At 73.4% G+C, this 54,895-nt stretch carries 53 protein-coding genes, 1 tRNA gene and 3 pseudogenes; 28 read left to right on the plus strand and 29 right to left on the minus strand.

Annotated features, from left to right (window positions below; all coding sequences use genetic code 11):
• Positions 1-63 precede the first annotated feature (63 nt).
• From ACPYN7_RS08075 to ACPYN7_RS08085, 3 genes are all read left to right on the plus strand, one after another.
• On the plus strand, positions 64-1,128 hold the full coding sequence (locus tag ACPYN7_RS08075) for a lipoate--protein ligase family protein (protein WP_424347297.1): 1,065 nt from the start codon (positions 64-66) through the stop codon (positions 1,126-1,128).
• 73 nt (positions 1,129-1,201) lie between these two features.
• Positions 1,202-2,305: an LCP family protein gene (locus ACPYN7_RS08080; protein ID WP_231738426.1), complete on the plus strand. Its 1,104-nt coding sequence runs from the start codon at positions 1,202-1,204 to the stop codon at positions 2,303-2,305.
• A gap of 101 nt (positions 2,306-2,406) precedes the next feature.
• Positions 2,407-4,176 (plus strand): glycosyltransferase, encoded by a 1,770-nt coding sequence (locus ACPYN7_RS08085; RefSeq protein WP_424347298.1) that lies wholly within the window; start codon positions 2,407-2,409, stop codon positions 4,174-4,176.
• A gap of 13 nt (positions 4,177-4,189) precedes the next feature.
• Here ACPYN7_RS08085 and ACPYN7_RS08090 read toward each other — a convergent pair whose 3' ends face one another.
• The 3 genes from ACPYN7_RS08090 to ACPYN7_RS08100 all read right to left on the minus strand — a co-directional run bounded on the left by ACPYN7_RS08090 (position 4,190) and on the right by ACPYN7_RS08100 (position 6,879).
• Entirely contained in the window at positions 4,190-5,080 is an 891-nt protein-coding gene (locus ACPYN7_RS08090) for an oxygenase MpaB family protein (protein WP_424347347.1), read from the minus strand.
• A 249-nt stretch (positions 5,081-5,329) separates the two neighbouring features.
• A complete protein-coding gene (locus ACPYN7_RS08095) occupies positions 5,330-6,004 on the minus strand; it encodes a hypothetical protein (RefSeq protein ID WP_424347299.1) in 675 nt (224 codons plus the stop codon).
• Positions 6,005-6,177: 173 nt separating this feature from the next.
• Positions 6,178-6,879 (minus strand): SDR family oxidoreductase, encoded by a 702-nt coding sequence (locus ACPYN7_RS08100; protein WP_058875014.1) that lies wholly within the window; start codon positions 6,877-6,879, stop codon positions 6,178-6,180.
• Positions 6,880-7,087: 208 nt separating this feature from the next.
• Here ACPYN7_RS08100 and ACPYN7_RS08105 point away from each other — a divergent pair, with 208 nt between their 5' ends.
• On the plus strand, positions 7,088-8,482 hold the full coding sequence (locus ACPYN7_RS08105; RefSeq protein WP_424347300.1) for an aldehyde dehydrogenase family protein: 1,395 nt from the start codon (positions 7,088-7,090) through the stop codon (positions 8,480-8,482).
• Positions 8,483-8,518: 36 nt separating this feature from the next.
• Here the strand turns inward: ACPYN7_RS08105 and ACPYN7_RS08110 are convergent, their stop codons facing one another.
• From ACPYN7_RS08110 to ACPYN7_RS08125, 4 genes are all read right to left on the minus strand, one after another.
• The gene (locus tag ACPYN7_RS08110; RefSeq protein WP_424347301.1) at positions 8,519-9,226 is read right to left on the minus strand and encodes an AfsR/SARP family transcriptional regulator; all 708 of its coding nucleotides are present in this window, start codon (positions 9,224-9,226) and stop codon (positions 8,519-8,521) included.
• Positions 9,227-9,396: 170 nt separating this feature from the next.
• Positions 9,397-10,347 carry a hypothetical protein gene (locus ACPYN7_RS08115; protein ID WP_424347302.1) on the minus strand — a complete coding sequence of 317 codons (951 nt, stop codon included), beginning with the start codon at positions 10,345-10,347 and terminating at the stop codon, positions 9,397-9,399.
• A gap of 279 nt (positions 10,348-10,626) precedes the next feature.
• Positions 10,627-12,309 (minus strand): ABC1 kinase family protein, encoded by a 1,683-nt coding sequence (locus ACPYN7_RS08120; protein WP_424347303.1) that lies wholly within the window; start codon positions 12,307-12,309, stop codon positions 10,627-10,629.
• On the minus strand, positions 12,306-13,463 hold the full coding sequence (locus tag ACPYN7_RS08125; protein WP_424347304.1) for a hypothetical protein: 1,158 nt from the start codon (positions 13,461-13,463) through the stop codon (positions 12,306-12,308). The genes ACPYN7_RS08120 and ACPYN7_RS08125 overlap by 4 nt, the downstream gene beginning before the upstream one ends.
• Before the next feature lie 192 nt (positions 13,464-13,655).
• On the opposite strand from ACPYN7_RS08125, the gene ACPYN7_RS08130 reads away from it, so the two are divergent.
• Complete coding sequence (locus tag ACPYN7_RS08130; RefSeq protein ID WP_058875008.1) at positions 13,656-15,080, plus strand: hypothetical protein; 1,425 nt, start codon at positions 13,656-13,658, stop codon at positions 15,078-15,080.
• Positions 15,081-15,146: 66 nt separating this feature from the next.
• Positions 15,147-15,350, plus strand: a complete 204-nt coding sequence (locus ACPYN7_RS08135) for a hypothetical protein (protein ID WP_058875007.1) — start codon at positions 15,147-15,149, stop codon at positions 15,348-15,350.
• 108 nt (positions 15,351-15,458) lie between these two features.
• Here ACPYN7_RS08135 and pepN read toward each other — a convergent pair whose 3' ends face one another.
• Positions 15,459-18,083: an aminopeptidase N gene (gene pepN / locus ACPYN7_RS08140; protein WP_424347305.1), complete on the minus strand. Its 2,625-nt coding sequence runs from the start codon at positions 18,081-18,083 to the stop codon at positions 15,459-15,461.
• Between the two features lie 102 nt (positions 18,084-18,185).
• Between pepN and ACPYN7_RS08145 the strand changes: the two genes are divergently transcribed.
• Positions 18,186-18,644 carry a DUF2243 domain-containing protein gene (locus tag ACPYN7_RS08145; RefSeq protein ID WP_424347306.1) on the plus strand — a complete coding sequence of 153 codons (459 nt, stop codon included), beginning with the start codon at positions 18,186-18,188 and terminating at the stop codon, positions 18,642-18,644.
• Entirely contained in the window at positions 18,641-19,426 is a 786-nt protein-coding gene (locus tag ACPYN7_RS08150) for a cytochrome c oxidase assembly protein (RefSeq protein WP_424347307.1), read from the plus strand. The genes ACPYN7_RS08145 and ACPYN7_RS08150 overlap by 4 nt, the downstream gene beginning before the upstream one ends.
• 12 nt (positions 19,427-19,438) lie before the next feature.
• On the opposite strand, the gene ACPYN7_RS08155 is transcribed toward ACPYN7_RS08150, so the two are convergent.
• Both ACPYN7_RS08155 and ACPYN7_RS08160 read right to left on the minus strand, forming a co-directional pair.
• Positions 19,439-19,711 carry a hypothetical protein gene (locus ACPYN7_RS08155; RefSeq protein ID WP_058875005.1) on the minus strand — a complete coding sequence of 91 codons (273 nt, stop codon included), beginning with the start codon at positions 19,709-19,711 and terminating at the stop codon, positions 19,439-19,441.
• Positions 19,708-20,079, minus strand: coding sequence for a hypothetical protein (locus tag ACPYN7_RS08160; protein WP_424347308.1), 372 nt, complete (start codon positions 20,077-20,079; stop codon positions 19,708-19,710). The genes ACPYN7_RS08155 and ACPYN7_RS08160 overlap by 4 nt, the downstream gene beginning before the upstream one ends.
• Before the next feature lie 176 nt (positions 20,080-20,255).
• Here ACPYN7_RS08160 and ACPYN7_RS08165 point away from each other — a divergent pair, with 176 nt between their 5' ends.
• The 10 genes and pseudogenes from ACPYN7_RS08165 to ACPYN7_RS08210 all read left to right on the plus strand — a co-directional run bounded on the left by ACPYN7_RS08165 (position 20,256) and on the right by ACPYN7_RS08210 (position 31,988).
• Positions 20,256-21,239, plus strand: coding sequence for a polysaccharide pyruvyl transferase family protein (locus ACPYN7_RS08165; protein WP_424347309.1), 984 nt, complete (start codon positions 20,256-20,258; stop codon positions 21,237-21,239).
• A 49-nt stretch (positions 21,240-21,288) separates the two neighbouring features.
• On the plus strand, positions 21,289-22,926 hold the full coding sequence (locus ACPYN7_RS08170; RefSeq protein ID WP_424347310.1) for a carbamoyltransferase family protein: 1,638 nt from the start codon (positions 21,289-21,291) through the stop codon (positions 22,924-22,926).
• On the plus strand, positions 22,923-24,575 hold the full coding sequence (locus ACPYN7_RS08175; protein WP_424347311.1) for an HAD-IIIA family hydrolase: 1,653 nt from the start codon (positions 22,923-22,925) through the stop codon (positions 24,573-24,575). Before ACPYN7_RS08170 ends, ACPYN7_RS08175 begins: the two co-directional genes overlap by 4 nt.
• Positions 24,576-24,577: 2 nt before the next feature.
• Entirely contained in the window at positions 24,578-25,681 is a 1,104-nt protein-coding gene (locus ACPYN7_RS08180; protein ID WP_424347312.1) for a glycosyltransferase family 9 protein, read from the plus strand.
• Positions 25,669-26,628: a glycosyltransferase gene (locus tag ACPYN7_RS08185; RefSeq protein WP_058875001.1), complete on the plus strand. Its 960-nt coding sequence runs from the start codon at positions 25,669-25,671 to the stop codon at positions 26,626-26,628. Before ACPYN7_RS08180 ends, ACPYN7_RS08185 begins: the two co-directional genes overlap by 13 nt.
• Positions 26,625-27,803 (plus strand): annotated as a pseudogene (locus tag ACPYN7_RS08190) (glycosyltransferase); the annotation flags it as partial. The gene ACPYN7_RS08185 and the pseudogene ACPYN7_RS08190, both read left to right, overlap by 4 nt.
• A 69-nt stretch (positions 27,804-27,872) precedes the next feature.
• On the plus strand, positions 27,873-28,475 hold the full coding sequence (locus ACPYN7_RS08195) for a D-sedoheptulose-7-phosphate isomerase (protein WP_424347348.1): 603 nt from the start codon (positions 27,873-27,875) through the stop codon (positions 28,473-28,475).
• Entirely contained in the window at positions 28,472-29,878 is a 1,407-nt protein-coding gene (locus tag ACPYN7_RS08200; RefSeq protein ID WP_424347313.1) for a PfkB family carbohydrate kinase, read from the plus strand. Before ACPYN7_RS08195 ends, ACPYN7_RS08200 begins: the two co-directional genes overlap by 4 nt.
• The gene (locus tag ACPYN7_RS08205; protein ID WP_424347314.1) at positions 29,868-30,890 is read left to right on the plus strand and encodes a glycosyltransferase family 9 protein; all 1,023 of its coding nucleotides are present in this window, start codon (positions 29,868-29,870) and stop codon (positions 30,888-30,890) included. The genes ACPYN7_RS08200 and ACPYN7_RS08205 overlap by 11 nt, the downstream gene beginning before the upstream one ends.
• Before the next feature lie 81 nt (positions 30,891-30,971).
• Positions 30,972-31,988 (plus strand): UDP-glucuronic acid decarboxylase family protein, encoded by a 1,017-nt coding sequence (locus ACPYN7_RS08210; protein WP_058874998.1) that lies wholly within the window; start codon positions 30,972-30,974, stop codon positions 31,986-31,988.
• A 29-nt stretch (positions 31,989-32,017) separates the two neighbouring features.
• On the opposite strand, the gene ACPYN7_RS08215 is transcribed toward ACPYN7_RS08210, so the two are convergent.
• Together ACPYN7_RS08215 and ACPYN7_RS08220 are read right to left on the minus strand one after the other, a co-directional pair.
• Positions 32,018-32,944, minus strand: a complete 927-nt coding sequence (locus ACPYN7_RS08215) for a glycosyltransferase family 2 protein (protein WP_424347315.1) — start codon at positions 32,942-32,944, stop codon at positions 32,018-32,020.
• On the minus strand, positions 32,941-33,825 hold the full coding sequence (locus tag ACPYN7_RS08220) for a glycosyltransferase family 2 protein (RefSeq protein ID WP_424347316.1): 885 nt from the start codon (positions 33,823-33,825) through the stop codon (positions 32,941-32,943). The genes ACPYN7_RS08215 and ACPYN7_RS08220 overlap by 4 nt, the downstream gene beginning before the upstream one ends.
• Before the next feature lie 246 nt (positions 33,826-34,071).
• Between ACPYN7_RS08220 and ACPYN7_RS08225 the strand changes: the two genes are divergently transcribed.
• Genes ACPYN7_RS08225 through ACPYN7_RS08235 form a run of 3 tightly spaced genes read left to right on the plus strand, consistent with a single transcriptional unit; the run spans position 34,072 to position 37,510 of the window.
• On the plus strand, positions 34,072-35,739 hold the full coding sequence (locus tag ACPYN7_RS08225) for a circularly permuted type 2 ATP-grasp protein (protein ID WP_424347317.1): 1,668 nt from the start codon (positions 34,072-34,074) through the stop codon (positions 35,737-35,739).
• Positions 35,733-36,659, plus strand: coding sequence for an alpha-E domain-containing protein (locus ACPYN7_RS08230; protein WP_058874995.1), 927 nt, complete (start codon positions 35,733-35,735; stop codon positions 36,657-36,659). Before ACPYN7_RS08225 ends, ACPYN7_RS08230 begins: the two co-directional genes overlap by 7 nt.
• Complete coding sequence (locus tag ACPYN7_RS08235) at positions 36,656-37,510, plus strand: transglutaminase family protein (protein WP_424347318.1); 855 nt, start codon at positions 36,656-36,658, stop codon at positions 37,508-37,510. The genes ACPYN7_RS08230 and ACPYN7_RS08235 overlap by 4 nt, the downstream gene beginning before the upstream one ends.
• Here the strand turns inward: ACPYN7_RS08235 and ACPYN7_RS08240 are convergent.
• From ACPYN7_RS08240 to glgC, 3 genes are all read right to left on the minus strand, one after another.
• Complete coding sequence (locus tag ACPYN7_RS08240) at positions 37,494-38,195, minus strand: class E sortase (protein ID WP_424347349.1); 702 nt, start codon at positions 38,193-38,195, stop codon at positions 37,494-37,496. The genes ACPYN7_RS08235 and ACPYN7_RS08240 overlap by 17 nt on opposite strands.
• 117 nt (positions 38,196-38,312) lie before the next feature.
• The gene (locus tag ACPYN7_RS08245) at positions 38,313-39,437 is read right to left on the minus strand and encodes a hypothetical protein (protein ID WP_424347319.1); all 1,125 of its coding nucleotides are present in this window, start codon (positions 39,435-39,437) and stop codon (positions 38,313-38,315) included.
• Positions 39,438-39,795: 358 nt separating this feature from the next.
• Complete coding sequence (glgC, locus tag ACPYN7_RS08250; protein WP_058874991.1) at positions 39,796-41,040, minus strand: glucose-1-phosphate adenylyltransferase; 1,245 nt, start codon at positions 41,038-41,040, stop codon at positions 39,796-39,798.
• 212 nt (positions 41,041-41,252) lie between these two features.
• On the opposite strand from glgC, the gene glgA reads away from it, so the two are divergent.
• Positions 41,253-42,446, plus strand: coding sequence for a glycogen synthase (gene glgA, locus ACPYN7_RS08255; RefSeq protein WP_058874990.1), 1,194 nt, complete (start codon positions 41,253-41,255; stop codon positions 42,444-42,446).
• 439 nt (positions 42,447-42,885) lie between these two features.
• Positions 42,886-42,971, plus strand: a tRNA-Leu gene (locus tag ACPYN7_RS08260).
• A 175-nt stretch (positions 42,972-43,146) separates the two neighbouring features.
• On the opposite strand, the gene ACPYN7_RS08265 is transcribed toward ACPYN7_RS08260, so the two are convergent.
• The 8 genes from ACPYN7_RS08265 to ACPYN7_RS08300 all read right to left on the minus strand — a co-directional run bounded on the left by ACPYN7_RS08265 (position 43,147) and on the right by ACPYN7_RS08300 (position 47,009).
• Positions 43,147-43,464 carry a hypothetical protein gene (locus ACPYN7_RS08265; protein WP_157571448.1) on the minus strand — a complete coding sequence of 106 codons (318 nt, stop codon included), beginning with the start codon at positions 43,462-43,464 and terminating at the stop codon, positions 43,147-43,149.
• A 611-nt stretch (positions 43,465-44,075) separates the two neighbouring features.
• Positions 44,076-44,873: a hypothetical protein gene (locus ACPYN7_RS08270; protein ID WP_424347320.1), complete on the minus strand. Its 798-nt coding sequence runs from the start codon at positions 44,871-44,873 to the stop codon at positions 44,076-44,078.
• Entirely contained in the window at positions 44,870-45,283 is a 414-nt protein-coding gene (locus ACPYN7_RS08275; protein ID WP_424347321.1) for a hypothetical protein, read from the minus strand. The genes ACPYN7_RS08270 and ACPYN7_RS08275 overlap by 4 nt, the downstream gene beginning before the upstream one ends.
• Positions 45,270-45,554: a hypothetical protein gene (locus ACPYN7_RS08280; RefSeq protein WP_424347322.1), complete on the minus strand. Its 285-nt coding sequence runs from the start codon at positions 45,552-45,554 to the stop codon at positions 45,270-45,272. The genes ACPYN7_RS08275 and ACPYN7_RS08280 overlap by 14 nt, the downstream gene beginning before the upstream one ends.
• A complete protein-coding gene (locus tag ACPYN7_RS08285; RefSeq protein ID WP_424347323.1) occupies positions 45,544-45,870 on the minus strand; it encodes a hypothetical protein in 327 nt (108 codons plus the stop codon). The genes ACPYN7_RS08280 and ACPYN7_RS08285 overlap by 11 nt, the downstream gene beginning before the upstream one ends.
• A gap of 15 nt (positions 45,871-45,885) precedes the next feature.
• Positions 45,886-46,194 carry a hypothetical protein gene (locus tag ACPYN7_RS08290; protein WP_424347324.1) on the minus strand — a complete coding sequence of 103 codons (309 nt, stop codon included), beginning with the start codon at positions 46,192-46,194 and terminating at the stop codon, positions 45,886-45,888.
• A 10-nt stretch (positions 46,195-46,204) separates the two neighbouring features.
• Complete coding sequence (locus ACPYN7_RS08295; RefSeq protein WP_424347325.1) at positions 46,205-46,543, minus strand: hypothetical protein; 339 nt, start codon at positions 46,541-46,543, stop codon at positions 46,205-46,207.
• 178 nt (positions 46,544-46,721) lie between these two features.
• Positions 46,722-47,009: a hypothetical protein gene (locus ACPYN7_RS08300; protein ID WP_424347326.1), complete on the minus strand. Its 288-nt coding sequence runs from the start codon at positions 47,007-47,009 to the stop codon at positions 46,722-46,724.
• Between the two features lie 164 nt (positions 47,010-47,173).
• On the opposite strand from ACPYN7_RS08300, the gene ACPYN7_RS08305 reads away from it, so the two are divergent.
• A complete protein-coding gene (locus ACPYN7_RS08305; protein WP_424347327.1) occupies positions 47,174-47,698 on the plus strand; it encodes a cupin domain-containing protein in 525 nt (174 codons plus the stop codon).
• A 21-nt stretch (positions 47,699-47,719) separates the two neighbouring features.
• On the opposite strand, the gene ACPYN7_RS08310 is transcribed toward ACPYN7_RS08305, so the two are convergent.
• Positions 47,720-48,163 carry an NUDIX domain-containing protein gene (locus ACPYN7_RS08310; protein ID WP_424347328.1) on the minus strand — a complete coding sequence of 148 codons (444 nt, stop codon included), beginning with the start codon at positions 48,161-48,163 and terminating at the stop codon, positions 47,720-47,722.
• Positions 48,164-48,278: 115 nt separating this feature from the next.
• On the opposite strand from ACPYN7_RS08310, the gene ACPYN7_RS08315 reads away from it, so the two are divergent.
• Positions 48,279-49,043 (plus strand): hypothetical protein, encoded by a 765-nt coding sequence (locus tag ACPYN7_RS08315; protein ID WP_424347329.1) that lies wholly within the window; start codon positions 48,279-48,281, stop codon positions 49,041-49,043.
• Here ACPYN7_RS08315 and ACPYN7_RS08320 read toward each other — a convergent pair.
• A pseudogene (locus tag ACPYN7_RS08320) lies at positions 49,022-49,753 on the minus strand (class 1b ribonucleoside-diphosphate reductase subunit alpha); the annotation flags it as partial. The gene ACPYN7_RS08315 and the pseudogene ACPYN7_RS08320 overlap by 22 nt on opposite strands.
• 199 nt (positions 49,754-49,952) lie before the next feature.
• Between ACPYN7_RS08320 and ACPYN7_RS08325 the strand changes: the two are divergent.
• Both ACPYN7_RS08325 and ACPYN7_RS08330 read left to right on the plus strand, forming a co-directional pair.
• Positions 49,953-50,246, plus strand: a complete 294-nt coding sequence (locus ACPYN7_RS08325) for a hypothetical protein (protein ID WP_424347330.1) — start codon at positions 49,953-49,955, stop codon at positions 50,244-50,246.
• Positions 50,247-50,435: 189 nt separating this feature from the next.
• Entirely contained in the window at positions 50,436-51,074 is a 639-nt protein-coding gene (locus ACPYN7_RS08330) for an Ltp family lipoprotein (RefSeq protein WP_424347331.1), read from the plus strand.
• A 472-nt stretch (positions 51,075-51,546) separates the two neighbouring features.
• On the opposite strand, the gene ACPYN7_RS08335 is transcribed toward ACPYN7_RS08330, so the two are convergent.
• The 4 genes from ACPYN7_RS08335 to ACPYN7_RS08350 form a co-directional block, all read right to left on the minus strand.
• A complete protein-coding gene (locus ACPYN7_RS08335) occupies positions 51,547-51,918 on the minus strand; it encodes a hypothetical protein (protein WP_424347332.1) in 372 nt (123 codons plus the stop codon).
• Between the two features lie 345 nt (positions 51,919-52,263).
• Positions 52,264-52,848, minus strand: a complete 585-nt coding sequence (locus tag ACPYN7_RS08340; protein WP_424347333.1) for a hypothetical protein — start codon at positions 52,846-52,848, stop codon at positions 52,264-52,266.
• 268 nt (positions 52,849-53,116) lie between these two features.
• Positions 53,117-53,743: a calcium-binding protein gene (locus tag ACPYN7_RS08345; protein ID WP_424347350.1), complete on the minus strand. Its 627-nt coding sequence runs from the start codon at positions 53,741-53,743 to the stop codon at positions 53,117-53,119.
• Positions 53,713-54,312, minus strand: coding sequence for a hypothetical protein (locus ACPYN7_RS08350; protein ID WP_424347334.1), 600 nt, complete (start codon positions 54,310-54,312; stop codon positions 53,713-53,715). The genes ACPYN7_RS08345 and ACPYN7_RS08350 overlap by 31 nt, the downstream gene beginning before the upstream one ends.
• A gap of 338 nt (positions 54,313-54,650) precedes the next feature.
• Here ACPYN7_RS08350 and ACPYN7_RS08355 point away from each other — a divergent pair.
• A pseudogene (locus ACPYN7_RS08355) lies at positions 54,651-54,830 on the plus strand (helix-turn-helix domain-containing protein); the annotation flags it as partial.
• Positions 54,831-54,895 lie beyond the last annotated feature (65 nt).

The raw sequence follows: 54,895 nt of genomic DNA on the forward strand, positions 1-54,895 counted from the left end.
GGCTGTCCCGGGACCACCAGCAGGACGGATCGAACAGCAGCACAGGACGGCGGGGAGGCGCGGATGACGCAGGAGCGGCGGCACGGGGAGTTCAAGGTGCAGGGCGGGAAGCTCGTGGTCGTGGACCTGGGCGTGGCCGACGGCCGGCTGGTCGACGTCTCCGTCAACGGGGACTTCTTCCTCGAGCCGGACGAGGCCCTCGTGGACATCAACGCCGCGCTGACCGGCCTCGGCGAGCACGCCACCCAGCAGGAGATCGTCGGGGCCGTCGAGGCGGCGCTCGCGGACGACGTCGTGCTGTTCGGCTTCTCCCCGCAGGCGATCGCCACTGCCGTCCGCCGGGCGCTGGCCCACGCCACCACGTGGGACGACCACGCGTGGGAGATCATCCCGCCCACGGTCCGGCCCACCCTGGAGAACCTGGCGCTCGACGAGGTCCTCGCCCGCGAGGTCGGCGCCGGCCGGCGCCCGCCCGCCCTGCGGCTGTGGGACTGGGAGGAGCCGTCCGTGGTGATCGGCTCCTTCCAGTCCCTGCGCAACGAGGTGGACGCGGAGGGCGCCCGGCGGCACGGCATCTCGGTGGTGCGCCGGGTCTCCGGCGGCGGGGCCATGTTCATGGAGGCCGGCAACTGCATCACGTACTCGCTGTACCTGCCCCAGACCCTCGTGGACGGCCTCAGCTTCGCCGAGTCCTACCCGTTCCTCGACCGGTGGGTCATGCAGGCGTTCCAGGAGATGGGGCTGGAGGCGTTCTACGTCCCGCTCAACGACATCGCCACGGAGCACGGCAAGATCGGGGGCGCGGCCCAGAAGCGCTTCGCGGGCGGCGGCATGGTCCACCACGTGACCATGAGCTACGACATCGACGCCCAGAAGATGACGGAGGTCCTCCGGATCGGCCGGGAGAAGCTCTCCGACAAGGGGCACCGCTCGGCCAAGAAGCGCGTGGACCCGCTGCGCCGGCAGACCGGCATGGCCCGGGCCGACGTCGTGGACAAGCTCATGGAGGTCTTCGCGGGGCGCTACGGGGCCGCGCAGGGTTCCGTCCGCGAGACCGAGCTCGCCGCCGCCCGCCGGCTGGTGGCCGCGAAGTTCGCCACCCCGGAGTGGATCACCCGGGTGCCCTGAGCCGCCCGCGGCACCTCGCCGGTCGAGTGCTCCCAGGCACCTGTCAGCCGCTTCCGAGCACGGGAGGCCTAGCATGAGCGGCACCGACCGCCCACCGACCCGGGAGCCCATCATGTCCGTCGACGACCGCGACGCCGCCCGCGGCGTCCACCCCGCCGACCGGGACGCCGACGGCGTGGCCGTGCCGCGGCACCGGCGGCACCCCGTCCGCCGGGTGCTGCTCGTGCTGCTGGGTCTCGTGCTGGTCCTCGCCCTGGCGGCCGGTGCGTTCGTGTGGAACCTGGGACGGACCTTCGACGCCCGGAAGCAGGTCGTCGAGGACGCGTTCCCGCCGGAGGGCGGACGGCCCGCCGCGGGCTCCGCCCGGGACCGGGGCACCACCGTGCTGCTGCTCGGGGCGGACAGCCTGCCCGGCGGGCGGGCGGACGTGGGCGTCGTGGGGGAGCGGGCGGACACCATCATGCTGGTGCACCTGCCCGAGGACGGCGGGGAGGCCTACGTGCTCTCCGTCCTGCGGGACACGTGGGTGCCGATCCCCGGCGTGGGCGAGGCCAAGATCAACGCCGCGCTCGACCTCGGCGGCGTCCCGCTGATGGTCGAAACCGTCGAGGAGCTCGTCGGCACCCGGGTGGACCAGGTCGCCGAGGTGGACTTCGCCGGCTTCCAGGCCCTCACCGACGCCCTGGGTGGGGTGACGATCGACGTGCCGCAGGACTTCGTCTCCAACGAGGGGATGACCTTCGAGGCGGGGCCGGAGCACATGGACGGGGAGCGGGCCCTCGAGTTCGTCCGGGAGCGCAAGGCCTTCGAGAGCGGGGACTTCCAGCGCGTGCAGAACCAGCGCAGCTACGTCCGGGCCGTGCTGGAGCGACTGCTCGGCCCGCAGACGTTGCTCAACCCCGTGCGGCTGCACACCGTGGTCACCGACTTCTCGCCCTACCTGACGGTGAGCGAGGGGCTCGACTCGTCGTGGCTCGCGGGACTGGCCCCCGACCTGGCCGGGCTCTCCGCCGGGGACCTGCACCTGTCCACGGCACCGCAGCTCGGCCTGGGGGTGTCCCCGGACGGGCAGTCGGTCGTGGTGCCCGACCTCGAGGCGATGGCGGGGATCGGCGCGGCCATCTCGTCGGGCGATCTGGGCGGATATCTTGCTACGCTGAGCCCTGACGATCAGTAGCTCCCCGCCGGCGCCCGTGACCGGCGCGGACCGACTTCCCCCGCCCGCAGCACGCCCCGTGATCGACCGGGACGGCCCCTCTTGACCCCCGCGAGAAGGCCATGCCGCACACCCCCCGCCCCTTCAGTCCGGACGACGAGCCCCAGGCCTTCTGGCTGCCCGCGGCCCGTGCCCTCCCCACCGGTGCGGCCCGGCCCGCCGCCCGCGCCCTGCTGCGCAGTCCCTGGCCCGAGGCCGGTGCCGCCGTGGCCCGCGCCCTGGGCCCGGACGCCGCGGCGCAGCGGCGGCTCGAGGCACGCCTCCGCCGCGCCCGCCGCGGGAGCCCCGCGCCGCGCACGGCCCGCCGGCTCGCCGAGGCGGCCCTGTCCGCGGGCCGCGTGGCCGAGGCGGACCGGCTCCTGGCGCAGGTGCCGCCGGACACGAGGGACCTCGCCGGCACGAGAGCCCGCCGGCACCGCCACGTCGGCCGGATCTCGGAGGCCGTGGTCGAGCTGCGGCGTGCCGCAGCCGCCGGGCGGGCCACACCGGGGGAGCGGCGCCGGCTGCTCCACTACGAGGACGAGCTGCGGCTGCTCTCCGGCTGGCGCCCGGCCCTCACCCCCGTGGTGGGCTACCGTCCGGAGCCCGCGTCCGTGCTGCACGTGCTCGCCGAGGCCCGGCCGCGCGCCCGGGGGCGGCGCGCCCCGCGCGCCCACTCCCTGCTCTCCGCGACCGTGGCCCAGGGCTGGACCGTGACGGCCGTGACACGCCCCGGGCCCGCGGCCGCCGTCGGCAGGGCGCCCGGGGCGGACGCCGAGGTCCTCGACGGCGTCTCCTACCACCGGTTGCTGCCCGCCGGCCGGGCACCGACCCCCACCGCACGGCTGCAGCGGGAGGCGCAGGCCCTGCTCGAGCTCGCCCTGCGCGCGCGGCCCGCGGTGCTGCACACCACGAGCCGTGCCGGCAACGCCCTCGTGACCCGCGCGGTGGCGGAGTCGCTGGGCATCCCGTGGGTCTACGAGGTGCGGGAGCTGCCCGCCGACCGGTGGGCGGCCTCCCGCCCCGCCGAGGCGGCCACGAGCGAGCGGCACCGGCTCGAGAGCGCCCGCGAGGTCGAGGTCCTGGCCGCCGCGGCCGACGTCGTGACCACGAGCCGCGCCATGCGCGAGCGGGTGCAGGCGCTCACACGGGCTCTTCCGGGCGGCCCGGTGCCCGTCCGCGTGGCGCCCCCGGCCGTGGACGGTCCGTACCTGGCGGATCCCCGCCCCCTGCAGGAGGCGCGCCGGGTCCTGGGGCTGCCGGAGACGGCCCGGGTGGTGGGCGCGGTCGCGGACCTCGTGGAGCACGAGGGCCTCGACGACCTCCTGCGCGCCGCCGCCCTCGTGGCCGCCGACGTGCCGGAGCTCCTCGTGGTGGTCGTGGGCGACGGCCCGGCCCGGGCCGAGCTCGAGGAACTGGCCGTGCGGCTCGGCCTGGGCGGGCGGGTCCGCTTCGCGGGACGGGTCCCGGACGAGCAGGTCGTGCAGTACCACCAGGCGTTCGACGTGTTCGTGGTCGCGCGCAAGGACCGCCCGGTGACCCGCACCGCGGCCCCGACCGAGTCCGTGGAGGCCCTGGCCACCGGGACCCCGGTGGTCGCCACCCGGCTGCCCGTGCTCGCCGAGACCGTGACCGACGGCATCACCGGCATGCTCACGCCGCCGGAGGAGCCCGAGACCCTCGCGACGGTCCTGCGGATGATGCTCGAGTGCCCCGCCGTGCGCCGCTGCCTCGGGGTCGAGGGCCGGCGGCGCATCGTGCCCGGGCGGACCTGGCCCGGCGTGGCCTCGGCCGCCGCGGAGGCCTACGACCACCTGACCGGACGCGCCCGGTCCGAGGAAGAGTCGGCCTGAGCGCGGTGGGGTCTCAGAGCAGACCGAGGCGTGCGAGGCGGCGGCGTGCGGCGGCCTCGCTCGGCCCGGTCTCGCCGAGCGCCCTGCCGACCACCGCCAGGGTGAGCCCGGCGGCGCTCCGGGTCGGCAGCGGTACCGGGCCCAGCCGCGGACGGCCGAGGCCGAGCAGCTCCAGCCGGTCCTGCGGCATCGAGTCCACGACGGCGGCGAACAGGGCGCGGTAGCCGGGCAGCAGCACGGGGTCCAGGGGCGGGCGGCGCAGGAACGCCACGACGTCCTCGACCCGGTCCCCACCGGCCAGCCGAGGGCCGTAGGAGCGCAGGCGCTCGTCCAGCTCCGCCTCGGAGCGCGGTGGCCGGGCCACGCCCATCAGCCGCCCGGCCACCGCCCACTCCCGCACGTAGGCGTCCGGCCCGCCGGGAATCGTCCCGCCCCACCGCTGGTGGCAGCGCAGGAAGGCGTCGGTGAACGCCAGGTGGACCCACTCGGCCAGGTCGGGGTCGTTCGCGCAGTAGGGACGGCGCACGCCGTCGGCCCCGGTGTAGCTGCCGCGCACGCTCTTGTGCAGACGGCGGACGTGCGCCGAGGCCCGGCGCGCGGCGGTCGTGTCCCCGTAGGTGACGGTGAAGATCCACCGGATGGTCCCGGCGAGGCGTCCCAGCGGGTCCGTCCGGTAGTCCGAGTGCTCGACGACGCCGGCCAGTGCTCCCGGGTGCAGGGCCTGGGTGAGCAGGGCGCGCACGCCAGCGGGGATGGTCGCCATCGACCCGTGCACGGCCCATACCGCCGAGCCGGGCCGGAAGTGCCCCGCGTCCTCGCCGTCGGCCAGCGCCAGCTCCCACTCGGGCACGCGGTCCGCCCGACCGGCGAACGTCGTGCGCAGCCTGTCCTGCAACGGGGCCATCAGTCCCACGCCGGTCTCCTCTCCGCTCCCGGTGCTCTCCGTGCCGTCCATCATGGCCTGCGCCCCCGACATCCGCTGGGGATTCGACACCTTCTGGGGCGTCGACAGCTCATGGGGCTCCGGCAGCTCCTGGGCCTCGACATGTCCGGCACGGGTCCGGGGAACGGGTCGCACGGGGGCGGGCGGCGCGGGGGGAGCCGGCGACCGGCGCGGCAGCCGGCGACGGCGGGGCCGGCGCGGCCGGCACGGTCAGGACCCCTCCGGGCCACCGGCGACCAGCGAGGCCAGGGGCGCGCCCTCGAGGAAGTCCACCAGAGCGGGCGAGCGGGTCACCACGGTCTCCTGGTAGCGACCCGGCAGCTCGGGGTCCTTGCCGATGACCAGCTGCTCGACGTCGTCCTCCAGGAACATCGCCAGGATCCCCCGCAGCAGCTCCAGCACCGTCCCGTCGCGGAGCATGCCGCGCACGGCGCCGGGCACGCGGACGGTGCGCTCGCCGTCGAGCACGACGTCGACGAAGTCGGGGGTGTCGCTCTCCGACCAGCGCGCCGTGCTCGCGGCCGCGATCGTGCCGGTGACCTCGACCGTGAGGGTGACCACGATGGTCGCCTCCGTCAGCGCCGCCTGGATCTCCTCCGCCCGGCGCCGGTCGCGGCGCCTGCGCCAGCGGCTCGGGCGCACGCGGTCGACCACCAGGTACTCCAGCTGCAGCTTGCCGCGGCAGACCTCCAGGAAGGACACGGTGACGGCCTCGGCGGGGCTGCCGCCCCGGACGGCGGCGTAGGCCCGGCGCAGCAGGTCCTGCAGGTCGGTGGAGCCGCGGGCCAGCGTGGGCGCCGAGAGGCTCACGGGCCGGCCGTGGGCGTCGAGGCAGCGCACCGTGATCGGGACGCGTGCCACCGTGGTGTCGAGGGGGGAGTCCACGCTGACGTCGAGCCTTCCTGTGAGGACGGGGAGTGACCCCATCATAGATGCGCACGCATTGTCCGGGTCCTGCGCGCGCCGTCCCCCGTTGTGGGGACGAGTCCGCTCCCACGAGGGGCGACGGCCGGCCCGGTCGGTGCTCGCGCCGTCCGGGCCGGCCGTCGCCGGAGCGATCAGGGCCAGGAGCCCTCCTCGGCGTGGGCGATGAACAGCTCGCGGACCTCGCACCCCCGGGGCTGGGCGAGGGCGAACAGGACGGCGTTCGCCACGTTCTCGGGATCGTTGAGCTGGGAGTCGTCCTGGGGCTTGTACTGCTCGTCCCGGTCGTCGAAGAAGCGCGTCTTCATGCCGCCGGGGATGAGCTGGGTGACACCCACCTCGCCCTTGAGCTCCGCGGCGAGGGCCTGGCTGAAGCCGAGCACGCCGAACTTGGACGCACAGTACGCCGTGGCGTCCGAGACGCCCTTCAGCGCGAGGGTGGAGGCCACCGTGATGACCCGTCCCCGGGACTCCCGCAGCGCGGGCAGGGCCGCGCGCACCGTCGAGACGGTGCCGAACAGGTTGACCTGCACGACCTTCTCCCACTCGGCGGCCGCCACGTCCTCGAGCCGGCCGCAGCGGTCGATGCCGGCCGCGGTGACCACCGCGTCCAGGCCGCCGGCGGCCTCCACGGCCCGGCGCACCGTCTCGGTCACCGCGGCGGTGTCCGCCACGTCGACCTCGTAGGCGGTGACGCCGGTGAGCGTGCTGATGTCCCGGTCCAGGACGATCGGGGTGCCGCCGTTGTCGCGGACCGCCTCCGCCACGGCGGCGCCGAGTCCGGAGGCACCGCCGGTGATCAGCACCCGGCCGGGGCTGGTGGGCTGGAAACTCATGCAACTTCCTCTCTGCTGGGCACGGCCCCGCCCGCGGCGGGTGCCGCGGGCGGGGTGTGCTGCTCCACGTCGGAACAGGGTCAGGCCGCGCGGGTGCGGCGGCCTGGTCACTGCTACCGTATCCGGTCCCGGCCCGTTCGTAAGTAAGCTCATCAGGACGGCCCCCGAGGTGCGCACGCGCACGCCCGCCCGACGGAGAAGGAGTTCCATGACCACCGCAGCACCCGCCACCGCCCCGACGACCGAGCTCACCGTGCTGGACCCGCGGGACGGATCCACGGTCGGCACCGTGGCCGCGGCCACGGAGGAGGAGGTCCGCGCCGCCGTCACGGCCGCCCGTGCGGCCGCCCGGGACTGGGCCCGGACGTCTCCCGAGGAGCGCGGGAAGGCCCTGCGCGCCGCCGCGGACCGGCTGGCCGAGCACGCGCAGGAGCTCGCCGAGCTCAACGCCCGCGAGACCGGCAAGCCCGTCGAGGAGTCCCTCGGCGGGGTGATGGCCGGGGTCGGCACGCTCCACCAGTACGCGGAGCTCGGACCGGTGCACCGGGGGCACAGCCTGCGCGGCAGCGTGCTGGCGGCCGACTACACCGTCGCGGAGCCGCGCGGCGTCGTCGTCGCCCTCACGCCCTGGAACGACCCCGTGGCGGTGGCCGCGGGCCTGCTCGGCGCCGCGGTCGTCACCGGCAACACCGTGGTGCACAAGCCGAGCGAGCGCTGCCCGCACGTCGGGGCGCGGCTCGGGGAGATCCTCGCCGAGGCCCTGCCCGCCGGGGTGCTCGGCACCGTCAGCGGCGGCGCCGCGGTCGGGGAGCTGCTCACCGCGCTGCCCGGCGTCGACGTCCTCGCCCACGTCGGCTCCACCGCCACCGGGGAGGCCATCGCCCGGGCGGCGGTCGGCACCGGCGCCCACGTGGTCCGGGAGAACGGCGGCAACGACGCCCTGGTGGTCGACGACGACGTGGACCCCGTCTGGGCCGCCGGCCAGGCCGCCCTCGGCGCGTTCGCCAACGCGGGCCAGATCTGCGTGGCGGTCGAGCGGATCTACGTGCACCGCGGCGTCGCCGAGCCGTTCCTCACGGCACTGGCCGAGGAGGCGCGTCGGCGCAACACCGAGGGCACGCTCGCCCCGCTGGTCGACGAGCGGATGCGCGAGGAGGTCCACCGTCAGGTCGCCGACAGCGTCGCCCGGGGAGCGGTCGTGCTCGAGGGCGCACGGGTGCCCGAGGGCCCCGGGGCGTTCTACCCGGCCACCGTCCTGCGCGGGTGCACCCCTGGGATGACCGTGATGACCGAGGAGACGTTCGGACCCGTGGCCCCGGTGCAGGTGGTCGACAGCTTCGAGGAGGGGCTCCGGCTGGCCGCGGCCGACCGCTACGGGCTGGCCGCGACCGTGCTCACCGGGCGGATCGCCCACGCCCAGCGCGCCGTGGCCGAGCTGCCGGTGGGCACGCTGAAGGTCAACAACGTCTTCGGCGGCGCCCCCGGTGGCGCCGCGCAGCCGCGCCGGGCCTCCGGCGCGGGCTTCGGCTACGGGCCCGAGCTCCTGGACGAGATGACCCAGGTCAAGGTCGTGCACATCGAGATGCCGCCGGCGGCGGACTGAGCACCGGCCGGCCCGGCGGCATCCGGGTCCGGGACGTCACCGCCGGCGCAGGGGCTCGAGGAGCCCTCGGACCCGGTCCGAGGGCTGCTCGCCCAGTTCCCGCGCCAGCTCGCCGCGGTAGTCCCGGAACGCCCGCCACGCCTCGGCCTCGTTGCCCAGGCGCAGGTGCGCGCGGAGCAGCAGGCTCACGGTGCTCTCGCGCAGGGGAGCGGCGTCGCGCAGCGTCCGGGCCAGCGCCAGGGCGTGGTGGACGTCGCCGTGGACGAGACAGAGCTCCGCCCGTTCCTCGACCGCGTTGACGTAGAGCTCCTGCAGCCGGGCCTGCTCCTCGAGCACCCAGTCGTCGTACCAGCCCGGCAGCAGGGCAACGCCGGGGCGGTCCAGCACCCAGGCGTCCTCGCTTCCGGCGGACCAGGACGCCACCGGGCGCACGAGCAGCTCGAGGAGGTGGTGCAGGTCCACGTCCACGGCCTCGGACAGTCCCAGGGCGCCGCCGCGGCACTCCACGGCCCCCGGCACGCGCCGGGACAGGGTGAAGACGGCGGTGCGCAGGCTGCCGAGCGCGTGGTCCTCCGGGCAGTCCGACCACAGCAGCCCGGCGAGGTAGTGCCGGGACCGGGGGCCGTGGATCGCCAGCGCCGCCAGCAGCCGCTGCTGCCGGGTCCCGGTCCGCACCCTGGTCCCCTGCACGGCGGCGTCCCAGCTCCCCAGCAGGCGCAGCGTGATCGTCCTTCCGTCGCCCATGACCTTGCTCCCCCCCGGCTGACCAGGCACGATGTCAGCGCCCGCGCTTCACCGCCATGCTGGGACGCGGCGCGGGGGAAGTCAACGACATGACGGGCCGCACGGCGCGTGCGACCGTCCCGGTCCCCGCCGGCCGCGCCGCGGGCCGGCGGGGACCGGCCGGGCGGCGGTCAGGACCACCACTTGTGGTAGAGGCGGTTGTCGCTGCCGATCCCGCAGACATCCACCCGGTTGCGGCTCCAGGAGACCGCCGAGGGGTTGTGCTGGACCCAGCCGCCGAGACTCTCCCAGTGGCTCCAGCCCTGGTCGTACCACTTGTGCCACACGGCGTGGTCCGTGCCGAGCACGAAGCAGTCGATCCGGCCGGGCGCCCAGGACGAGGCCCCCGTGCCGCCCCGGCAGTCGCCGCCGAGGCTCTCCCAGCCGCTCCAGCGGCGCCCGTTCCACCACTTGTGCCACAGGGCGTTGTCCGTGCCGATGCCGAAGCAGTCGATCCGGCCGTAGTCCCAGGAGACCGCGGAGGGGACGTGCCGCAACCGGCCGCCCAGGCCCTCCCAGCGGCTCCAGCGGCGCCCGTTCCACCACTTGTGCCACAGGGCGTTGTCGGTGCCGAGCACGAAGCAGTCCAGGCGGTTGCGGTCCCAGGACGAGATCCCGACACCGCCGCGGCACCGGCCGCCGAGGCTCTCCCAGCCGCTCCAGCGGCTCCCGTTCCACCACTTGTGCCACAGCGCGTTGTCCGTGCCGATGCCGCAGACGTCGATCCGGTCGCGGCCCCAGGAGACGGCGGCGGGGTTGGACTTCAGCCGGCCCCCGAGGCTCTCCCAGTCGCTCCAGCCGCGGGCGTACCACTTGTGCCACAGGGCCCGGTCGGTGCCGATGACGAACGTGTCGAGCCGGCCCCGCGCCCAGGAGGACACGCCCGTGCCGTACCGGCAGTCGCCGCCCAGGTCCTCCCACCCGGACCAGGCCGTGGTGGTGACGGGCGCGGCGAGGCCCGCGGGGGACGAGGCCAGGGCGGCCCCCGTGCCCAGCACGGCCCCGGCCGTGAGCAGATTTCTCCGTGACACCCCGCTGGGCGCGGCGGTGGTCCGGTGGTCGGTGAGGTCCTGAGCGGTCATGGCGTGCTCCTCGACGCGGGCGGGGCCGGCCGGTGGGACGGTGACCCGCCACGGTGGATGCGGTGGGCGCGACCGGAGCGGGCGGCGGACGTGGTCCCCGGCCGCCGGGACGGTCCCGGAACGGTCTCCCGGTCGCACGGACATCGTCCGGCCCGCGGTGTGATCCCGGCGTGACTACCGTCGGGGCATGTCGGGGCATGTCGGGGCATGTCGGGGCAGGTCAGGGGCGCGTCGTGCTGCCGCGGGCCGGGCTGCGGACCGCGGCGCCCGGAGGCGGGCTCAGAAGCGGCGGCGGACCCGGACGGTGTTGGCCAGCCGCCGCACCTTGGGCACGTTGGTGGAGAGCACGAGGTAGCCGGTGAGAGTGCCCACGGTGGTCGCCCCGCCGGCGATGAGGGGCACGTGGAACCTCCGCCACCGCTCCGGGTCGGACGCGAGGATGTGGGCCATGCCGTTGATCGAGGCGGCGATCACCGCGCCGGCCACCACCTGGTGGCCGATCTTCTCGCCCCGCTTGAGCAGCGGTTCGAACTCGTCGGCGCGCAGGTGGACGTCGAAGCCGCCGCGCTCCAGGACCACGATGAGCCGCCGGAGGTACTCGGGGGCCTCGACGCCCATCTGCACCGCGTCCTGCAGGATGTCGCGCAGCCGCTTGGCGAGGATCTCGGGGGAGAGCCGGTGCAGCACGAAGCGCTGCGCGTACGGCGTGAGGACCGAGACGAGGTCGAACTCCGGGTCCAGGCCGGTGCCCACGGACTCCGCCGTGACGAGCATCCGCAGGAACAGCGCGGACTCGCGCGGCAGGTGCATCCGGTAGCGGCGCAGCATCCCGATGAGGTCGCCCATCAGGTGGCCCACCCGCACCTCGTGCAGGGGCTTGTTCGAGTAGCGGCGCAGCAGGATCGCCACGTCCCGCTCGAGATTCTTCTTGTTGACGTCCTGCTCCTGCGAGGTCAGCCCGAGCAGCCCCGCGGCGACCCGCCGCGGGTTCTCCTGCACCACGCCGAGCATCAGGGTCACCAGGTGGTCCCGGAACTCGTCGGTGAGGGTGCCCATCATGCCGAAGTCGATGATGCCGATCCGACCGCCGGTCTCCACGAAGAGGTTGCCGGGGTGCGGGTCCGCGTGGAAGAAGCCGTGCTCGAAGATCATCCGGCAGATGGCCTCGGTCGAGTCCACGGCCAGCAGGTGCCGGTCGAGCCCTGCCTCCTCGAGCGCGGGGTAGTCGTTGATCTTGATCCCCCGGATCCGCTCCATCGTGAGGATCCGGGAGGTCGAGGCTTCCCAGAAGATCTCCGGGATGTGCACGCGGGGGTCGCCCATGAAGTTCTCGGCCATCCGCTGGGCGTTGCGGGCCTCCGTGAGGTAGTCCAGCTCGTCCCGCAGGGACTGGGCGAACTCGTCCGCGAGGCCCTCGAGGTCGAAGTGCTCCACCGCCGGCCAGTAGGTGGACAGCAGCTTGGCCAGCTCGGAGAGGATCTCGAGGTCCCGGTTGACCTCCTCGACGACGCCGGGGCGACGCACCTTCACGATGACGTCGACCCCCTTGTAGACGGCCGCGTGCGCCTGGCCGATCGAGCCGGTGGCGAGCGGCACGGGGTCGATCTGCGCGAGGATCTCCTCGGCCGCGGAGTCCGGCTCCGACTCGATCATCGCGCGGATCCGCTCCGGCGGCACGGGGGGCGAGTTGTCCTGCAGCCGCGTCAGCTCCTGCACGTACCGCGGCGGCAGCAGGTCCGGCCGGGTCGAGACGACCTGGCCGAGCTTCACGAAGGTGGGCCCGAGCTCCTCGAGGGCCTGCCGCAGGTGGACGGGCTGGCTGTAGAGCTTGTCGGGGTCGATGAGCCGGACCCGCGCCAGCGGTGCCCGCCACTCCTCCTTGATCCCGCCGAGGGCGAAGCCGAAGCCGTGCTTCGAGAGCACCTCGAGGATCTGCAGGAAGCGTTCCCGGCGGCTGATCATCGGCGGGCCGCTCCGGTGCTCATCCGGGCCAGATAGAAGGACATGAACCCGGTCGCGACGGCCACGATGAAGCACAGCGCGCTCACCAGCGGCTCGATGCCGAGGAAGACCGTGCCCACCCCGCCCAGCAGCACGGTCATGGCGAGCAGGGCCCACACGGCCGCGTGCACCCGGCCGAGCACGCCAGGCCCCGGGCCGGCGGAGGACCGCTGGGCGGACACGTCGTCGTCGTGCGCGGGCCGGTCGGTGCCGCCGGCCGCCGCCGCGGACACGGCCAGGCCCTTGCGCCACTTCTTCGCGTTGCGCGAGCGGTCGGCCTCCGCCGGGACGTAGGCGTCCGGGACGGGATGGCTGTCGGCGGGCGGCAGCAGCTCGGGGACGTCGTTGGGCAGCCGCTCGAACCACTCGGCGGGGATGTCCTCCGGGCGCGCGGCCTGGAGCGTCATCGAGACCTCGAAGGCCGAGCCCCGGATGGTGCCCCACACCGCGGTGAGCCGGTCCTGCTGGAAGGCGTGGTCGATGATCGGGATGAACTGCTGGGACATCTGGGTGGAGAGCCGGCCCACCTGGCGGCGCTCGTAGAGCACGTCGACGATGTCGAGGGTCTGCCCGTGGTGGTTGCGGACCTTGTTGGTCTCGAGGGTCAGCATCACGCGGCCCTCCCCGGACGGGGGGATGACGCTGTGCAGGTACTCGGCGAACTCCTGCTCGTCCAGGACCTTGATGGAGGGGCCCTGCGGCAGCACCGCCGCGTGCGTCGGGGGCGTGTTGAGCGGGAAGAGCAGGTCCGGGGCGGCGATCGACAGCCGCGCCGCGGCGTCGACCTCCGCCTGCCCGTCCTGGCGCAGGACCGTGGCCTCGAGCTTCAGCGGCGCCACCGGCGTGTAGCCGGAGGCGATGACCCGCGCGAGGTAGGGCCAGTACCGCTGCGCGTCCTGCTGGGCGAGGTGCCCGATCTTGTTGGGCCCGATCCGCACCGAGACCGTGTGGGGGTCGAAGGGGTTGTCCGGTTCCGGGACCAGCGCCGCGTTGCCCGTCCAGGTGCGCAGCTTGCCGAAGGACAGACCGCCGAACACCCGCATGATCTCGGTGTCGTAGAAGTTCTCCGTGACGATCTCCAGAGAGCCGCGGTCGTTGAGCGCGTAGTCGGTCATGGTCTCCCTCGATGGAGCTGGGGCATCAAGTCGTCCTCAGCATCTCACGATTCCCGGGACGCCCGGTTCATTGTCCGGCCCGTACGGTGTCCGCGCTGACTGGTGCAATGATGGCCGATCAGGACACCGGGCGGGCCCCGGTGGCCGTCCCGGGACGAGAGCCGGACCGGGAGCCGCAGAGGAGGCGCACGGATGCCCCAGGGCCAGGTCCCCCCGCCCGAGCCCGGCCGCCCGGCGGTGGACGTCGACGTGCTGCGCACGCTGTTCCTCAGCCCCGCCGACTGGATCCACCGCCGCGTGGAGTCCGTGCTGATGAGCCCCGACGGCGTCACCCGCCGGAAGGTCTCCCTCGACGTGGACCTCGCCGCGCGCGCCCCCTGGCCGGCCGACGCCGCCGGCCGGCTGCTGGTGCCCGTGACCATCCAGGCCAAGCAGCCCCTGCGCAACTTCGACGCCGTCTGCCAGGGCGACCCCGTCCCGGTCCTGAGCACGGAGGACAACGGCGCGCTCGCCGAGCTGCTGCTGCGCGGGCTGATCCCGGAGCAGCTGCCGCCGGCCGAGGCGGCCGTCCTGGCCCACGACCACGTCCCGGCGATCGTGCACGCCCCCGAGCTGCTCGTGGAGGACGCTCTCGACGGGTTCTGGGCCTACTGCGAGCACCTGCGGGTGGTCGTGCAGGAGCTCGTGGACCGGGGGATGCTCCCGGCGGAGGACGCCGAGCACTGGGATGCGGACCTCGCGCTGTTCACCACGGTGGCCGACCAGCTGGCCCGCGGCTTCCTGCTGACCTTCGCGCTGCCGGAGGAGTTCGCGGGACGCCGGCTCGTGCTCAAGTACTCGATGGACGAGCAGTACGCCGCCGGCGGGAGGCCGCGCGCCCGGGACCGGCTGCGGCACTGCTGGATGCCGTGGGTGGGGCGGGTCGGCCTGCACGACCTCGCGTCCTGCCGCAGCTTCCACCTGGAGCTCACGGTGCCCGCGGAGGTCCGGCTGCACGAGTTCACGGTGCTCTCGCACGAGGGCGGGCGCCCGGGCGGTGCGGGGGGATCTCACCGGGCGGTGGACCGGGTGCTCGCCGAGGACCGCACCGTGCGGCGGTGGCCCGGGGCGGTGCGCGGCCACCTGGCGCTGCGGCCCACGTCCCGCTTCGACGACGCCTTCTGCGAGATGGTGATCCTGCCGGCGCGGCAGGGGATCACGGCGTTCGCCTCCGTGGCGGTCAGCCTCATCACCGCGGTCCTGCTGCTCGTGGGGCTCGTGTCGACCGTGCGGGAGCACGTCCTGGGGCCCGGCTGGCAGGTGCCCTCCGCGGCGGCGTCGATCGTGATGTCCGTGGTGGCGGTGCTGCTGTCCTGGATCAACCGGCAGCCGGAGCACGACGTCTCGGTGCGCGTGATGCGCCCCCTGCGCTACGCGCTGAACCTGGAGGCCCTGGTCATGCTGATGCTCGCCGGCGCCGCGTCGGTCCCCTTCACCCCGGGGGCGGCCGCGGCGTACTGGGCGGTGCTCGTGCTGCTGCACGTGCTCTCGCTCGTGCTCGTGGCGCGCACCTGGTGGGTGCGGCGCTCGGTGGACCGGGGCTGGTACACCTCCCGGGCGCGGCGGCACGGCCGATGACCGGCGGCGCTCTGTTCAGTGGGACGGCGGCCTCCTACACTGGAGGAGTCACGGAAAGGATCCACCATGGCCTATGACGCCCGGACCGGTCCGCAGGCGCCCCAGCCGCGCCGCGAGCACCGCAACGACTCCAAGGTGAACCTGCTGCAGCTGGGCAACTCGTCGATGTCGCTCGGCCAGAGCCTCGACCGGCGGGTCTTCAAGTCCAACGAGGACGCCCAGCGCGCCGTCGACCGCGTGCTGCGCCGCTCGGGGCGCCCCGCCGCCTGATCCCGGCCCGCCCGGAACCGCCGGACCCCCAGACGCTCGCGATCCCCCCGGTGCCCACCGGGGGGATCGCCGTTGCCCGGGCCCCGGCGCGGGGGTGTCGGCGAGGGGTCAGGGCCGCGCCGCCGCCTGCGCCCGCAGCGCCCGCAGCAGGTGGTCCCGCTCCTCGACCAGGATCCGGCGCAGGGCCGCGGGCGCTCCGGCGTGGCTGTTCAGCCACAGCTCCGTGCGGGCGAGCACGGGGTGGTGCCCGGGGTCGTGGCCCGGTTCGAGGTCGGCCCCGCCGGGGTAGAGGCCGGCCACGATGCGGGTGGCCATCCCGATGGACCGGTGCGCCCAGACCTCCTCCAGCATGCCGAAGTACCGCTCGCGGTAGGGCTCCACCAGTTCGGCCGGGCCCAGCCGGAAGCCCTCGATCGTGGCGGTCAGCAGGTCGTTGGACAGCTCGTCACCGGTGATCGCCTCCCACGCCGCGGCCTTGGCCCCGGGCAGCGGGCGGGCGGCCCGGGCGCGGGCCCAGCCGACCTGCCCCGTGCGGGTCCGGTCACCGGCGTGCTCCCGCTCCAGGGCGGCCTCCAGCTCCGGGTCCTCGCCGTGGCCGGTGGCCGCGAGCGCCGTCCACAGCGCCCAGCGCAGCTCCGGGCCCAGCCGCAGCCCGGGCAGCGCGTCCCGCCCGCCGAGGAGGTCGCGCAGCCAGCCGGCGTGGCTGCCGTCGCGGCGGGCCGTGCGGGCGGTGAGCCGGGCGAGGGCCAGCTGCCGGTCGCTGCCGGGGTCGGCGCGGCGCAGCTCCCGGACGGCGGCGTCGAGCAGCCGCCCCCGCAGCCGGGCCCGGCGGGCGGTGGGGGTGAAGCGCTCCACGGCCTCCACGGCGTGGTCCACGGCGGTGCTGAACATCCCGGTCCGCGGCTCGGCGAAGCCGTGGTCCAGGACGGCGCCCACCCAGTCCCCGGGGTCGAGCTCGGCGTCCCGGGTCGCGTTCCACAGCCCGGACCACAGCTGGGCGCGGGCCATGTCGTCCTCCACGGAGGACAGGGAGCTCAGGGCCGTGGTGAGCGAGAGCGGGTCCAGGCGGGTCTTGGCGTAGGTGAGGTCCTCGTCGTTGACCACCAGCAGGGGAGCGGTGGAGCCCACGAGCTCGGGGACCTCCACGGACGCCTCGGCGGGCAGGTCCACGCTGACCGTGCCGGTGCGCACCAGGACGTCCCCGGGCCCGCGCTCGTAGCCGCCGAGCAGCAGCCGGTGCGGGCGCAGCACCCCGGGCCCGGGGTCCTGGAGCAGCGCGGCGAAGGTCACGGTGCCGTCGTCGTCCCGGGCGAGGTCCAGGGTCAGCGAGGAGACGCCGGAGGTGGCGAGCCAGGACTCGGCCCAGCCGCGCACGTCCCGCCCGGAGGCCTCCTCGAGCACGGCCAGGAAGTCCTCGAGGGTCGTGGAGCCGTAGGCGTGCCGGCGGAAGTAGGAGCGGCACGCGTCGACGAACGGCTCGTAGCCCACGAACGCGACGAGCTGCTTGAGCACCGCGGCGCCCTTGGCGTAGGTGATGCCGTCGAAGTTCTGCCGGGCGGCCTCGAGGTCCTGGACGTCGGCGACCACGGGGTGGGTGGTGGGCAGCTGGTCCTGCCGGTAGGCCCAGGCCTTCCGGCGGTCCGCGAAGGCGATCCACGCCTCCTCGAAGTCCGTGGCCTGCACGGACGCGTGGGCGCCCATGAACTCCGCGAAGGACTCCTTGAGCCACAGGTCGTCCCACCACGTCATGGTCACCAGGTCCCCGAACCACATGTGGGACATCTCGTGCATGAGGGTGTTGGCCCGTCCCTGGTACTGGGCCCGGGTGGCCCCGTCCGGGAACAGGTACTCCTCGGTGAAGGTCACCAGCCCGGGGTTCTCCATGGCCCCGAGGTTGTACTCGGGCACGAACGCCTGCTCGTACTTCCCGAACGGGTACGGGTAGCCGAACAGCTCGGTGAAGAACGTCAGGCCCTGGCGGGTGAGGTCGAACAGCTCCGCGGCGCCGGTGGCCGCGTCCAGGTGCTCGGCCAGCGAGGCCCGGCAGTACAGGGCCAGCGGCACGGACATCCGGCTGCCGTCCTCGAAGGAGTGCCGCCACTCGCCGGCGACCCGGTGGTACGGGCCGGCCAGCACCGTGGTGATGTACGTGGAGATCCGCTCCGTGGGGGCGAACTCGTGGCGCACCGCCCCGGCCCGCTCGGCCTCCGGGGCGGGGGAGACCGCCATCCGCACCCCGTTGGAGGAGACCTGCCAGCCCTCCGGGGCCAGGACCGTGAACCGGAACGACGCCTTGAGGTCCGGCTGCTCGAAGTTCGCGAAGACCCGGCGGGCGTCCGCCGGCTCGTACTGGGTGTACAGGTAGACCCGGCCGTCGGCCGGATCCACGAACCGGTGCATCCCCTCGCCGGAGCGGGAGTACCGGCCCCGCCCGGCCACCGAGACCTCGTTGCCGGCCTCGAGGGACGGGAGGCGGATCCGCGCGCCCTCGACGACGTCGTCCGGGTCCAGCTCCCGGCCGTTCACCGTCACCGACTCCACGGAGTGGGCGATGAAGTCCAGGAACGTCTGGGCGCCCTCCTCCGCGCCGAAGCGCACGGTGGTCACGGACCGGAACGAGTCCGCCTCCGGGTCCGGCGCGGTGGACAGGTCCAGCAGGACGTCGTAGCTCTCCACGGCGACGAGCTCGGAACGGTCGGCGGTCTCGCTGCGGGTCAGGTTGTCGTTGCGCACCGTGCCATTGAACCACCCGCCCCGCCCCCGGGCCCTGGACGGCGGACCGGCCCGCCGTAGGCTGGACCGCGAGCCCGCCCGAGCGCACAGGAGGACATCCGCATGGCCGACCAGGACCGCCGGACGCTGCTCGCGGGCACCCTGCTGGGGGCGGGGACCGCCGCTTCGGTGGTGGACCTCGCCGTCTTCCACCTCCTCCTGCACTGGCACCACTTCTACGACCTGTCCACCACCGGGGTCGCCCTCGCCTCGGACGGGCTCTTCCACGCCTTCGGCTGGTTCACCACCGTGGGCTCCCTCTTCCTGCTCGCCGACGTCCGGCGCCGCGGTACCGTGCCCTGGCGCCGCTGGACCGGGGGCCTGCTCCTGGGCCTCGGCGCGTTCCAGCTCTTCGACGGCGTGGTCCTGCACAAGGTGCTCGCGATCCACCAGATCCGCTACGGCGTGGACCTGCTGGTCTACGACGCCACGTGGATCGGCACGGCCGCGCTCGCGCTCGCGGCGGGCCTGCTCCTGCTCCGCCGCTCCCGGCCGGCCCGCGCCGAGCGCCCGGGACGATGACGCCCCACCACGGGGCCACCGGCTGGACCGTCCTGGAGGGGGCCGTGCTCGTCCTGCTCGCCCTCGGCGCCGTGGGCTGGGTGGCGGGCCTGTGGGCGGCACGGCACCGCGGCCCGTGGCCGGCGCACCGGAGCGTGCTGTGGTGCGCGGGGCTGCTCTGCGCCGGAGCGGCGCTGGTTGGCCCCCTCGCGGACGCCGCCCGCACCGGCTTCACCGCCCACATGGCCGGCCACCTGCTGCTGGGGATGGCCGCCCCGCTGCTCCTGGTGCTCGCCGCCCCCGTGACCCTGGCGCTGCGCGCGCTGCCCGTGGCCCGGGCCCGGGCCGTGTCCCGTCTCCTGCGCACGCCGCCCGTCCGCGTGGTGACCCATCCGGTGGTGGCCGGGCTGCTCGACGCGGGCGGCCTGTGGCTGCTGTACACGACCGGGCTGTACGGGCTGATGCACACCTCGTCGCTCGTGCACGCGGCGGTGCACCTGCACGTCCTGCTCGCGGGCTGGGTCTTCACCGCGGCCGTGGTCGGGGTGGACCCGAATCCGCACCGGGGCTCCTTCCCGCTGCGCGCGGGAGTGCTGATCGGCTTCCTGGCGTTCCACTCGGCGCTCGCCAAGCACCTGTACGGCCACCCCCCGGAGGGCGTGGCGGCCCCGGACGCCCGCGCGGGGGCGCAGCTCATGTACTACGGCGGGGACGTGGTGCACGTGGCGCTGGTCGTCGTGCTCTGCGCGCAGTGGTACGCCGCCGCCCGTCCGCGCGCCCGGCCCGCCCGGTCCACCGCCTGAGCGGACCGCGGGTCACGCCCCGGACGCGGCGTCCCGGCGCGCCTCGAGCTCCGCCACGAGCTCCTCGTGCCGGTCCTGGGTGACGGGGTGGGGACCGTCGGCGTTGACCAGGTACTCGTGCTCGAGCTGGCACACGACCCTGCTGTGCAGGACCTGCAGCTCCACGAGGGGCAGCGCGGAGAGCTCCGCGGGGAAGTCGCAGTCCGGGCCCAGGCACGTCTCGCAGTCCGGGGACCTCCCGGCACCGGTGCCGGCCGGGGACGGGACGGTGTCGACGCCGCTCATGCCGCCACCCCCTCCGCCCCGGCGCCGTGCCGCGGCGCGGGGGCCGGGACGTGCGCACGGACCGCCGGACGGGACGCCTCGGCGAGACCGAACGGCACCGGCCGGGTGAGGATCCGGACGGAGCCTCCGGGCTCCGGCGCGGGGCTCTGCTCGAGGGACCACCGCAGGAGGTCCAGGCCCTCCGGGTCCACGTGCTGGGCCCCCGTGAGGTCCACGGCGACGGCCGCGTCCGGGAACAGCGCGCGGGCTCGGCCGACCAGCGGGGTCAGGGTGCGGTGGTTGTGCTCGGTGAGATCGCCGGTGACCACCAGGCGCACGCACCGGGTGTCCAGCTCGATCTGCACGACGACGGACAGGGAGTGGTCCATGGAGGGGTCCTTCCACGACAGGACGTCACGGCCGGCTGCTCGACCCGTGCTGTCGATGGTAGATGCCCGTGACGTGGGTCACCAGATGCTGTGCCGAGTCGTTACGGACGTGAGTGTGCCCACAGCCGGCCCGCGGAGGGACCGCGGGCGCCGGTGCGCCCGGTAGCGTCGGAGCCATGCGCATTCTCGTGGTCGGTTGGTCCAGCGTCCTGCACGGCGAGGCGACGGCCGGCGACGTCCTCGCCATGGACGCCGTCGCCGACGCCCTCGGCACGGCGGGCGTCCCGCACGACGTCGCGTGGAGCGCCGTCATGTGCCCGCCCGGCGGGCTGCGGCTCGACGACGCCGAGCCCGCCGACTACACCCACCTGCTGTTCGTGTGCGGTCCGGCGACCGGGCGCTCGATTGCCGGGCTGCACGAGCGCTTCGCCCACTGCCGCCGGATCGCGGTCGGGGTCAGCGTCCTCGACCCCCGGGACCCCGTGACCGCCGGGTTCCACCGCGTCATCGCCCGGGACCGCCCCGGTGCCGGTGCCCACCGGGACCTGGCGGCACGGGCCGTGCCCGGGCTCGTGCCCGTCCTGGGCGTCTACCTCACCTCCGGGCAGCACGAGTACGGTGCCCGCCGCCGGCACGACGACGTCCGGGCGGGGCTGGAGGAGTGGCTGGGCCGGCTCGACGCCGCCCGGCTGCCGCTCGACACCCGGCTGGACCCGCGGGACTGGCGGCTGCCCGCCACCGCCGCCCAGGCCGGCTCGGTCATCGCCCGGCTCGACACCGTGGTGACCATGCGCATGCACGGCCTTGTCCTGGCGCTGCGGGCCGGCGTGCCCGCGCTCGCCGTCGACCCCGTCGCGGGCGGCGGGAAGGTCACGGCCCAGGCGCGGGCCTGGGACTGGCCGGCCGTGGTCGGCGCCGACGAGCTCGACCCCGCCCGGCTCGACGAGCAGCTGCGCTGGTGCCTGTCGCCGGCCGGGCGCACGGCGGCCGGGGCGCGGGCCACGATGACCCCGAGCGGTTTCGAGCAGCTCGACGAGCTCCTCCGGGACCTCCTCGCGGACCTGTCCGGGGAACCGGGCCGGGACGCCGACGACGAGTTCGACCGCGAGCTCGGCGCGGAGCTGCCGGCGGTCGGGGCGGCGGGCTCGCAGCGGCGCTGACGCAGGCCCTATGTCAGCCGCCTGATCATTTTGTGCCATACTCCGATCCATGAACTACCTGGGCGTCAACGCGATTTTTCACGACCCCGCGGCGGCTCTCGTCGTGGACGGCAGAGTGGTGGCGGCGGCGGAGGAGGAGCGCTTCTCCCGCCGCAAGCACGGCAAGCGTCCCGTGCCGTTCTCGGCGTGGGAGCTGCCCGAGCAGGCGATGCGCTGGTGCCTCGCCGAGGCCGGGCTGACGCCGGCCGACCTCGACGCCGTGGGCTACTCCTTCGATCCCGCCATCGCCGCCGAGATGCCGGACGACCCGTACGACCCGGTGCGCGTGGACTACGCCCGGCGGGCCCCCGGGTTCCTCGCCGAGGCCCTGCCCGGGCTGGACCGGGAGAAGGTCCGCTTCGTCGAGCACCACGTGGCCCACGCCGCCTCCGCCGGCCTCGCCGCCCCCGCGCGCACGAGCAGCGTCCTGGTGGTCGACGGCCGCGGCGAGGCGCACTCGCACCTGGCCGGCCGGTACCGGGACGGCGAGCTGGAGATCCTGCACCGCCAGGCGCTGCCCGAGTCCCTCGGCCTGCTCTACGAGTCCCTCACCGACCACCTGGGCTTCCTGCGCTCGAGCGACGAGTTCAAGGTCATGGCCCTGGCCTCCTACGGGCGGCCCCGCTTCCTGCCCGAGCTGCGCGAGATCGTCCGCGCCAAGGGCGACGGCGGTTTCTGCGCCCAGGCGCCCGACTGGACCCGCTTCGCGCCCCGCCGGATCGACGACGGCACGTGGGGCGGCGACCACGCCGACCTCGCCGCCTCGGTCCAGGCCGTGGTCGAGGAGGTCCTGGTGGACCTGGCCACCTGGCTGCACGAGCAGACCGGGGACACGGTCCTCACGATGGCCGGCGGCACGGCACTGAACTGCGTGGCCAACTCCAGGATCTGGCGCGAGACGCCCTTCGAGGAGGTCTGGGTCCAGCCCGCCTCCGGGGACTCCGGGACCGCGCTCGGCGCCGCCCTGCACCTGGCCCAGGAGGCCGGGGACCTGGGCGCTCCCCAGCCCACGGCGGCCCTCGGCCGCAGCTGGTCCGACGCGGAGCTCGCGCAGTGGCTGAGGACCGCGCAGGTGCCCTTCAGCACCCCGGAGGACCTCGCCGGCGAGGTCGCCGACATCCTCGCGGACGACGGCGTGATCGCCTGGTTCGACGGCCGCAGCGAGTTCGGCCCCCGGGCCCTGGGCCGCCGCTCCCTGATCGCCAACCCGATGCGCGCCGAGAACCTCGAGCGGCTCAACGACGTCAAGGGCCGCGAGCAGTTCCGGCCGGTGGCGCCCATGGTCCTCGAGGAGCGCGCCGCGGAGATCTTCAGCGGAGGCCCCCTGCCCAGTCCCTTCATGCTCTTCGTCCACGACGTGGCCCCCGAGTGGCGCGAGCGGATCCCCACCGTGACCCACGTGGACGGCACGGCCCGGATCCAGACGGTCACCGACGAGGACAACGCCGGGATCGCCGCGCTGCTGCGCGCCTTCGACGAGCGCACCGGCGTGCCCGTCGTCGTCAACACCTCGCTCAACACCGCCGGGCGGCCCATGGTCGACGACCCGCGCGACGCCCTCGAGCTCTTCGGCTCCGCCCCGGTGGCCGCGCTCGTGCTCGGCCCGCACCTGGTCCGCCGCGCTGCCTTCTTCCAGGAGGCCAAGTGACGGCCGCGCCCGGGACCTACGCCGTCGTCGTCCCCTCCGTGGGGCGGCCGACCCTCCAGTGGCTCCTGGACACGCTCTCCGCCCAGGACGTCGACGCGGACCACCCCGGCCCGCTCGAGGTCGTCGTGGTCGACGACCGGCCCGGCGACGTGGAGCCCCTGCGGCCCAGCGTGCCGGACAGCGTGGCCTGGACCGTGCGCACCGTCCGCGGCCACGGCCGCGGCCCGGCCGCCGCGCGCAACCGCGGCTGGCGCGCCGCCCGCCGCTCCGGGGCGGAGTGGATCGCCTTCCTCGACGACGACGTGGAGCTGCCCGCCGGCTGGGCCCAGCGCCTCGCCGAGGACCTCGCCGCCTGCGGGCCCGAGGTCGGCGCGACCCAGGGCCGGATCGACGTCCCCCTGCCGGGCCACCGCCGGCCCACCGACTGGGAGCGCAACACCGCGTCCCTCGAGGACGCCGACTGGGCGACCGCGGACATGGCCTACCGTGTCGCCGCCCTCGAGGCCGTCGGCGGCTTCGACGAGCGCTTCCCGCGGGCCTACCGGGAGGACGCCGACCTCGCGCTGCGCGTGCGCCGGGCCGGATGGCAGCTGGTGCGCGGGCAGCGCCGGATCACCCACCCCGTGCGTCCCGCCGACGACCTCGTGAGCCTGCGCGTGCAGGCCGGCAACGCCGACGACGCCCTGATGCGCCGCCTGCACGGGCCGGACTGGCGCCGCGCGGCCGAGGCCCCGCCGGGCGGCTTCCGGTGGCACGCCGCGACGGTCGCCGCCCTGGGCACTGCGGGCGCGGGTGCCGGCGCGGCGCTCACCGCCACGGTCCTGGGCCGCCGGCGCGCACGGCGCGGCGCGCTGGCCGCGGCCGGCGCCGGGGCCGCGGCGTGGGGCTGGCTGACCGGGCGGTTCGTGCTGCTGCGCACGGTCCCCGGTCCCCGCCCGGGCGACCCCGAGTTCCGGCCCGAGCTCGGCCGCATGCTCCGCACCAGCGTCGCCATCCCGGTGGCCGCCGTGCGGCACAAGGCCCGGGGCTGGTGGCGGCACCGGGGCACCGGGCCCTGGCCCGTCCCGGTGCGCGCGGTGCTCTTCGACCGGGACGGCACCCTGGTCCACGACGTCCCCTACAACGGCGACCCGGACGCGGTCGAGCTCGTCCCCGGGGCCCGGGAGGCCGTCGACGCGGTGCGCGCGGCCGGCCTGCGGGTGGGCGTGGTGTCCAACCAGTCCGGGATCGGCCGCGGCCTGTTGACCCGCGCGCAGGTCGACGCCGTCAACGCCCGGGTGACCGAGCTCCTCGGCCCCTTCGACACCTGGCAGCTGTGCCCGCACGCCCCGGAGCAGGACTGCGCGTGCCGCAAGCCCCGGCCCGGGATGGTGCTCGCGGCCGCCGCGGAGCTCGGGGTGGACCCGTCCGAGTGCGTGCTGATCGGCGACATCGGCGCCGACGTCGAGGCCGCCCAGGCGGCCGGCGCGCGCAGCGTCCTGGTCCCCACCCCGGTGACCCGCGAGGAGGAGGTCGCGGCGGCCCCGGCCGTGGCCGGGACCCTGCGCGAGGCCGTCGCCGCCGTCCTGGCCCCCGGCGCCGGTGCGGGGACGGAGGCCCGCCCTGCCGCCCGCCCGGCACCGGCCGCGGCGGCCGGGGCCCGGGGCTGAGCGTGGGACGCACCCTGGCCGTCCGCCTCGACTCGGACGGGGACGTCCTGCTGACCGGGCCCGCGGTCCGGGCCCTGGCCCGGACGGGGAACCCCGTGGACCTGCTGGCCTCCCCGGCGGGGGCCGCCGCCGCCCGGCTGCTGCCGGACGTGGCGGAGGTCCTCGAGTACTCGGCGCCGTGGTCGGGCTTCCGCCCCCCGCCCGTGGACCGGGAGGCGACCGAGGCCCTGGTCGACGACCTCGCCGCCCGCGGCTACGACCTCGCCGTGGTCTTCACCTCCTTCCACCAGAGCTCCCTGCCCATGGCCCTGCTGGCCCGGCTCGCCGGGATCGAGCGGGTCGTGGCCACCAGCGAGGACTATCCCGGATCGCTGCTGGACGTCCGGCACCGCCGCGCGGACCCGCCCGGCGGCGGCCACGAGGTCGAGGCGGCCGTGGAGGTCGCGGTCGCCGCCGGCGCCCCGCGGCCCGCGCAGGAGCAGCTGCGCCTGGCCGTGCGCCGCCCGCTCCCGCCCGTGCCCGCGGAGGTGGCGGCGCTGCCACCGGGCTGGGTGGTCCTGCACCCGGGCGCCTCCGTCCCCTCGCGCGGGCTCACCGCCGAGCACGCCGGGTCCCTCGCGGCGGGGCTCACGGACGCCGGGCGCGCCGTCGTCCTCACGGGCGGGCCGGGGGAGCGCGAGCTCACCGCCGCGACCCGCGCCGCGGCCCAGGCCGCGGCGCCCGGGGGCACGGTGCTGGACCTCGCCGGCCGGACGGACCTGCCGGGCCTGGCCGCCGTGCTGGACGCCGCCGCGTGCGTCGTCGTGGGCAACACCGGTCCCGCGCACCTCGCCGCCGCCGTGGGCACCCCGGTCGTCTGCCTGTTCTCCCCGGTGGTGCCGCCCGAGCGGTGGGCGCCCTACGGCGTGCCCCTCGTGCTGCTCGGGGACCAGGGCGCGGCGTGCCGCGGCTCCCGCGCGCGCGACTGCCCCGTGCCCGGCCACCCGTGTTTGAGCTCCGTCTCCCCGGCCGCGGTCCTCGCCGCCGTCGAGGAGCTGACGGCCGGCGCCCGGGGCATCCCCGCCACTGTTCCCGAACCGCAAGGAGGACCCGGGTGCGCATCCTGACCTGGCACGTCCACGGGTCGTGGACGACATCGTTCGTGCACGGTCCCCACACCTACCTGCTGCCCGTGCTGCCCGACCGCGGCCCCGACGGCCGGGGCCGCGCCGAGACCTGGGACTGGCCGGCCGCCGCCGTGGAGCGCACGCCCGAGGAGCTGGCGGACGACGAGTTCGACGTGGTCCTCCTGCAGCGCCCCCACGAGCTCGAGCTGCTCGAGCGGTGGACCGGGCGCCGGGCGGGGACCGACGTCCCGGCGGTCTACGTGGAGCACGACACCCCCCGCGGGCCCGCCGTGGCCACCCGCCACCCCCTGGCCGAGCGCTCCGACGTGCCCGTGGTGCACGTGACGCACTTCAACCGCCTGATGTGGGACAACGGGCTCGCGCCCACCGAGGTCGTGGAGCACGGCGTCCTGGACCCCGGCCCCCTCTACACCGGGCGCACCGCGAGCCTGGCCGCCGTGGTCAACGAGCCCGTGCGGCGCGGGCGGGTCGCCGGCACCGACCTGCTGACCGCCCTGGCCGAGGAGCTGCCCGTGGACGTCTACGGCATGGGGATGGACCGGCTGGCGGAGCACGCCCCCCACATGGCCGGGCGGTTGCACGAGAACTATCCTCAGGAGAAGCTGCACGCGGCCCTCGGCGGGCACCGGGCCTACTTCCACCCCTACCGGTGGACGAGCCTGGGGCTCGCGCTGCTGGAGGCGATGACCATCGGGATGCCGGTGCTCGGGCTCTCCACCACCGAGGCGCCGCGGGCGGTGCCGCCCGGGGCGGGGCTGCTCTCCAACGATCCGGAGGAGCTCGCCGCCCGGGCCCGGCACTGGCTGAACGACCCCGACGCGGCGTCCGCCGCGGGCACCGCCGCCCGCGAGCACGCCCTGAGACACTACGGTGCGGACCGCTTCCTCGCGGAGTGGGACCGCGTCCTGGAGAAGGTGACAGCATGAGAATCGCAATGGTCTCCGAGCACGCCAGCCCCCTGGCCGCGCTCGGCGGGGTCGACGCCGGGGGGCAGAACGTCTACGTGGCCGCCCTGGCCGAGGGGCTCGCCCGGCTGGGCCACGACGTGGTGGTCTACACCCGCCGCGACGACGCCGGGCTCCCCGACGTGGTCGAGCTCGCCCCCGGGGCCCGGGTGGTCCACGTCCCCGCGGGACCCCCGAGCCTCCTGCCCAAGGACGACCTCGCCCCGTACATGGACGAGTTCGGCCGCTGGCTCGCGCGCGAGTGGGCCCGCGACGGCGCCCCCGACCTCGTGCACGCCCACTTCTGGATGTCCGGGCTCGCGGCCCGGCGGGCCGCCGGGACGATGCAGATCCCGGTGGTGCAGACCTTCCACGCGCTCGGGGCCGTCAAGCGCCGGCACCAGGGCGCGGCCGACACCAGCCCCACCGGCCGGCTCGCCGCCGAGAACGAGCTGGTCGCGGCGGCCGACCTGGTCCTGGCCACGTGCCGGGACGAGCGGGCCGAGCTCCTGGCCCTCGGGGGCGACCCCTCGCGGATCGACGTGGTCCCGTGCGGCGTGGACCTCGACGCCTTCGTCCCCGCCCCGCCGCCCGCCGGCGGGCGGCGGCCCCGGATCGTGGCGCTCGGCCGGCTGGTGGAGCGCAAGGGCGTGGACGTCGTCGTGCGCGCCCTCGCCGAGCTGCCGGACGCCGAGCTCGTCGTGGCGGGCGGGCCCGACCGCGCCGAGCTGGACCGCGACCCCGAGGCCCTGCGCCTGCGGGCGCTGGCCCGGGAGCTCGGGGTCGCGGACCGGGTCGAGCTCCGCGGCCGGGTCGACCACGACGACGCCGCCGCGCTGCTCGCCACCGCGGACGTCGTCGCCTGCACCCCCTGGTACGAGCCGTTCGGCATGGTCCCGCTCGAGGCGATGGCGTGCGCCCGCCCCGTGGTGGGCAGCGCCGTGGGCGGGCTGCTCGACAGCATCGAGGACGGCGTGACCGGTCTGCACGTCCCCCCGCGGGACGTCCCGGCGACCGCGGCCGCCCTCGGCACCCTCCTCGGGGACCCCGAGCTGGCGGCCCGCATGGGCCGCGCCGGGCGCGAGCGCGTGGAGCGGCTCTTCGGCTGGCGGCGCGTGGCCCAGGAGACGGAGCGCTCCTACGCCCGCGTCGTCGCCCGGCACCGCCGGGAGCACCCGCCGCTGCTCGAGCAGACGGAGCAGTGGCTCGGCAGCCACCTGGACGAGCTGGCCGTCGCCGCCCGGGACGCCGCCCAGCACGCCGACGTCGTGGACCGGTGGGGCGCCCGGCTCGCCGGGCTCCTCACGGACGGCGGGCGCGTGCTCGCCGTGGGCAACGGCGGCAGCGCCGCGGAGGCCCAGCACTTCACCGCGGAGCTCGTCGGCCGCTTCGTCGACGACCGCCGGCCGCTGTCCGCCGTGTGCCTGTCCGCCGAGACCTCGAGCCTGACCGCCATCGTCAACGACTACGGCGCGGAGGAGGTCTTCGCCCGCCAGGTCCAGGCCCACGGCCGACCCGGCGACGTGCTCGTGGTGCTCTCCACCAGCGGGCGCAGCCCCAACGTCCTGGCCGCGGCGGACCGGGCGCGGGAGCACGGCCTGCACGTCTGGGCGCTCACCGGTCCCGGCCCCAACCCGCTGACCGAGCGGGCGGACGAGTCCCTGACCGTGGCCGCGCCCAGCACCTCGGTGATCCAGGAGGTCCACCTCATGCTGCTGCACGCGGTCTGCGCCGCCGTGGACGCCCGGCTCGCCCCGTCCGCCGGGCCCGCGGCGCCCGTCGAGGCCGGGACACCCGTCCGCACGGCCGTCCGGGCGGGGGCCGCATGAGCGCCCCGCACGTCGTCGTGGTCGGTGACGCCCTGCTGGACCGGGACGTCTCGGGCACCTCGAATCGGCTGAGCCCCGACGCGCCGGTCCCCGTGGTGGACGTCGACGCGGTGTTCGCCAGTCCCGGCGGGGCGGGCCTGGCGGCGCTGCTGTGCGCGGACCCGCCGTCCGTCGGCGCCGGTCCGGCGGCGGTCGCCGTGACCCTCCTCGCCCCGGCCGCGGACGACGACGCCGGCCGGGAGCTGGCCGGCGCGCTCGGCGAGGTCGCCCTGGAGCGGCTGGGGCACGAGGGCGGGACCCGCACCAAGACGCGGATCCGCAGCTCGGGCCAGACCCTGGTGCGCGTGGACGAGGGCGGGCCCGGCACCCCGGTGGGCGTCTCCGCCGCGCACGTGGCCGCGGTCCTCGCCGGCGCGGACGCCGTGCTGGTCTCCGACTACGGGGGAGGCGTCACCCGCGATCCCGCCGTGCGCGCCGCGCTCGAGGAGCACGCCCGCACCGGTGTGGTGGTGTGGGACCCCCACCCGCGCGGCGGGCCCCCGGTGCCCGGGTGCACCCTCGTCACCCCGAACGCCGCCGAGGCGGCGGCCGCCCTCGAGGGCCCCGCGTCCCCCCGCGAGCTCGCCGGCGCGCTGCGCCGGCACTGGGACGCCCGGGCCGTGGCCGTCACGGCCGGCGCGGACGGCGCCTACCTGGCCACGACCACCGGCACCGAGCGGGTTCCCGCCGCGCCCGTGCAGAACACCGACCCCTGCGGGGCGGGGGACCGGTTCGCCTCCGCGGCGGTCCTCGCCCTCGGCGGCGGCACCGACGTGACCGCCGCCGTGGAGACCGCCGTCGAGGCCGCGGGGCAGTGGGTCGCCGCCGGCGGTGCGGCCACCTGGCGCACGCGCCGCGCCGCCGGCGTGCACGCCCGCCCGGTCCTGCACCCGGGCGCCGAGCGGCTGCCCCGCGAGGTGCAGGAGCTGCTGGGCGAGGTGCGCGGCCGCGGCGGGACCGTCGTGGCCACCGGAGGGTGCTTCGACGTCCTGCACGCCGGGCACATCGCCTCCCTCGACGCCGCGCGGCGGCTCGGCGACGCCCTGGTGGTGCTGCTGAACTCGGACGCCTCCGTGCGCCGGCTCAAGGGCCCGGGGCGGCCCGTGGTCGGCGAGGCCGACCGCGCCCGGGTGCTGGGCGCCCTGCGCAGCGTCGACGCCGTCGTCCTCTTCGACGAGGACGACCCCCGCGCGGCCCTCAACCTCCTGCGCCCCGACGTGTGGGTCAAGGGCGGGGACTACACCCCCGAGCAGCTGCCCGAGGCCGTCGACGTGCGCGGCTGGGGCGGGCGCGTCACGGTCCTGCCCTACCTGTCGGGACGCTCGACCACCGCGATCCTGCAGAAGGCCGGCCGTGAGCGCTGAGCCGGCCACCGCCGCGGCCGCTCCTCCCGCCGGGACGGAGCCGGACCGGTGGACCGTGGACCCCGTGACGGTCGGCCCGGGCGACGTGCTCGTGCTGCGGGCGCTCGGGCTCGGGGATGCCCTGACCGCCGTGGCCCCGCTGCGGGGTGTGCGCCGGATGCTGCCCGGGCACCGGCTCGTGCTCGCGGCGCCGTCCGCGGTGGGTGCGTGGCTGGCCGGGCTCGGCGTGGTCGACGGCGTGCTCCCGGTCCCCGGGCTGGTGCCGCTGCCGCCCACCGCCGGCGGCCACGTGGCCGTGAACCTGCACGGGCGCGGGCCGCGCAGCCACGAGCTGCTCCTGGCCTCCCGGCCCGAGCGGCTCGTCGGCTTCGCCGCGCCGGAGGCCGGCCACGACGGCCCGCCGTGGCGGCGGGACGAGCACGAGGTGCACCGCTGGTGCCGCCTGGTCACCGGGGCCGGTGGACCGTGCGGCCCCGAGGACCTGCGCCTGCGCGCCCACCGGCCGGCCCCCGGGGACGCTCCCGTGCTGATCCACCCGGGCGCCGCCTCCGCCGCACGGCGCTGGCCCGCCGAGCGCTGGCGGGAGGTCGCCGCGGCCCTGGCCGCGGACGGGCACCGGATCGTGGTGACCGGCTCCCCGGCCGAGGCGGAGCTCGCCGCCGCCGTCGTGGCCGGGATCGACGCCGCGGAGAACCGGTGCGGTGCGCTGGACCTGGACGGCCTGGCCCGCACCGTCGGTGCGGCCGCCGTGGTGCTCAGCGCCGACACCGGCGTGGCCCACGTGGCCACCGCCCTGGCCGTGCGCTCCGTCGTGCTCTTCGGTCCCACGCCGCCCTCGTGGTGGGGGCCCGCCGTGGACCCCGGTCTGCACACCGTGCTGTGGCACGGCGACCCGGCCGCCCGGGCCTGGGGCGACCCCCACGCGGACCGCCTCGACGCCCGGCTCGCCGCCGTCACCCCGGCGGAGGTGCTGACCGCGGCCCGGGCCCAGCTGGACGCCTCCCGCCCCTGACGCCCGCACGGCCACGGCCTCGTCCTTCCAGTCTCCCGAGACCTGCCCACCGATCCCCGTCCTTCGACCCAGAGGAGCACCGTGAACCCCACGACCGACGCGACCGCCACCGCGGGCGCCGCCCGTCCGATCCGCCGCGCCGTCGTCACCGGCGGGGCCGGCTTCCTGGGCAGCCACCTGTGCACCGAGCTGCGCCGCCGGGAGGTGGAGGTGGTCTGCCTCGACAACTTCCTCACGGGCTCCGCGGCCAACATCGAGCACCTCGTGGGGGACCCCGGGTTCCGGCTCGTCCAGTGCGACGTCACCGACTACGTGCACGTGCCCGGGGACGTGGACCTCGTGCTGCACTTCGCGTCCCCGGCGTCCCCGATCGACTACCTGAAGCTGCCCATCCACACCCTGAAGGTCGGCTCGATCGGCACCCACCACGCCCTGGGGCTCGCCAAGGACAAGGGGGCCCGGTTCGTGCTCGCCTCCACGTCCGAGGTGTACGGCGACCCGCAGGTCCACCCGCAGCCCGAGAGCTACTGGGGCCACGTCAACCCGGTGGGCCCGCGGGGGGTCTACGACGAGGCCAAGCGCTTCGCCGAGGCCCTGACCGTCGCCTACCGCGCCGAGCACGGGGTGGACACCGCGATCGTGCGGATCTTCAACACCTTCGGCCCCCGGATGCGGCCCTTCGACGGCCGTGCGATCCCCACGTTCATCCGCCAGGCCCTGGCGGGGGAGCCGCTCACCGTGGCCGGGGACGGCGCCCAGACCCGCTCCGTCTGCTACGTCTCCGACCTCGTCCGCGGCATTCTGGCCCTGGCCGGCAGCGGGCACAGCGGCCCCATGAACATCGGCAACCCGCACGAGCTGTCCGTGCTGCAGATCGCCCGCGACGTCATCGCGGCGACCGGCTCCTCCTCGGGCCTGGAGTTCGTCGAGCGTCCTGTCGACGACCCCATGGTGCGCCGCCCGGACACCACGCTCGCGACCGAGGTCCTCGGCTGGGCCCCGGAGGTCCCGTGGACGGAGGGGCTGGCGCACACGGTCGAGTGGTTCCGCGAGGGGGCGGGCCTGCCCCAGCCGGGCGCCGCCGTGCGCTCCCGCTGACCGGCCCGCCGCCGGCCGCGGCGGTCCGGTCAGCTGACGTAGCGCCGGGCTGCGCTGCTGCGCTGCGACTCCTCCAGGGCCAGGAACCGCCGCTCGACGCGCTCGGGCAGGGGGCGCCGCTCGCGCAGCACCCACGGCGCCCCGCGCAGGGCGTCGAGCAGGGCCAGGGCCGTGACCCGGTCCCGGGGGGCCGCGCCCACGACGTCCCGGGTCCGGCGCAGGGCCGCGCGCAGCGGCCGGCGCAGCCAGATGAACCACAGCGTGTTGCGCAGCCCGTGGCGGCGCCGCAGGTGCGGGTCCCGGACCGTCGAGGCCTGGTGGTGGACGACCACGTCGGGCAGGTGCACGAGCTCCCAGCCCGCGGTCGCGAGATCCGCGGCCAGCAGCTCCTCCTCGCCGCCGAGCCACAGCCGCTCGCTGAACCCGCCCACCTCGAGGAAGGCCGTCCGGCGGACCACGGACGCCCCCGCCAGGAAGCTGCCCAGGGCGGGGCCGGGCAGCCACGCGGGGCCCTCGACGGGCGAGTGGAGCAGCTCCGCGTTGATCGCGTCCTCGCGGGACCCGGGCTCCACCAGGATCTTCCCCGTGACCACGCCCAGCCGCGGGTGGGCCTCCAGCGCGTCGGCCGCCCGGCGCAGGGACCCGGGCTCCCACCACGTGTCGTCGTCGCAGAAGGCCACGAACGGTGTGTGCACGCGCTCCAGGGCCACGTTGCGGCCCACGGCGCCGAGGTTGACGGGGCTCGCGACGAGCTCCGCCCAGGGGTGGCGCGCCCGGACCGCGTCCGCGGTGCCGTCCTCGGAGCCGTTGTCGACGACCACCACGTGCGGTCGTTCGGGGAGCTCCCGCAGCCGGGCCAGGGCCAGCAGGGCCTCGTCCCGGCGGTTGTGGGTGATCATCACGACCGCCACGCGCTCGTCGGGGGCGGGCGCGGGGGTGGAAGCGGTGTCGGTCACGGGCTCTCCTCGGGTGCGGTCGGGTCGGTGGGGCCGTGCAGCAGGGCGAGCGCGGCCTCCGTGGTCGGGGACACCCGGTGCCGGGCGCGCAGCGCGGCCGGCACGCGGGGGAGGGCGCCGAGCAGCCCGCGGCGCCCGGTGCGGCCCCCGCGCAGGGCGCCCAGCGCCTCGTGCGCCACCACCCGCAGGGGACGGCGCATCAGCGCGGTCAGCAGGCGGCTGCGGACGAGCTCGGCCTGCCGGCGGCCGTCCGAGCCCCGCCGCGGCGAGGGGTAGTGGTGGGCGCGGATCTCCGGGACGTAGGACAGCCGCCACCCGGCGTCGAACAGGTCGAGGGCGAGGCGCTCCTCCTCACCGGGGAAGCGCACGACGTCGTCGAAGCCGCCGGCCGCCAGGAACGCCGAGCGCCGCACGATCGCCCCGCAGCCCACGAAGCCGAGCAGCGCCGGGCCGGGCGAGCCGGTCGGGATGCCCAGCGGGGACGCCGCGAGCACGGCGTTGAGGGGATCCGGGCGCTCCTCGGGGCCCACGGCGATGGACCCGGCGACCAGGCCCAGCCGGGGGTGGGCGTCGAAGACGGCCGCGGCGCGGGCGAGCGCCCCGGGCGCCCACCACGAGTCGTCGTCGGCGAAGGCCACGTAGGGCGTGCGGGCGATCCGGACGCCCACGGTCCGGGCCACGGCCCCGACGTTGCGGGGCAGCTCGACCACCTGCACCCGCGGGTGGGCGGCGCGCACCGCCTCCGCGGAGCCGTCCGTGGAGGCGTTGTCCACGACGACGACGGGCCCCTCGTGCCGGCCCAGGTGCGCCACGAGCTCCTCCCGGCGGTTGCGGGTGGCCACGACCACCGTCACACGGTGCTGGGGGTCCGGGGCGTCCATCGCGTCCTTCCGTCGAGTCCGCCGTGTCCCGGTGGCGGACGCGGCCGCGTGCCCGCCTCCGGGCGGACACGCCCTCCCATCGTAGGGGCACGTCCTCCCGCCGTCCGGCGCACCGCGCGTGGCACAATCGGGAGGGACCTCGGCATCCGGGTTACCGCTGCGAAACACGGCGCGTCCACACTGCACGTACAGCACGTACAGCACGTCCTGCCCGTCACGACCCCGAAAGGCCTGTGATCGCCCGACATGTCCGACCTGTTCGAGAACTACGCCACCGACATGGCCGTGGCGGCGGCCTACGACGAGATGTTCACGGCGGACCAGGGGATCCGGCCCGGCTACGACCAGGTGGGCGGGGTGCTGGACGACCTCTCGCTCAGCGACGTCAACACCCGCGCCGACTCCATGGCCCGGTCCTTCCTGGACCGGGGGGTGACCTTCGACTTCGCGGGGGAGGAGCGGCCCTTCCCGCTGGACATCGTGCCGCGGGTGATCACCGCCGGTGAGTGGGACGTCATCGAGCGCGGGGTCAAGCAGCGGGTCCGCGCCCTGGAGTGCTTCCTCGACGACGTCTACGGGGAGCAGCGGGTGGTGGCCGACGGGATCGTGCCGAAGGCGCTGATCACCTCCTCGGCCCACTTCCACCGGGCCGTGTGGGGCTTCCGGCCCCCGGGCGGGGTGCGGATCCACGTGGCGGGCATCGACGTGGTCCGGGACCAGGCGGGCGTGTTCCGGGTCCTCGAGGACAACGTGCGCGTGCCCTCCGGGGTCTCCTACGTGATCGAGAACCGGCGGGCCATGACCAAGGGCCTGCCGGAGGCGTTCATGTCGCAGCCGATCCGCGCCGTGGAGGCCTATCCCCGGCACCTGTACAAGGCGCTGCGGGCGACGGCCCCGGAGGCGGCGGAGGACCCCACGGTGGTGGTCCTCACCCCGGGGGTGTTCAACTCGGCCTACTTCGAGCACACCCTGCTGGCCGGGCTCATGGGGGTGGAGCTCGTGGAGGGCCGCGACCTCGTGGTCCGCGGCGACAAGGTCTACATGCGAACCACCGACGGCGAGCAGCGCGTGGACGTGATCTACAAGCGCATCGACGACGAGTTCGTCGACCCGCTGCACTTCCGCTCGGACTCCGCGCTGGGCTGCTCGGGGCTGGTCAACGCGGCACGGGCCGGGAACGTGACCATCGCCAACGCCATCGGCAACGGCGTGGCCGACGACAAGCTCACCTACTCCTACGTCCCCGACCTCATCCGGTACTACCTCGACGAGGAGCCGGTGCTGCCCAACGTGGACACCTACCGGCTGGAGGAGGACGAGGCCCGCGCGTACGTCCTCGAGCACCTGGAGGAGCTCGTGGTCAAGCCCGTGGACGGCTCCGGCGGCAAGGGGCTGGTGATCGGCCCCCAGGCCACCGAGGCGGAGCTCCAGGAGCTGCGGGCGAAGGTGCTCGCGGACCCGCGCGGGTGGATCGCCCAGCCGGTGCTGCAGCTGTCCACGGTGCCCACCTTCGCGGAGGGCGGGTTCAGCCCCCGGCACGTGGACCTGCGGCCCTTCGCGGTGAACAGCGGCGACGAGGTCTACGTGCTGCCCGGCGGGCTGACCCGCGTGGCCATGCAGAAGGGCTCGCTGATCGTGAACTCCTCGCAGGGCGGCGGCTCGAAGGACACCTGGGTGCTCGGCCAGCCGCAGACCCAGGACCTCGACCCCGGCCAGGCCCCGCCCCAGGACGTCGACTCCTCGGTGCACACGTGGCCGGTCTCCGCGTCCTGGCAGGACGAGGGCGACACCGGCCAGCAGAAACAACAGCAGCAGCAGGCGGTGACTGCTCCCGGCGCCGCCGGGGGCACGGCCGCGTCCACCACCGCATCCGCCACCGACGCGACCCGCACCGGAGAGGGGCCCACATGCTGAGCCGTATTGCCGAGTCCCTGTTCTGGATCGGCCGCTACGTGGAACGGGCCGACGGGGTGGCGCGGATCCTCGACGTGCACCTGGAGCGCATCACGCAGCTGCCCGTGGGCGAGCAGGAGGCCGAGGTGCGCCGCATCATGGCGGTGATGGGCGTGGAGCCCGGGGACGGCGACCACAGCGTCCGGTCGCTGATCCACGAGCTCGCGTGGAACAAGGACTGCCTGACCTCCATCTCGGGCTCTCTGCACGCGGCCCGCGAGAACGCCCGCCGCGCCCGGGAGACCGTGTCCTCGGCCATGTGGGAGTCGCTGAACTCCACCTACTACGGTCTGGGCCAGCACCGCCGCGACGTCGTCGGCACCTTCCGGGTCTGCCACTGGACCATCGAGCGGATGGCGACCGTGCGGGGACAGATCCAGATGACCATGTCCCACGACGAGTCCTGGATGTTCCTGTCCCTGGGCGCGGCGATCGAGCGGGCCGACATGACGTCCCGGCTGCTGTGGACCCGGTCGACGTCCACGTCCGGCATGTCGTGGGTGTCGATCCTGCACTGCGCCGGCGGGTACGAGGCCTTCCTGCGCACCCGGTACGGCACGTTCAGCGACGAGTCCGCGACCGAGTTCCTGCTCCTGGACCGGCTCTTCCCGCGCTCGATCCTGCACGCGCTCACCACGGCGGAGGAGATCCTCGTGGGCCTGGAGCCCGGCCTGCAGCGGGTCGGCTTCAAGGACGACGCCCGCCGCATCATCGGCGAGGCCCGCACGTCCCTGGAGTTCCACCACGCGCTGGACCTCATCGCGGTGCTGCCCGAGCACCTGAACAACGTCCAGGCCGCGTGCGCCAACGCGTCGGAGGCCGTGAGCACCAAGTACTTCTCGCACGCCGTCGAGGCGTCCTGGTTCGGAGGCATGCTGTGACCCGGCTCAAGATCGACCACGTCACCCGCTACGACTACAACGACAACGTCTCCAAGTCCTACAACGAGGCCCGGATGACCCCCCTCACGGACGACGAGCAGGTCGTGCTCGAGGCGGAGCTCACGCTGAGCCCGGGGATCGCCACGGTCAGCAACTACCGGGACTACTGGGGCACCCGGGTCGCGGCCTTCGACATCCAGGGCCGGCACCGGCACCTGGAGGTCCGCTCCTCGGCCACGGTGGAGGTGCACCGGCGCCCCGGCGACGAGGTCGCGGACGGGCTGAGCTGGGCGGAGCTGGCCACCCCCGAGGTCCTGGACGCGGTCTCCGACTTCGTGCCGCAGACCCCGCTCACCCGGCTGGGGCCCGAGCTCGAGAGGATCGCCGAGGAGATCCGCCGCGAGGCGGCCGATCCGGCGGCGGCGGCCGCCGCGATCTTCCGCGGCATCGCCACGCACATGCAGTACGTCCCGGGGGTCACCGGCGTCCACACGGACGCGGAGGCCGCCTGGCGGGAGGCCAAGGGCGTGTGCCAGGACCTCGCGCACGTGGCCCTCGGCATGATGCGGCACATCGGCATCCCCGCCCGCTACGTCTCCGGCTACCTGCACCCGGACTACGAGGCGGGCATCGGCACGACCGTGCCGGGGGAGTCCCACGCGTGGGTCGAGTGGTGGAACGACCGCTGGTACGCCTACGACCCGACCAACCACACGCAGCTCACCGACTTCCACGTCACGGTGGCCCGCGGCCGCGACTACACCGACGTCACCCCGCTGAAGGGCATGGTCACCGGGGGTGGGGGCACCTCGGGGCTGCAGGTCCAGGTCGAGGTCACCCAGACCGCCTGACGCGGTGCCCGGCGGGCTCCCCTCGGACCCGGTCCCCGGCCACCGCCGCGGCGATCTCGGCCGGAGGGCCGGCGGACGCCGGGCGCCAGGACGTCAGCTCGGCGCGGCCGACGAAGCGCTCGGTGGCTCCCCAGCGCGGGTGGCACGTGGTGAGCGTGAGGATCCGGCTCCCGGCTCCGGCAGCGGGGGCCAGGACACGTGTCTCGTCCGGGGCCACCACCTCGCCGCTCCGGTAGGAGTACGTGTAGTAGGCCTCGGCCGTGCGCACGTGGATGCGGTCGCCCGGCCGCAGGGTGTGCACCAGGTCGAGCGCCTTCCCCTTGGACTGCCGGTGGCCGGCGATCGCGAAGTTGCCGGGTTCGCCCGGCATCGCGGTGGACGGGTAGTGCCCCAGTCCCAGGGTGTCGAGCACGCCGGGGTCCGTTCCCTCCGCCAGGGGCCGGGCGTAGTCGTCACCGAACCGCGGGACGTAGACGAGGCCGATCAGCTGCCCGTACGGTGGCCGCGCCGTCACCGGGGGCGTCCCTGCTCCGCCGCCGCCGGCCTCCGTCCCGGGGGCGGAGCCCGCCTGCTCGAGCCGGTCGCTCATCGCCACCACCGCCCGTTCCTGGGCCTGTGCGGCCACGAGATCCGTCCCCCACAGATGCCACACCGGCACGAGCAGCAGCGCCAGCCCCAAGGCCATCAGCACGACCGGTCCTGCGCCGCGGCGACGTCCTCCCGCGGCACGGAGGCCTGCGGTCCGGACGCGTGCGTCCGGACCGCGGAGGGCGGTGTCCGGGATCGACGGCACGGTGCCGCCTCAGGCCCGCCTGCGGCGCAGAGCCGCACCCAGCACGAGGAGCAGCGCGCCGAGCACACCCGCCGGCAGCACGCCGCCGGGCACGCCCGTGTAGGCCAAGGAGTCCGGCTGGGCAGGCGGAACCCGGACGGGGTCGGAGACGGACAGCGCGAGACCGGTCGCCGGCGAGCTCGCGGCGGCGGTGGCTGCGGCCGGGACGCCCGGTGCGGCCGGGGGCCGGTCATCGGCGGTCCCCTGGAGCGCCGGCAGGACCACGTGGGCACGGACCGAGTCGACCGGACGCAGGTCCGCGTCCGCCGGCACGACAGGGTGCACCGGCCTCGGCGCCCGGGGGCCGGAGTCCTCGACGCCGGGAGACGTGGGGGCCGGCGACGGGGCGAGGGGGGTCGGCGCAGGGAGGGCATCCCGGTCCGGCGGGAGGGGCGCAGACACGGGTCCGTCGGTGCCGCTGCGGGGCGTGGCACCTTCTGAGCCCTGGCCACCGTTGCCCTGGTCACCGTTGCCCTGGCCGTCTGAGCCCTCGTGGCCGGTACTGGGGGCAGTGCCGTCGGCACCGTGCCCGTCGGTGCCGTGGTGTCCTTCACCGGGGTCGGTGCCGTCGTTGCCTTGGGTGCCGTTGCCGGGAGTGGCGCCGTCGGAGCCCTGGCCGTTGTTGCCGTGGCCTCCGTCGTCAGGGGTCGCTCCACCGTTGCCCTGTCCGTCGGAGCCCTCGTGGTCGGTACCGGGGGCAGTGCCGTCGGAACCGTGCCCATCGGTGCCGTGGTGTCCCTCACCGGGGTCGGTGCCGTCGGAGCCCTGGCCGCCGTTGCCCTGGGTGCCGTTGCCGTTGTGGCCGTTGCCGGGAGTGGTGCCGTCGGAGCCCTGGCCGCCGTTGCCCTGGGTGCCGTTGCCGTTGTGGCCGTTGCCGGGAGTGGTGCCGTCGGAGCCCTGGCCGCCGTTCCCGTGTCCGCCGTTGCCTGCGGCCGTCGTCGTCCACGGGGCCGGCGCTGCGGTGGCGGAGGCCGGTACGATCTGCTGTCCGGGTCCGGGGCCCAGATCGGTGGCAAGAGCACCCGTGAAGCCGCAGAAGGTCAGGGCGGTGGCAGTGGGGGCGACGAGCAGCGCTCGGCGGAGGGAGGGGTTCATGGTGATCTCCGAGGGGTGAGAGACGGTGTTCTGGATCGGTTCTCACCGTAGGGAAATCACATGACATTGCATGTAGGCAGAAGTGCCTCGGATCTGCACTGTCCCCCGTGCTGTCGATGGCGGATGCTATGCCTCTGACCTGGGGGAACGCCGTTCCGGTGGATCCGGGCGCCCGGACCGGGATCGATTCCTGTCCCTCGTTCTGGTCCGCTGGTGCGGGCCGTGTCCCCGGAAGTGTGCGGCCTCGGTGCTCTCGGCGCCCGGGATGTGACGGGGCCGCGAAGAGACGGCGTCACCGCACCACGGGGGACGCGGTGCGGTGACGCCGTCGGACGCCGGCTTTCGGGGGCCGGAGCGGTCAGTTCTCGAAGCGGAAGTTCTTCGGGGCGACCGTCAGGCCGGACGGGGTCACGGTCAGGCCCCGGGCCCGGTCCTGCTCCGCGTCCACGCCGACCTTCACGCCGGGGGGCACCACCACGTTCTTGTCGAGGATGCACCGCTCCACGACGGCGCCCTCGCCGACCTCCACGTTGGGCAGCAGGATGGACTGGTTGACGGTGGCGTCGTTGTGCACGAGGACCTTGGGGGAGAGGATCGACTCGCTCACGCGCCCGCCCGTGACGAGCACCCCGCGGGAGAGGATCGAGTCCGTGGCGATCCCGCCCTCGCCTCGCGGGCCGCGCACCAGCTTGGCCGGCGGCGCCTGGATCTCGTGCGTGTAGAGCGGCCACGCGTAGTTGTACAGGTTGAACACCGGCAGCGGGCGGATCAGGTCCATGTGGGAGTCGTAGTACGAGTCCAGGGTGCCGACGTCCCGCCAGTACTGCCGGTCCCGCTCGGTGGAGCCCGGGACGTCGTTGTTCGTGAAGTCGTAGACGGCCGCCTCGCCGCGGTCCGCGAACCAGGGCATGATGTCGCCGCCCATGTCGTGGCTGGTGCCCTCCTTCGACTCGTCGGCCCGCAGGGCCTCGATGAGCGCGTCGGTGTCGAAGACGTAGTTGCCCATCGACGCGAAGAACGCGTTGGGGTCGTCCGGGAGGGGTGCGGTGCTCTCGGGCTTCTCGACGAACCGGGTGATCCTCGTGACGTCGTCGGGGTCCGTCTCGATCACGCCGAAGGACGTGACCATCTCCATCGGCTGGCGCACGCCGGCCACGGTGGCGCGGGCCCCGGACTCGATGTGGAAGTCGACCATCGCCGAGAAGTCCATCCGGTACACGTGGTCGGCGCCGACCACCACCACGATGTCGGGCTTCGCGTCGTCGATGAGGTTCATCGACTGGAAGATGGCGTTGGCGGAGCCCAGGAACCACTCCTTGCCCCGCCGCTGCTGGGCCGGGACGGTGGCCACGTAGTTGCCCAGCTGGGTGGACAGGCGCCAGGTCTGGGAGACGTGCTGGTCCAGGGAGTGGGACTTGTACTGGGTGAGCACCACGACCTGGAGGTAGCCCGAGTTCACGATGTTGGACAGCGCGAAGTCGATGAGCCGGTAGCCGCCCGCGAAGGGCACCGCGGGCTTGGCACGGTCCTCGGTGAGCGGCATCAGGCGCTTGCCCTCGCCTCCGGCCAGGACGATCGCGAGTACCTTCTTACGGTGCGGCATGGGAACCTCTCTGACTTCTTCGGCAATCGGGCGCAACAACTCCGCCTCGCGGCGCGGAACCACTCGACAGGCGCCTTCATTGTGTCTTAACAGCCGCGAAGGGGGGTGACCGACCGCACAGGAGTCGGGATGTGTCACCCCGCGCACGGCGTGGCGTCCCCTGCGGGAGATTCCCCGTGGCGGCGGGGCGTTCCTGCAGTACGCTCGGAACCGTGCGAGCAGATATCTTGTCCAAGGAGTTCCCGCCCGAGATCTACGGCGGCGCCGGAGTCCACGTGTCCGAGCTCTCGCGGGTCCTGGCCCCGCTCGTCGACCTGAGGGTGCGGTGCTTCGGCGCTCCGCGCGAACCACGGGTCAACGGCGTCGAGGTCCAGGCGTACCCCGTGCCTGCGGAACTGGCCGACGCCAACGCCGCGATCCAGACGCTGGGGGTGGACCTCGCCATGGTCGGCGACATCGCCGGCGCCGACCTGGTGCACTCCCACACCTGGTACGCCAACATGGCCGGGCACCTCGCATCGCTGATGCACGGCATCCCGCACGTGCTCTCCGCCCACTCCCTGGAGCCCCTGCGGCCTTGGAAGGCCGAGCAGCTCGGCGGCGGGTACGCGGTGTCCTCCTTCGTGGAGAAGACCGCCTACGAGTCGGCCGCGGCGATCATCGCCGTCTCCGACGGGATGCGCCAGGACATCCTGCGGTCCTACCCGGACGTCGACCCCGACCGGGTCCGGACCGTGCACAACGGCATCGACGTCAGCCAGTGGGTGCGCGACGAGAACACCGACGTGCTCGAGTCCTACGGCATCGACCCCGCCAGGCCCTCCGTGGCGTTCGTGGGCCGCGTCACCCGGCAGAAGGGCGTGCCGTTCCTGCTCCGCGCCGCGGCCCGGCTGCCCGAGGACGTGCAGCTGGTGCTGTGCGCCGGCGCCGCCGACACCCCGGAGCTCGGCGCGGAGGTCAACGCGCTCATCGACGACCTCAGGGCCACCCGGTCCGGGGTGGTGCTCATCGAGAAGATGCTGCCGCGCCGCGAGATCGTCCAGATCCTCTCCGGCGCCACGGCGTTCGCCTGCCCGTCCGTCTACGAGCCGCTCGGGATCGTCAACCTCGAGGCCATGGCCTGCGGCACCGCCGTGGTCGCCTCCGCCACGGGCGGCATCCCGGAGGTCGTCGTCGACGGCGAGACCGGGCGGCTGGTCGAGATCGAGCAGGCCCAGGACGGCACCGGCACGCCGGTGGATCCGGAGAAGTTCGTGGCCGACTTCGCGGCCGCGCTGACCGAGGTGGTCTCCGACCCGGAGCGCGCCCGGGCGATGGGCGCCGCCGGCCGGCGCCGCGCCGAGGAGCACTTCGCGTGGGAGTCCATCGCCGAGCGGACCGTGGAGGTCTACCGCTCCGTGCTGTGAGTCCCGCGCGGCGCTGCCGGCCGCCGTGGCCGGTGGCGCCGCGCGGGAGAGGCGGCGGCCACCGTGGGCCCGTGGGAGCACGGGGCGGCGGCGGCCGCCGCCGGCACAGGTGAGGGGGGTCCCCGGCCACCCCGAGAGCCTGCGTCGCCGGCGGGGACGGGGGCACCCCGGTGGCTGGGACGCTTCTCTCGAGTGAGCATCGTCCCAGGTCAGCTGGACAATCCGGGAGACGCTCAGGACACATTCAACCGCATGCCGGGTCGTGGCGGAAGCCGGGAGAGCGCCTACCGACGAGTTTTCATCATTTTTTCGGCCGCGCCCCGCGGGCGACCCCGGAGCCGCGCCGATGTGAACCCCAGGCCCGCATGTGGTAACTTATTTTCTGTTGCGTTCAGGGAGAGCGGCCGGAAACGGCACGACGTTTCACCTGGATCCACTCGCGCGGGTGGCGGAATAGGCAGACGCGCTAGCTTGAGGTGCTAGTCCTCGTATTAGAGGGTGGGGGTTCAAGTCCCCCCTCGCGCACAGATAACGGCCCAGTCGGGCCGAAGACGGCAGCCCCGTCGTTGACAGGACCAAGAATCCTGTTGACGGCGGGGCTGTTGTCATCGCCATGGCAAGCATCAGACAGCGCGCACACCAGGACGGATCCCCGACGCGGGCGGTGCTGTGGCGCGAGCAGGACAGTGGCGAGCAGACCTCACGCACTGTCGACGACCACCGCGAAGCCGTGATGCTCAAGGACTTCCTCGATGCCAACGGCAATTCCTTCCGCCTGGCCGCCCGGTCCGCCGCTGAGCTCCGTTGCCAAGCCCCTGAGCTCGCCGATGTCGTCACGGGGCACATCGAGGCGTTGACGGGCGTGGAATCCGGCACACGTGTCAGGCATGAGCGTCTCGCCGCCGAGCACATCCTTCCCAGCCTGAACACCCGACCAGTGGACAAGACCACGCGCGCCGACATGGCCTTGTGGTTCAACACTCTGTTCGTCGCGCCCAAGACGCGGAAGAAGATCCACGCCCTCCTTCCGGCTGCCCTGGCGAGAGCTGTGGACGAAAAGCTCATCGACACCGATCCGGCTCAGGGCATCCGTGGTCCCGGGTCCAGCCGTCAGCGCGATGCCGTCGTCCTCACCCCGGAGAGGTGCGCATTATTGGAGAGACCATCGATCCGCGCTGGTCAGGCTCGATCCACCTGCTGGCACACTCGGGGTTGCGCTACGCCGAAGCCACGGCCCTGCGCCCAGTCGATCTCACAACAGCCCACGACCATTCGACTCTCCCTATCAGCCGCGCATGGAAACGGACCGCCAACGGTGAGCAGATCGCCACGCCGAAGTCCCCGCGTTCCCGCCGCCACGTCACGCCCCACAGGGTGGTCGCGTCGCGGTCCAGGCGTCTCTTCCAGTCGGTGGTGGCCAGGCCGGCGTCGACCAGCTCTGTGACGAGTTCGGGGTAGTCCTCCGCGCAGCTCTGTGCCCCGCGGCGAGATACGGGGCGCCTCAGCTGGGAGTGGAGGACTGGGCGGGCTCGCTGAGCCGGTCGGGCCGGATCAGCGGGCAGTCGGGCGCGGCGGGCGTCTGGGTCGTCATGGCGTCCAGGTGTGCGGACGCGCCCCGGCGAGGGAGGGTCAGCGATTCATGAAGTAGCCCCAGTCGGCGGCCTGGTGGAGGTGGGCGTCGGTGTAGCCGGGGTGGTGCTCGCGCAGCTGCTGGACCTGCCGGCCGTTGTCGTCGGGGTAGTACGCGCAGCTCCAGCCTTCTTCGATGAGGGCGTCGGAGCGCGTGACCGCCTCGTCGATCTGCTCGCAGTCGAACAGGTCTCCCAACGCCTCAGAGAGGTTGATCGGACCCAGCCCGTACTCCCCGATGTGGCCGGAGAACCGGCAGTTGAAGTAGTGCAGCTCGAAGACGGCGTTGAGCGCATCCAGCTGACGGGCCTCGGCGATGTCCTTGGCGCGGCGAGCGGCCACCCTGGCCTTGGCCTCCTCGATGCCGGACAGGGCAGCGTCCAGCTGGGTCTCGTAGCGCTCGGGCGGAAAGCCCCCGATGGTCTCTCGCATGTGTTTCAGGGCCCCGGCGCGGTCGGTCTTGCCTTCGGCCATCCGGGTGCCGTTGAACCAAGCGGCCGCGTACAGGCTGGACTCGCGCTGCTCCTCGGTCAGCACCCGGGGCGAGGGCGTGCGACGCGGCCGTGGGGTCGTGGACAGTCTCAGGACAGACGTGCGGGCCGGCCTGTGGTTGTGCGCCCGGCGCCGGCCCAGGAGAAGTCCGAGGCCGGAACCGAGTCCGACGCCGGCGGCGATCCACGACAGCGTCCCGGTGAACGCCCAGAGGGCCGCACCGATCCCGAGCCCGATGAGCAGGCCCTTCTGGTGCGGGGCCAGGCAGCTCCAGGCGTCCACTTCGAAGATGCGTCGACGGGTCATCGGTTCGCACCTCGGCGCAGGATGAGCCCGCTGGCAGCACAGGCGACGAGCACCGTGGTGCAGACCCAGAAAGCCGTCGTGCCGCCGCCGTACATGTTGTCCGCCAGCGTGGTCCCCGGGTCGGCGCGCACCCGGTAGTGACAGACCAGGCGTGGCGGAAGGACCGAGAACTCGGCGGTGCCGGTGGGATGCAGGGTGCCGAAGCCGGCGGGAGGGGAGACGCAGGCATTGGTGGCACCCTCATGGATCAGGGCAATGAATTGGACCTCGACCATGGCCATGGTGACCAGCGCCAGCACCGCCACGATGATCACGACGAAGATCTTGTCGCTGTCCTCGCGGGCCGGTGGCGGCGGAACGCGCTCCACCTTTCGGCGGTCACGCCCTTCCGGCGGTTCAGAATGCTGCACGACGCGCTCGCAGAAGCGTGGCAGCGGCCACGAGGACGAGGCCGGCGACGATGATGAACCCGTGCAGGCCGCCGGCCTTCTCGGTGAGCACGACGGGTACCGGGGCGAGGAGCATTGCGACCGAAGCGAGTCGTGCCACCCGAATACGGGAGGGGAGCACCTCGTGTCCACGCAGCACCGGGCCCGCGGTCCCGGCCAGAGAGAGCAGGACGATCGTGAGGATTACCGGTCCCAGCAGCGGGGACGCTCCGAGCAGCGGGTCAGTACCCACCGGTGCCCCGTATCGGAAGCGCAGGGCTGGTGCGGTGCAGCTGGAAGAGGGTGTGGGCGGAGACGACCACGAGCACCCCCACGATCGCCACGGCGAAGATCGCGCCGGACAGCGCGGCGGGGATCATCGGGAGGACGGAGAGCACGGACACCAGGGCGATCACTCCGGCGGCGGTGCGTCGGCCGGGGTCTACGGGGCGGACCCCACGCATGACCGGCCAGATGAGGATCAGCTGGGCCACGACCATCCCGGCGGGGATGCCCAGACCGATGATGAAGTAGCCGGCGCCGAACAGGATCAGGGGGATGTTCTCCACAGTGAGGTCTTTCGGTCAGGGTGTCGGAGGTGTGTGGGGCAGCCTGCGCAGGCGCACCAGAGTGAGCACTGCCGGGATGGTCAGCCCGCCGAGCAGCAGCAGCCCGAAGACCCCCAGGAACCAGGCCATGATCAGCAGCGGCGCCGCGGCGATGAGCGAGAGGATCGCCAGCACGGTCGCCGCGGTCCGCCGGCGTTCGGTGACCGCCTCCCGGCGCAGGATCGGGGCCTCGACGATGAGCGCGGCGATGATCAGCACCGGGTAACCCAGCAGCGGCAGGGCGAACATCAGCGCCTCGAGCGCCCAGACTGTCTCCTGTTCCACAGCGGCTCTCCTACCCGTCTCCGGGCGCCGGGAGGCTGCCGCTCGGTCCGGCCGCAGGTGCGCGGCCCAGCTGGATGAGGGTAGCGGCCGCCGAGGCGACCAATGCGGTCATCAGCGCGATCCCGTAGACCCCGAGGTCCAGGACCCAGCCGATGAGCTGGAACGCCCAGAACAGGCACAGCAGCGAGAAGATGACCGCTGCGGTCCGACGCCCGGCGTTGACCGGCTGCCGCCGACGAAAGATCGGGGCGGCGACGGAGATCAGAGCCACGAGCAGTGCGGGGCTGATCAGGTACGGGAGGAGGAAGATCAGTTCGAAGACCGTCTCGACGGTCGCGTTCTCGCCCATGGGGGCCTTCCGGTCAGGGTGCGCTGGAGTGGCGCTGTTGGTCAGAACCTAGCGGTGGAGCGGTCGTTCAGGAGGGAACTGGGGCTTCGAACCAGGTGATGCGGGCGAGGCGCTCAGGGCCGCGTCTGGGCCCGGGCGGTGTAGAACCGGCCGGGGAACCCGGGGGCTCGGAATCGGGTCAGCGCAGGATGCAGCCGCGGTGCGGGCTGGCGTGGGTGGAGATCAGGGTGCAGCAGTAGTCGGTGAGGTTGTAGGCCGGGAACTCGTACTCGGCCTCCAGCTCCTCGATCGGCAGGAAGTCATGCACCTTCTGCGCCATGCCGCCGGGGGAGTGGACGAGAGCGACCCGGCGGCCGGAGCGTCGCCCGGTGAGGATCCACAGCTTGCTGGTGGCCTTCTCCTGGTAGGTGTAGCCGTGGCCCACAGGAATGGACAGGGTCGCGGGGCGCGACAGAGGCTCGGTCATCGGCGGGTCAGCTCGATCTCGGTGAAGGTGTCGCACTCGCACGGGCTCATTGCGCCGTAGTACGAGCACGTCTGGGGTGGCCGCAGGATGTCACCGGGTCACGGTTGTGCCACGGCCAGCAGCAGGCCGGCGCCACGAGGGGTGCCCAGAGGGATCCTGATGGCATGGAGACCAGGATCTACGGGCCGGTGGGTCCCGAGGACGGGCGTACTGCGCTGATGGGTCCGTTGACCGCCCGGACCATGCTGCCCCCGGAGCTGACCGAGGGGCGCCTGTCGGTCGTCGAGCACTATCTGGACCCGAAGGAGCTGGGCGCGCCGCTGCACCGTCACGCTCGGGAGGACGAGTACACCGTGGTCCTTCAGGGCCGGATGGGCGTGCTGCTCGGTGAGGACGTCTACGAGGCGGGGCCCGGGGAGCTGGTGCTCAAGCCGCGGCACCAGTGGCACGCCTTCTGGAACCCCGGCCAGGAGCGGGCCCGGCTGCTGGAGATCATCTCCCCGGCCGGTTTCGAGCAGTTCTTCCAGGAGATCGGTCAGTACTACGGGCCCGACCGGGACATGGACCTGGAGAATTTCCTGGCTGCCTGCGACCGGTACGCCCTGGAGATGGACCTGGAGTCGATGCCCGAGCTGATCGGCCGCTTCGGCCTCACCCCGCCACCGGAGATGACCGCCGGCGGCGGGTGAGGCAGAGCCGGTACGAGCCGATCAGCGGGCGCAGACTGCCAGAGCCAGCGCTGCCAGTGTCATCGCATCGGTGATCGCCCCGGAGCCGATGAGCTGCGGCATCCCGGAGGCCGACACCCAGACCTGCGCTGCTCCCGTGATGCCCTCGACGTGGCCGGTGTCGGGGGCGTAGTCCAGGTGGGCGGCGTAGACGGTGACCTCGGTGGTCAGCAGCCCCGAGTCGGGGTGGATGGTCCCCAGCCGCTTCAGGGTCGCCCCGGCCCAGGCCGGGCCCATCTCTTCGACCATTTCGCGCACCGCGGCCGCGGCAGCGTCTTCGCCGGCGCCTGCTCCGCCGCGGGGGAACTCGAGCAAGGTATCCCCGACGGGGAAGCGGTGCACTGTCAGCAACCCGTAGGAGGTACCGGCCCATCCGTTGACCCCGGTGGCGGGGGAGGTCAGGGCGCTGGTGTCGGGGGTAGTCACGGACCCATTGTGTGCGGGGAAGCGGGACGAACTCCGCATCGCGTGTGCGGCCCTCCGGTGCTGTCGGCATTCGGTACGGTGGCGCGGTCGTTCGCCGAGGAAAGGCTCCCGCACCATGCCTGACATCTCGTGGCTGCTGGAGTCGCTGCACCACGTCGCGCTGCGTGTTGGGCGAGCCGACGAGTTGTGCCTGCAGGTGGTCCACGATTCCCACCTGTGGTCCCGACAGGGGCCGGTGGAGCTGGTGTCGCGCGTCGACGACCAGGCGAAGAGTCTGATGCTTCGATCGGTGGCCCCGGTGCCGCCGCGGATTTCCCTGCTGTTCAGCGAGGCCGTCCACCAGCTGCGCGCCGCTCTCGACAACGTCGTGTTCTACCTGGCCTCGGAAACGGTGCCGGGACCCATGACCGAGAAGCAGGTGAAGGCCGCATCCTTCCCCATCGCCAGGGACGACGCTGCGCTGAGGGGCTGGACCAAACGGATGCGCCGTGACGGTCTGCCCGGCTTGGCGGACGGGGCGTTGTCAGACCGGATCGCCTGCCTGCAGTCCTTCGTCGACTCCGGGCGACAGATCGAGTCTGTGACCCCGTGGCTGGGACAGATGCTGGGGATGCCGGTTGACCGGGTGCACGCGCTGACGCTGCTGCAGGAGTACTCCAACCAGGACAAGCACCGTACGCTGCGGACCGCCGGCCACGCGGGCTTCGCCACCGTCTACGGCGAGACGTTCGGCGAGGGCGACCGCTCCGCGCGGGGGTTGGCTCCCGGCGACGTGGTCCTCTCCCTGCCCGCGGGCAGTCCGGGCAAGGAGATCGACACCTGGGCCTATGTGGCGGTCGAGCGCCCGTTCGACCCGCCAGTGGTGGTCGGCGCCGGGTAGTAGGTGCGCCCGAGCTCGCCCTCCTTGCGGATCTCGATCTGAGAGGCGATCGGGTGGATGGAGGAGGTGGCGTGGTTGATGTAGGAGATCGAGCCGGTCGGCGGCACGGCCTGCAGGTTCTGGTTGTAGATCCCGTGCTCCATGACCGAGGCCTTGAGCTGCACGCAGTCCTCGCGGGTCGGCAGCATGATGCCGAACTTCTCGGACAGCGCTCGCACGGAGTCGGTGGCCGGGGTCCAGTCGCGGGTCGTGTACCTGTCTCAGTACTCGCCGGTGGCCTCCTTGGAGCGGGAGAACCCGTCGAAGGTCGCCTGCTTCTCGATGGCGATCAGGTTGGACGCGCGCACCGCGTGGTAGGTCACCACTCCGAAGTAGATGGACGTTAAGTCCACCGCCTCGACGGAGTCGTAGTGGATGCGCTCGCGGCCCAGGAACCCGTGGAGGTTCATCTGGCCCAGCCCGATGGCGTGGGAGCGGGCGTTGCCGGCGGCGATCGAGGGGACGATCTGGATGTCGGAGAGATCCGAAACCGCGGTGAGTTCGCGCACGGCCGTCCCGACGGTGGCGCCGGGGTCGCCGCCGTCCATCGCCAGCGCGATGTTCATCGACCCGAGGTTGCAGGAGATGTCCTTGCCGACGTGGTCGTACTCGCCCCAGGAGTTGTTGGTCGAGCGTTCGGAGACCCGGAGGAACTCGGAGCGCAGGTTCGAGCCGTTCAACGACGACGTGGTCGTCAACCTCTACGCCAACATCGTGTTCGACGGCCCTGGGGTCAAGGGGCCTTGGTGAACAGGGCGCAGTAGCCGTTCCACCGAGGCCGTCCGTCAGGGATGACCGCTGTCGCAGTCGACCTTCGCTGGCCTGGGCGCGCCCCCGCCGGGGCGGAGACCACCAACGAGAGGCACCCCCATGTCCGAGCACCAGTCCGGCACCGAGGACGTCGTGGCTGCGCGGCTGATGGCCGACCCGGAGCTGGACGGGCCGGTGGGCGTCCCGCTGGCCGTGCTGGACGAGCACCTGGAGCGCTTCACCGCGGACCGGCCGTTCCTCACCACCGAGGACGCGCTGCGGGCGGTGCTGCGCGACTCTGGGGTGCGTGCCAAGCTCGCCCCCGCGCACCTCTGCATCGTGGGCTGGAGCGAGGACGGCGGGCAGCTCATGGAGATTCACCCGAACTGTCTGAGCCGGTCCCGCCGGACCTGAGCCACCGCGCCGCCAGGCACCGGGCGCACGGTAGCCAGCATCTGCGGTCGGTCGTCCGAGCCGTGAAAGCTCAGCCTGTGGGATGGTGTACGAAAGCGAACCACGCACGTGAGAGTGGTCGAGGGCGTCACCGCCGACGCTCTGACGTCGACCCGCCAGAGCCTCGGGTGCACCAGAAGGAGATCCACGATGCAGACAATCAACAAACCGGCCATGGTGACCTCGGGCGGTCTCGCCGCGCTGCTGCTGCTGAGCGGGTGCGGTGCCGAAGAGGTGTCGTCGTCGACCCCCACGGCCACGGTCACCGTCACCCAGGACACCTCCGAGGCGGACCAGCGGGTGGCCGATGCCGAGGCCAAGGCTCAGGAGGCCGAGGAGCGGGCCGCGGAAGCGGAGCAGCGCGCCGACGAGGCGGAGGCGGAAGCCGAGGCCAAGGCAGCGGCAGAGGCCGAAGCGGAAGCCAAGGCCGCCGAGGAAGCCGAAGAGGCGGTGCAGCCCGGGCCGCCGGCTCCGGAGCCGAAGGCCGACCAGTCGGGGTTGACGCTGGCGCAGCAGAACGCGGTGCGCTCGGCCCAGAACTACCTCGACTTCACCGCGTTCTCGCGGTCCGGGCTCATCGATCAGCTGGTCTTCGAGGACTACTCGACCGAGGACGCGACCGTGGCCGTCGACAGCCTGCCGATCGACTACAACGCCCAGGCCGCGAAGGCCGCCCAGAACTACCTCGACTTCTCGGGCTTCTCCCGCGGGGGCCTCATCGAGCAGCTGATGTTCGAGGGGTACACCGCCGAGCAGGCGACGTACGGGGTGGATGAGGTCGGGCTCTGAGCCGCTGATCTGCGGGGCCGGCACTCCGCGCGGTGACGTCGGCCAGTCGCCGGCCGGCTGGAGGCTTTGCCGCGACGAAGTGAATATCGACCCGCCAGAACGATCCGAGCCCCCGCGAGGACTAGATGTACTGACCGGGGTCGTCTTCGCGGAAGCCTGGGACCATGGCTGATGCCGCGTGCGACCCGCCCCCCGATCCGGACGACATGCTGGACTTGCTGCAGGTGCCCAGTGAGGTCGTCGAGAAGTCGAACTTAGCCGACCGGCGCCCGGACGTGAACCGGCTGCGCGCGGTGCGCACGGGGGAGGGGACGGCGACCCTCTACGTCGGCTGGCCGGAGAACACCGACACCCTCGCCCTGCCCGCGCGGGTCTACGAGCAGGCGCGCGTGTCGCTCAGGCGACCCGGCGGGACGGTCGGCTGCCTTCACCTCCCATTTGTGCGGACGGCGGGTGAGACGCCGACAGCTGCTTACTCCATGCGGGTCAGATTTCCGCCGATGGCCTCTTGGACCTCCTCAAGGCGGGAGATGTATCCGGAGGCGGCGATCCAGTTCCCAGCCTGCACGTAGCTCAGGCCCAGCTCCTCGAGCGAGTCCTTGATGTCCCGCTCGGCGTCATCGGAGCCCAGGACGGTGAGCATGACCTTCTCATCGCACATCAAGGTCGTCGTCCCGGGGTACTGCCCGGTGCTCTGCTCGTCGTCGCCGCACGCCACGCCGGCGTCCTCCACGGTCTGGCGCATCTCGTTGGCATCGTCGTAGCTGGCGTTCTTCTGCGGTCCGCACCCGGTCAAAGCCAGGGCGGTGAAGGCGAGCAGGATCGGCAGGGCGGCGAATCTCATCAGGGTGTATCCAATCGGTCGTAGATGATACGGCGGGCTGGTCAGGAGATTGCTGAGATCCCCCCGCCAATAGCGAATAAGAATCCTCCGCATCGGCTCTCTCCGCTTCAAAGGTCGGGCCTAGCTTCGAGATGTGAACCAGGTTTCCCCACACCCGTTTATGGTCATCCATGAGCGCTGGATAACGCTAGCTTGCACGGAAGTTGGGGGCAGGGGGTGGCATAATCCATGACACCCTATTTTCGGAGGTCTTGCGGACAATCTGCCGACAGGTAAGCAGTGTTTGAGACACCCGAGGACCCCCACCAATCGTGGTGGGGGTCCTCGTTTCATTGCCCGTACGGGTTACCAGAGGGGCTGCGTGCAAGTAGCCGACCCGGCCGAGCCGGTCCCGGTTGCCTCGTCCTCAAGCTCACCGTCGACGTAGAGCTTGCAGGTCACCTCGGAGGTGTCGTCCATCAGGTCGCCCATAACGGTGAAGGTGTAGGTCTCCGTGCTGTCCTTGAGAGCGATTTCCTTCGTCCAAGTGCCCGAGAAGTCCTCGGTGTTGCTGGAACCGTCAAGGTCCATCCACATCACGTTGCCGGTGGTCGTCGACGTGGCTTCCAGAGTCACCGTGCCAGCGCCGGTTGCTTCCTCAGTCTCCGTGGCACTCTCCCCACTGGACCCATTCGAGTTCCCGGTGGAAGTTGAATCAGTAGCCGATCCACCGCCAGCGACGAGGGCCGTGCAACCAGCGAAGAAAACGATGGCGAGGACGATCAGGCCGAGACAACCGATGACCCACTTCTTTTTCCCCGTCTTCTGCGGGGGTTGCTGATACTGACCGGGTTGGCCCTGGTAGGGACCCGGCTGGCCCTGGTAGGGACCGGGCTGCTGGTTGTACTGCGGACCCTGAGGAGGGGGGCCTTGAGGGGGGTTCTGCGACATGGGAGAGCTCTTTCGTGCGCGGGATCGGGGGAACTTACTGCCTCGTAGAGCCTATGGTTTCCCTGTTGCAAATTCGACTATGACGCCGCGTCGGTCGCTATGACTGGTTGTGACCGGCGGGACTGTCCCCGGTTCGCCTGACTCCTTCCCAGGGAAAGTCGGGGCAGTCCCAGACGCAACGGCACCCTGTCCTGCCGACAGGGCGCCGTTGCGCTGTCTGATAACCGCTGGCTGTCATTGAAGCTCAGTTTCGAGTTCCTTTTCGCGGTCAGCAGTTCTTGGGGAAATCCGGGATTGGCAGGACGTCGTACTCGCAGGTGTCGCTGCCGGCGCCACCGTCGACAGTTTCGCCGCCCCAGCCGTCGGCTCTCGCCTCAAGCCTGTCGCTGCCAGGACCGGCCTCGAGGTAATCCAGGCCTCGTCCGCCAATCAGATGATCGTTGCCCGGACCGCCGTAAAGCCTGTCGCCTCCGTCATTGCCGTTCAGGTAGTCGTTGCCCGCGTTGCCACCCATGGTGTCGTTGCCGTGGCCGCCACCCATGGTGTCATTGCCTGCGTCGCCGTTCAGCGTGTCATTGCCGGATCCGCCGGACAGGCCGTCGTCGCCGGACCAGCCCTTCAAGGTGTCCTTGCCGTCGTCGCCGCTCAGTTTGTCGTTGCCGCCCCGGCCGTGGAGTGTGTCGTCGCCCGATTCCCCGTTGATGGTGTCGTGGTCCGGTCCTCCGTCGAGGATGTCGTCGTTGCCGGAGCCACCTTTGAGGTTGTCGTTGCCTGCGTTGCCCCACAGGCGGTCGTTGCCGTCGTTTCCCTCCATGGTGTCGTTGCCGGTTTGGCCGTAGAGGAGGTCGTGGCCGGCGCCGCCCCTCATGCCGTCATGTCCGGCATTCCCAGCCAGGCGGTCGTTGCCGGCGTCGCCAAAGAGTCGGTCATTGCCGTTTCCGCCGTAAAGGTGTCACTGCCCTCGTTGCCGTGGAGATAATCAATGGCGGAGCCGCCCGTGAGCGTGTCGTTGCCAGGTCCGCCGTTTAGATGGGCTGTCTGTCCCACATTGGCGGCAATGGTGACGGTGTCGTCGAGGTCGCCGGTATCCACCTTGATCGATTTAAGGTTGCCGGTGATCTGGCATTGGATGGCGGCGCTGGACTCCCTGCATCCGGGGCCGGGGGTGAGGGAGTCTCCACTGTCCAGGACCCGGTAGTATTGCTCATCCGAGTTGATGAACTGACGGTTCACCGTGATGACGTTCGCCTTATTCGCCGCGGAGACTACGCGGAACGCCCCTCCCGACACGGAGACCGTGGTCGCCGCGTTGGCCGGGGTCGGTCCGATGATCAGTGATGCTCCAGCCAAAACTCCGGCGGAGAGGATGCCCGTGGCAGTCCGGCGTCGCGAGGACCCGGACGAGGTTAGCCGTGGTGTTGCGCCCGCCGCGGCATCCGGCGTGGAACTCAGGTGATTGGTCATACGGCGCATGATGTCACTCCATCGTTTACAAATGCATGGCATTGTGTGAGTGCAAAAAGGTCCACTAATTAGAAGGAGGAACACATATTGTTGCCAGTGCTCGTCACCAGAGCTGGCGCAGGTAACCGCTTGAAGCTTTCGCCTGTGCCGTCGCGGGTGCTACCGAAAAGGACCGGTGTTGTCCTGCCGAGGAAGCTATGAACATAAAGTAGATCCTCAGCCCCGCCATCGACCCAGGGTGATTCCTACCAGGAATATGCCGTTGACACAGCACAACGTGATGAACCCTGTGGGATGCTGATGTCAGGGTGGGTCGTCATGCGGGTCTTGGGGGCGGAATGGAACTTGACCTTGAATGCGTGGCAAGTTTTGTCGTCCTCCACGAAGAGGGCCATTTCGGTCGAGCAGCCAACCGGCTGTATCTTTCACAGTCCGCTTTGAGCAAGCGCATACATCGGCTCGAGCAACAACTTGGGGTCCCGCTAATTCAACGGAGACCAGCGGGAATCGGATCTTTGACCGACGCGGGGTTTCGTCTTGCTGACTGCGCAGGGGAGTTGTTGGAGAGGGCCCGAAACGCTCA

The organism is Kocuria sp. CH-021 (assembly GCF_049716185.1).
GTDB classification, from domain to species: Bacteria; Actinomycetota; Actinomycetes; order Actinomycetales; family Micrococcaceae; genus Kocuria; species Kocuria cellulosilytica.

Coding starts and splice junctions, on each gene's coding strand:
- ACPYN7_RS08080 (WP_231738426.1), top strand. CDS start 1,202: ATGAGCGGCACCGACCGCCCACCGACCCGGGAGCCCATCATGTCCGTC.
- ACPYN7_RS08105 (WP_424347300.1), top strand. CDS start 7,088: ATGACCACCGCAGCACCCGCCACCGCCCCGACGACCGAGCTCACCGTG.
- ACPYN7_RS08130 (WP_058875008.1), top strand. CDS start 13,656: ATGCCCCAGGGCCAGGTCCCCCCGCCCGAGCCCGGCCGCCCGGCGGTG.
- ACPYN7_RS08110 (WP_424347301.1), bottom strand. CDS start 9,226: ATGGGCGACGGAAGGACGATCACGCTGCGCCTGCTGGGGAGCTGGGAC.
- ACPYN7_RS08245 (WP_424347319.1), bottom strand. CDS start 39,437: ATGAACCCCTCCCTCCGCCGAGCGCTGCTCGTCGCCCCCACTGCCACC.
- ACPYN7_RS08300 (WP_424347326.1), bottom strand. CDS start 47,009: ATGACCGAGCCTCTGTCGCGCCCCGCGACCCTGTCCATTCCTGTGGGC.
- ACPYN7_RS08160 (WP_424347308.1), bottom strand. CDS start 20,079: ATGGACCACTCCCTGTCCGTCGTCGTGCAGATCGAGCTGGACACCCGG.
- ACPYN7_RS08270 (WP_424347320.1), bottom strand. CDS start 44,873: ATGACCCGTCGACGCATCTTCGAAGTGGACGCCTGGAGCTGCCTGGCC.
- ACPYN7_RS08165 (WP_424347309.1), top strand. CDS start 20,256: ATGCGCATTCTCGTGGTCGGTTGGTCCAGCGTCCTGCACGGCGAGGCG.
- ACPYN7_RS08075 (WP_424347297.1), top strand. CDS start 64: ATGACGCAGGAGCGGCGGCACGGGGAGTTCAAGGTGCAGGGCGGGAAG.
- ACPYN7_RS08340 (WP_424347333.1), bottom strand. CDS start 52,848: ATGTCGCAGAACCCCCCTCAAGGCCCCCCTCCTCAGGGTCCGCAGTAC.
- ACPYN7_RS08085 (WP_424347298.1), top strand. CDS start 2,407: ATGCCGCACACCCCCCGCCCCTTCAGTCCGGACGACGAGCCCCAGGCC.
- ACPYN7_RS08220 (WP_424347316.1), bottom strand. CDS start 33,825: ATGGACGCCCCGGACCCCCAGCACCGTGTGACGGTGGTCGTGGCCACC.
- ACPYN7_RS08330 (WP_424347331.1), top strand. CDS start 50,436: ATGCAGACAATCAACAAACCGGCCATGGTGACCTCGGGCGGTCTCGCC.
- ACPYN7_RS08295 (WP_424347325.1), bottom strand. CDS start 46,543: ATGGGCGAGAACGCGACCGTCGAGACGGTCTTCGAACTGATCTTCCTC.
- ACPYN7_RS08225 (WP_424347317.1), top strand. CDS start 34,072: ATGTCCGACCTGTTCGAGAACTACGCCACCGACATGGCCGTGGCGGCG.
- ACPYN7_RS08325 (WP_424347330.1), top strand. CDS start 49,953: ATGTCCGAGCACCAGTCCGGCACCGAGGACGTCGTGGCTGCGCGGCTG.
- ACPYN7_RS08100 (WP_058875014.1), bottom strand. CDS start 6,879: ATGAGTTTCCAGCCCACCAGCCCCGGCCGGGTGCTGATCACCGGCGGT.
- ACPYN7_RS08155 (WP_058875005.1), bottom strand. CDS start 19,711: ATGAGCGGCGTCGACACCGTCCCGTCCCCGGCCGGCACCGGTGCCGGG.
- ACPYN7_RS08315 (WP_424347329.1), top strand. CDS start 48,279: ATGCCTGACATCTCGTGGCTGCTGGAGTCGCTGCACCACGTCGCGCTG.
- ACPYN7_RS08170 (WP_424347310.1), top strand. CDS start 21,289: ATGAACTACCTGGGCGTCAACGCGATTTTTCACGACCCCGCGGCGGCT.
- ACPYN7_RS08150 (WP_424347307.1), top strand. CDS start 18,641: ATGACGCCCCACCACGGGGCCACCGGCTGGACCGTCCTGGAGGGGGCC.
- ACPYN7_RS08115 (WP_424347302.1), bottom strand. CDS start 10,347: ATGACCGCTCAGGACCTCACCGACCACCGGACCACCGCCGCGCCCAGC.
- ACPYN7_RS08090 (WP_424347347.1), bottom strand. CDS start 5,080: ATGGCCCCGTTGCAGGACAGGCTGCGCACGACGTTCGCCGGTCGGGCG.
- ACPYN7_RS08145 (WP_424347306.1), top strand. CDS start 18,186: ATGGCCGACCAGGACCGCCGGACGCTGCTCGCGGGCACCCTGCTGGGG.
- glgC (WP_058874991.1), bottom strand. CDS start 41,040: ATGCCGCACCGTAAGAAGGTACTCGCGATCGTCCTGGCCGGAGGCGAG.
- ACPYN7_RS08350 (WP_424347334.1), bottom strand. CDS start 54,312: ATGACCAATCACCTGAGTTCCACGCCGGATGCCGCGGCGGGCGCAACA.
- ACPYN7_RS08240 (WP_424347349.1), bottom strand. CDS start 38,195: ATGGCCTTGGGGCTGGCGCTGCTGCTCGTGCCGGTGTGGCATCTGTGG.
- ACPYN7_RS08200 (WP_424347313.1), top strand. CDS start 28,472: ATGAGCGCCCCGCACGTCGTCGTGGTCGGTGACGCCCTGCTGGACCGG.
- ACPYN7_RS08230 (WP_058874995.1), top strand. CDS start 35,733: ATGCTGAGCCGTATTGCCGAGTCCCTGTTCTGGATCGGCCGCTACGTG.
- ACPYN7_RS08335 (WP_424347332.1), bottom strand. CDS start 51,918: ATGAGATTCGCCGCCCTGCCGATCCTGCTCGCCTTCACCGCCCTGGCT.
- ACPYN7_RS08120 (WP_424347303.1), bottom strand. CDS start 12,309: ATGATCAGCCGCCGGGAACGCTTCCTGCAGATCCTCGAGGTGCTCTCG.
- ACPYN7_RS08135 (WP_058875007.1), top strand. CDS start 15,147: ATGGCCTATGACGCCCGGACCGGTCCGCAGGCGCCCCAGCCGCGCCGC.
- ACPYN7_RS08125 (WP_424347304.1), bottom strand. CDS start 13,463: ATGACCGACTACGCGCTCAACGACCGCGGCTCTCTGGAGATCGTCACG.
- ACPYN7_RS08305 (WP_424347327.1), top strand. CDS start 47,174: ATGGAGACCAGGATCTACGGGCCGGTGGGTCCCGAGGACGGGCGTACT.